This window comes from Mangrovimonas cancribranchiae (assembly GCF_037126245.1).
In the GTDB taxonomy this organism is placed as follows: Bacteria; Bacteroidota; Bacteroidia; order Flavobacteriales; family Flavobacteriaceae; genus Mangrovimonas; species Mangrovimonas cancribranchiae.
On record NZ_CP136925.1, the window covers coordinates 1690001 to 1747671 of the forward strand.

Annotated in this window: 53 protein-coding genes, 4 tRNA genes, 2 rRNA genes and 1 riboswitch (2 of these 60 running past the window's edge); of the genes, 28 read left to right on the forward strand and 31 right to left on the reverse strand. The window is 33.9% G+C overall.

The window, feature by feature from the left end:
- From R3L15_RS07570 to R3L15_RS07585, 4 genes are all read right to left on the reverse strand, one after another.
- Window positions 1-1073: ribosomal RNA gene (locus tag R3L15_RS07570) — 23S ribosomal RNA — on the reverse strand (it extends 1748 nt beyond the left edge of the window).
- A gap of 177 nt (window positions 1074-1250) precedes the next feature.
- A tRNA-Ala gene (locus tag R3L15_RS07575) sits at window positions 1251-1324 on the reverse strand.
- Window positions 1325-1424: 100 nt separating this feature from the next.
- Window positions 1425-1498 (reverse strand) — tRNA-Ile (locus tag R3L15_RS07580).
- Between the two features lie 81 nt (window positions 1499-1579).
- Window positions 1580-3105 (reverse strand): 16S ribosomal RNA (locus R3L15_RS07585).
- The 16S and 23S rRNA genes sit together here with 2 tRNA genes alongside, the layout of an rRNA operon.
- 544 nt (window positions 3106-3649) lie before the next feature.
- Here R3L15_RS07585 and thrS point away from each other — a divergent pair.
- The 5 genes from thrS (at window position 3650) to R3L15_RS07610 (ending at window position 7835) form a co-directional block, all read left to right on the forward strand.
- Entirely contained in the window at window positions 3650-5584 is a 1935-nt protein-coding gene (gene thrS, locus R3L15_RS07590) for a threonine--tRNA ligase (RefSeq protein ID WP_338730915.1), read from the forward strand.
- A 29-nt stretch (window positions 5585-5613) separates the two neighbouring features.
- Entirely contained in the window at window positions 5614-6168 is a 555-nt protein-coding gene (infC, locus tag R3L15_RS07595; protein ID WP_338734118.1) for a translation initiation factor IF-3, read from the forward strand.
- 65 nt (window positions 6169-6233) lie between these two features.
- Window positions 6234-6431, forward strand: a complete 198-nt coding sequence (gene rpmI / locus R3L15_RS07600; RefSeq protein WP_125468350.1) for a 50S ribosomal protein L35 — start codon at window positions 6234-6236, stop codon at window positions 6429-6431.
- Window positions 6432-6535: 104 nt separating this feature from the next.
- A complete protein-coding gene (gene rplT, locus R3L15_RS07605) occupies window positions 6536-6880 on the forward strand; it encodes a 50S ribosomal protein L20 (protein WP_125468349.1) in 345 nt (114 codons plus the stop codon).
- A gap of 127 nt (window positions 6881-7007) precedes the next feature.
- Entirely contained in the window at window positions 7008-7835 is an 828-nt protein-coding gene (locus tag R3L15_RS07610; RefSeq protein ID WP_338730916.1) for an HAD family hydrolase, read from the forward strand.
- On the opposite strand, the gene R3L15_RS07615 is transcribed toward R3L15_RS07610, so the two are convergent.
- The 9 genes from R3L15_RS07615 to tgt form a co-directional block, all read right to left on the reverse strand.
- Complete coding sequence (locus tag R3L15_RS07615) at window positions 7815-8237, reverse strand: secondary thiamine-phosphate synthase enzyme YjbQ (RefSeq protein WP_338734120.1); 423 nt, start codon at window positions 8235-8237, stop codon at window positions 7815-7817. The two genes, R3L15_RS07610 and R3L15_RS07615, sit on opposite strands and share 21 nt — an antisense overlap.
- Window positions 8238-8265: 28 nt before the next feature.
- Window positions 8266-8646, reverse strand: coding sequence for a hypothetical protein (locus R3L15_RS07620; RefSeq protein ID WP_338730918.1), 381 nt, complete (start codon window positions 8644-8646; stop codon window positions 8266-8268).
- A gap of 292 nt (window positions 8647-8938) precedes the next feature.
- Window positions 8939-10123, reverse strand: a complete 1185-nt coding sequence (locus R3L15_RS07625) for an asparagine synthetase B (protein WP_338734122.1) — start codon at window positions 10121-10123, stop codon at window positions 8939-8941.
- Between the two features lie 148 nt (window positions 10124-10271).
- On the reverse strand, window positions 10272-11294 hold the full coding sequence (locus R3L15_RS07630; RefSeq protein ID WP_338730920.1) for an AI-2E family transporter: 1023 nt from the start codon (window positions 11292-11294) through the stop codon (window positions 10272-10274).
- 60 nt (window positions 11295-11354) lie between these two features.
- Window positions 11355-12905, reverse strand: a complete 1551-nt coding sequence (gene dnaB, locus R3L15_RS07635; RefSeq protein ID WP_338730921.1) for a replicative DNA helicase — start codon at window positions 12903-12905, stop codon at window positions 11355-11357.
- 168 nt (window positions 12906-13073) lie between these two features.
- Complete coding sequence (locus R3L15_RS07640; RefSeq protein ID WP_338730922.1) at window positions 13074-14027, reverse strand: acetyl-CoA carboxylase carboxyltransferase subunit alpha; 954 nt, start codon at window positions 14025-14027, stop codon at window positions 13074-13076.
- Between the two features lie 44 nt (window positions 14028-14071).
- Window positions 14072-14986 carry a DMT family transporter gene (locus R3L15_RS07645; protein ID WP_338730924.1) on the reverse strand — a complete coding sequence of 305 codons (915 nt, stop codon included), beginning with the start codon at window positions 14984-14986 and terminating at the stop codon, window positions 14072-14074.
- Complete coding sequence (locus R3L15_RS07650) at window positions 14973-16049, reverse strand: LptF/LptG family permease (protein ID WP_338730925.1); 1077 nt, start codon at window positions 16047-16049, stop codon at window positions 14973-14975. The genes R3L15_RS07645 and R3L15_RS07650 overlap by 14 nt, the downstream gene beginning before the upstream one ends.
- Window positions 16050-17180, reverse strand: a complete 1131-nt coding sequence (gene tgt / locus R3L15_RS07655) for a tRNA guanosine(34) transglycosylase Tgt (RefSeq protein ID WP_338730927.1) — start codon at window positions 17178-17180, stop codon at window positions 16050-16052.
- 193 nt (window positions 17181-17373) lie between these two features.
- On the opposite strand from tgt, the gene R3L15_RS07660 reads away from it, so the two are divergent.
- The 3 genes from R3L15_RS07660 to R3L15_RS07670 are packed head-to-tail and all read left to right on the forward strand — an operon-like array spanning window position 17374 to window position 19836.
- Entirely contained in the window at window positions 17374-18219 is an 846-nt protein-coding gene (locus tag R3L15_RS07660; protein ID WP_338730929.1) for a transketolase, read from the forward strand.
- 19 nt (window positions 18220-18238) lie between these two features.
- Window positions 18239-19192 (forward strand): transketolase C-terminal domain-containing protein, encoded by a 954-nt coding sequence (locus R3L15_RS07665; RefSeq protein WP_338730930.1) that lies wholly within the window; start codon window positions 18239-18241, stop codon window positions 19190-19192.
- A 53-nt stretch (window positions 19193-19245) separates the two neighbouring features.
- Window positions 19246-19836 (forward strand): outer membrane beta-barrel protein, encoded by a 591-nt coding sequence (locus R3L15_RS07670; RefSeq protein WP_338730931.1) that lies wholly within the window; start codon window positions 19246-19248, stop codon window positions 19834-19836.
- Window positions 19837-19906: 70 nt separating this feature from the next.
- On the opposite strand, the gene R3L15_RS07675 is transcribed toward R3L15_RS07670, so the two are convergent.
- Entirely contained in the window at window positions 19907-20941 is a 1035-nt protein-coding gene (locus tag R3L15_RS07675; RefSeq protein WP_338730932.1) for a peptidylprolyl isomerase, read from the reverse strand.
- 81 nt (window positions 20942-21022) lie between these two features.
- Between R3L15_RS07675 and R3L15_RS07680 the strand changes: the two genes are divergently transcribed.
- Together R3L15_RS07680 and R3L15_RS07685 are read left to right on the forward strand one after the other, a co-directional pair.
- Window positions 21023-21397, forward strand: coding sequence for an RNA-binding S4 domain-containing protein (locus R3L15_RS07680; protein ID WP_338730934.1), 375 nt, complete (start codon window positions 21023-21025; stop codon window positions 21395-21397).
- Window positions 21398-21438: 41 nt separating this feature from the next.
- Window positions 21439-21942 carry a phosphoribosyltransferase family protein gene (locus tag R3L15_RS07685; RefSeq protein ID WP_338730936.1) on the forward strand — a complete coding sequence of 168 codons (504 nt, stop codon included), beginning with the start codon at window positions 21439-21441 and terminating at the stop codon, window positions 21940-21942.
- Here the strand turns inward: R3L15_RS07685 and R3L15_RS07690 are convergent.
- A complete protein-coding gene (locus tag R3L15_RS07690) occupies window positions 21934-22452 on the reverse strand; it encodes a shikimate kinase (protein WP_338730938.1) in 519 nt (172 codons plus the stop codon). The genes R3L15_RS07685 and R3L15_RS07690 overlap by 9 nt on opposite strands.
- 128 nt (window positions 22453-22580) lie before the next feature.
- On the opposite strand from R3L15_RS07690, the gene R3L15_RS07695 reads away from it, so the two are divergent.
- Together R3L15_RS07695 and R3L15_RS07700 are read left to right on the forward strand one after the other, a co-directional pair.
- A tRNA-Lys gene (locus R3L15_RS07695) sits at window positions 22581-22653 on the forward strand.
- Window positions 22654-22707: 54 nt separating this feature from the next.
- Window positions 22708-22793: transfer RNA gene (locus R3L15_RS07700), tRNA-Leu, on the forward strand.
- Window position 22794: 1 nt separating this feature from the next.
- On the opposite strand, the gene R3L15_RS07705 is transcribed toward R3L15_RS07700, so the two are convergent.
- The 6 genes from R3L15_RS07705 to R3L15_RS07730 all read right to left on the reverse strand — a co-directional run bounded on the left by R3L15_RS07705 (window position 22795) and on the right by R3L15_RS07730 (window position 31107).
- Window positions 22795-23361, reverse strand: coding sequence for a TlpA disulfide reductase family protein (locus R3L15_RS07705; protein WP_338730939.1), 567 nt, complete (start codon window positions 23359-23361; stop codon window positions 22795-22797).
- Between the two features lie 81 nt (window positions 23362-23442).
- Window positions 23443-25707: an aconitate hydratase gene (locus R3L15_RS07710; RefSeq protein WP_338730940.1), complete on the reverse strand. Its 2265-nt coding sequence runs from the start codon at window positions 25705-25707 to the stop codon at window positions 23443-23445.
- Between the two features lie 215 nt (window positions 25708-25922).
- A complete protein-coding gene (locus R3L15_RS07715; RefSeq protein ID WP_338730942.1) occupies window positions 25923-26876 on the reverse strand; it encodes a MoxR family ATPase in 954 nt (317 codons plus the stop codon).
- A gap of 3 nt (window positions 26877-26879) precedes the next feature.
- The gene (locus R3L15_RS07720) at window positions 26880-28337 is read right to left on the reverse strand and encodes a peptidylprolyl isomerase (RefSeq protein ID WP_405023535.1); all 1458 of its coding nucleotides are present in this window, start codon (window positions 28335-28337) and stop codon (window positions 26880-26882) included.
- Window positions 28300-29127 carry a peptidyl-prolyl cis-trans isomerase gene (locus R3L15_RS07725; RefSeq protein ID WP_338730945.1) on the reverse strand — a complete coding sequence of 276 codons (828 nt, stop codon included), beginning with the start codon at window positions 29125-29127 and terminating at the stop codon, window positions 28300-28302. Before R3L15_RS07725 ends, R3L15_RS07720 begins: the two co-directional genes overlap by 38 nt.
- 30 nt (window positions 29128-29157) lie before the next feature.
- Window positions 29158-31107: a peptidylprolyl isomerase gene (locus R3L15_RS07730; RefSeq protein WP_338730946.1), complete on the reverse strand. Its 1950-nt coding sequence runs from the start codon at window positions 31105-31107 to the stop codon at window positions 29158-29160.
- Between the two features lie 225 nt (window positions 31108-31332).
- Here R3L15_RS07730 and R3L15_RS07735 point away from each other — a divergent pair, with 225 nt between their 5' ends.
- Both R3L15_RS07735 and R3L15_RS07740 read left to right on the forward strand, forming a co-directional pair.
- Complete coding sequence (locus R3L15_RS07735) at window positions 31333-32193, forward strand: hypothetical protein (RefSeq protein ID WP_338730947.1); 861 nt, start codon at window positions 31333-31335, stop codon at window positions 32191-32193.
- 80 nt (window positions 32194-32273) lie between these two features.
- Window positions 32274-32729, forward strand: coding sequence for an SRPBCC family protein (locus R3L15_RS07740; RefSeq protein WP_338730948.1), 456 nt, complete (start codon window positions 32274-32276; stop codon window positions 32727-32729).
- Window positions 32730-32731: 2 nt separating this feature from the next.
- Here R3L15_RS07740 and R3L15_RS07745 read toward each other — a convergent pair whose 3' ends face one another.
- The 3 genes from R3L15_RS07745 to R3L15_RS07755 all read right to left on the reverse strand — a co-directional run bounded on the left by R3L15_RS07745 (window position 32732) and on the right by R3L15_RS07755 (window position 37030).
- Window positions 32732-35167 (reverse strand): T9SS type B sorting domain-containing protein, encoded by a 2436-nt coding sequence (locus R3L15_RS07745; protein WP_338730949.1) that lies wholly within the window; start codon window positions 35165-35167, stop codon window positions 32732-32734.
- A 148-nt stretch (window positions 35168-35315) separates the two neighbouring features.
- Entirely contained in the window at window positions 35316-36548 is a 1233-nt protein-coding gene (locus R3L15_RS07750; protein WP_338730951.1) for a glycosyltransferase family 4 protein, read from the reverse strand.
- A 5-nt stretch (window positions 36549-36553) separates the two neighbouring features.
- Window positions 36554-37030 (reverse strand): heme-binding domain-containing protein, encoded by a 477-nt coding sequence (locus tag R3L15_RS07755; RefSeq protein WP_338730952.1) that lies wholly within the window; start codon window positions 37028-37030, stop codon window positions 36554-36556.
- Between the two features lie 36 nt (window positions 37031-37066).
- On the opposite strand from R3L15_RS07755, the gene R3L15_RS07760 reads away from it, so the two are divergent.
- From R3L15_RS07760 to purB, 3 genes are all read left to right on the forward strand, one after another.
- Window positions 37067-37432, forward strand: a complete 366-nt coding sequence (locus R3L15_RS07760; protein WP_338730954.1) for a hypothetical protein — start codon at window positions 37067-37069, stop codon at window positions 37430-37432.
- 56 nt (window positions 37433-37488) lie between these two features.
- Window positions 37489-37632 carry a hypothetical protein gene (locus R3L15_RS07765; protein WP_338730955.1) on the forward strand — a complete coding sequence of 48 codons (144 nt, stop codon included), beginning with the start codon at window positions 37489-37491 and terminating at the stop codon, window positions 37630-37632.
- A 70-nt stretch (window positions 37633-37702) separates the two neighbouring features.
- Window positions 37703-39046: an adenylosuccinate lyase gene (purB, locus tag R3L15_RS07770; protein ID WP_338730957.1), complete on the forward strand. Its 1344-nt coding sequence runs from the start codon at window positions 37703-37705 to the stop codon at window positions 39044-39046.
- 251 nt (window positions 39047-39297) lie between these two features.
- Here the strand turns inward: purB and R3L15_RS07775 are convergent, their stop codons facing one another.
- The 4 genes from R3L15_RS07775 to R3L15_RS07790 are packed head-to-tail and all read right to left on the reverse strand — an operon-like array spanning window position 39298 to window position 41444.
- Complete coding sequence (locus R3L15_RS07775; RefSeq protein WP_338730959.1) at window positions 39298-39849, reverse strand: DUF4252 domain-containing protein; 552 nt, start codon at window positions 39847-39849, stop codon at window positions 39298-39300.
- 19 nt (window positions 39850-39868) lie between these two features.
- A complete protein-coding gene (locus R3L15_RS07780; protein ID WP_338730960.1) occupies window positions 39869-40453 on the reverse strand; it encodes a DUF4252 domain-containing protein in 585 nt (194 codons plus the stop codon).
- Between the two features lie 3 nt (window positions 40454-40456).
- The gene (locus tag R3L15_RS07785; protein WP_338730961.1) at window positions 40457-40948 is read right to left on the reverse strand and encodes a hypothetical protein; all 492 of its coding nucleotides are present in this window, start codon (window positions 40946-40948) and stop codon (window positions 40457-40459) included.
- Entirely contained in the window at window positions 40935-41444 is a 510-nt protein-coding gene (locus tag R3L15_RS07790; RefSeq protein WP_338730962.1) for an RNA polymerase sigma factor, read from the reverse strand. Before R3L15_RS07790 ends, R3L15_RS07785 begins: the two co-directional genes overlap by 14 nt.
- 128 nt (window positions 41445-41572) lie before the next feature.
- On the opposite strand from R3L15_RS07790, the gene R3L15_RS07795 reads away from it, so the two are divergent.
- Entirely contained in the window at window positions 41573-42997 is a 1425-nt protein-coding gene (locus tag R3L15_RS07795) for a S41 family peptidase (protein ID WP_338730963.1), read from the forward strand.
- A gap of 35 nt (window positions 42998-43032) precedes the next feature.
- Here the strand turns inward: R3L15_RS07795 and R3L15_RS07800 are convergent, their stop codons facing one another.
- Window positions 43033-44961, reverse strand: coding sequence for a TonB-dependent receptor plug domain-containing protein (locus R3L15_RS07800; protein WP_338730964.1), 1929 nt, complete (start codon window positions 44959-44961; stop codon window positions 43033-43035).
- A gap of 67 nt (window positions 44962-45028) precedes the next feature.
- A riboswitch (cobalamin riboswitch) is annotated at window positions 45029-45264 on the reverse strand.
- Window positions 45265-45331: 67 nt separating this feature from the next.
- On the opposite strand from R3L15_RS07800, the gene R3L15_RS07805 reads away from it, so the two are divergent.
- The 9 genes from R3L15_RS07805 (at window position 45332) to R3L15_RS07845 (ending at window position 54067) form a co-directional block, all read left to right on the forward strand.
- Window positions 45332-46474 carry an ABC transporter substrate-binding protein gene (locus R3L15_RS07805; RefSeq protein WP_338730965.1) on the forward strand — a complete coding sequence of 381 codons (1143 nt, stop codon included), beginning with the start codon at window positions 45332-45334 and terminating at the stop codon, window positions 46472-46474.
- Window positions 46475-47503 carry an iron ABC transporter permease gene (locus R3L15_RS07810; RefSeq protein ID WP_338730966.1) on the forward strand — a complete coding sequence of 343 codons (1029 nt, stop codon included), beginning with the start codon at window positions 46475-46477 and terminating at the stop codon, window positions 47501-47503.
- Window positions 47504-47566: 63 nt separating this feature from the next.
- Window positions 47567-48361: an ABC transporter ATP-binding protein gene (locus R3L15_RS07815; RefSeq protein WP_338730967.1), complete on the forward strand. Its 795-nt coding sequence runs from the start codon at window positions 47567-47569 to the stop codon at window positions 48359-48361.
- A 138-nt stretch (window positions 48362-48499) separates the two neighbouring features.
- Window positions 48500-49825, forward strand: a complete 1326-nt coding sequence (rmuC, locus tag R3L15_RS07820) for a DNA recombination protein RmuC (protein ID WP_338730968.1) — start codon at window positions 48500-48502, stop codon at window positions 49823-49825.
- A 9-nt stretch (window positions 49826-49834) separates the two neighbouring features.
- Window positions 49835-50203 carry a 6-phosphogluconate dehydrogenase gene (locus R3L15_RS07825; protein WP_125468309.1) on the forward strand — a complete coding sequence of 123 codons (369 nt, stop codon included), beginning with the start codon at window positions 49835-49837 and terminating at the stop codon, window positions 50201-50203.
- Window positions 50200-50754, forward strand: coding sequence for an acyl-CoA thioesterase (locus tag R3L15_RS07830; RefSeq protein WP_338730971.1), 555 nt, complete (start codon window positions 50200-50202; stop codon window positions 50752-50754). Before R3L15_RS07825 ends, R3L15_RS07830 begins: the two co-directional genes overlap by 4 nt.
- A gap of 88 nt (window positions 50755-50842) precedes the next feature.
- Window positions 50843-51460, forward strand: a complete 618-nt coding sequence (locus R3L15_RS07835; RefSeq protein WP_338730973.1) for a SatD family protein — start codon at window positions 50843-50845, stop codon at window positions 51458-51460.
- Entirely contained in the window at window positions 51457-52164 is a 708-nt protein-coding gene (locus tag R3L15_RS07840; RefSeq protein WP_338730974.1) for a DUF3307 domain-containing protein, read from the forward strand. The genes R3L15_RS07835 and R3L15_RS07840 overlap by 4 nt, the downstream gene beginning before the upstream one ends.
- A gap of 7 nt (window positions 52165-52171) precedes the next feature.
- On the forward strand, window positions 52172-54067 hold the full coding sequence (locus tag R3L15_RS07845; protein WP_338730975.1) for a hypothetical protein: 1896 nt from the start codon (window positions 52172-52174) through the stop codon (window positions 54065-54067).
- Window positions 54068-54083: 16 nt separating this feature from the next.
- Here R3L15_RS07845 and carB read toward each other — a convergent pair whose 3' ends face one another.
- Both carB and rpmH read right to left on the reverse strand, forming a co-directional pair.
- A complete protein-coding gene (gene carB / locus R3L15_RS07850; RefSeq protein WP_338730976.1) occupies window positions 54084-56936 on the reverse strand; it encodes a carbamoyl-phosphate synthase large subunit in 2853 nt (950 codons plus the stop codon).
- A 101-nt stretch (window positions 56937-57037) separates the two neighbouring features.
- Complete coding sequence (rpmH, locus tag R3L15_RS07855) at window positions 57038-57196, reverse strand: 50S ribosomal protein L34 (RefSeq protein ID WP_097443816.1); 159 nt, start codon at window positions 57194-57196, stop codon at window positions 57038-57040.
- A gap of 235 nt (window positions 57197-57431) precedes the next feature.
- On the opposite strand from rpmH, the gene R3L15_RS07860 reads away from it, so the two are divergent.
- Window positions 57432-57671, forward strand: partial view of a DUF2892 domain-containing protein gene (locus R3L15_RS07860; RefSeq protein WP_338734124.1) — the beginning only. 333 nt of this gene lie beyond the right edge of the window; 240 of the gene's 573 nt are visible here — the first part of the coding sequence; its start codon is at window positions 57432-57434; the stop codon falls past the right edge of the window.

Below are 57671 nucleotides of genomic sequence, written 5' to 3' on the forward strand. Positions count from 1 at the left end.
CAAAGCAGTTCAACCTCGTTTATTCAACTTAGCATACATTTGGGGACCTTAGCTGATGGTCTGGGTTCTTTCCCTCTTGGACATGGACCTTAGCACCCATGCCCTCACTGCATTACATCATTTTATAGCATTCGGAGTTTGTCAGGGATTGGTAGGCGGTGAAGCCCCCGCACCCAATCAGTAGCTCTACCTCTATAAAACTAATAATACGCTGCACCTAAATGCATTTCGGGGAGTACGAGCTATTTCCGAGTTTGATTGGCCTTTCACCCCTACCCACAGGTCATCCGAAGACTTTTCAACGTCAACCGGTTCGGGCCTCCACTATGTGTTACCACAGCTTCACCCTGCCCATGGGTAGATCACACGGTTTCGCGTCTACCGCCACTGACTATAACGCCCTATTCAGACTCGCTTTCGCTACGGATCCGCACCTGAAGTGCTTAACCTTGCCAGAAACGGTAACTCGTAGGCTCATTATGCAAAAGGCACGCCGTCACCACAAAAGTGGCTCCGACCGCTTGTAGGCGTATGGTTTCAGGTTCTCTTTCACTCCCTTATTCAGGGTTCTTTTCACCTTTCCCTCACGGTACTGGTTCACTATCGGTCTCTCAGGAGTATTTAGCCTTAGCGGATGGTCCCGCCAGATTCATACAGGGTTTCACGTGCCCCGCACTACTCAGGATACCACTATGAATAACTCTCTTTACCTATACGGGACTATCACCCTCTCCGGTCGCTCTTTCCAAAGCGTTCTAGTTCATAAAGCATTCAATGTTGTGGTCCTACAACCCCGGCATTGCCGTAACAATACCGGTTTGGGCTAATGCGCGTTCGCTCGCCACTACTAACGCAATCACTGTTGTTTTCTCTTCCTCCGGGTACTTAGATGTTTCAGTTCTCCGGGTTCGCTTGCTTTCGCATGACATGTCTTCAACATGCCGGGTTGCCCCATTCGGATATCTACGGATCATAGTGTATGTGCCACTCCCCATAGCTTTTCGCAGCTTATCACGTCCTTCTTCGCCTCTGAGAGCCTAGGCATCCCCCATACGCCCTTATTTAGCTTATTGTACTTTTTGTCTTTTTAATGAGTTTATATTTAATATAAATATTATATCAAATCGTTAATTATTGCTCGTTACAATAATTTCCCAACAATCAAAATTTAATTTGATTATCGTTTCATGTATCTTTTCCAATATGTCAATGAACTTTACAATTAATAATTATTAATTATTAATTTCTTGTGGAGAATATCGGAGTCGAACCGATGACCTCCTGCGTGCAAGGCAGGCGCTCTAGCCAGCTGAGCTAATCCCCCCAATTTTTAAGTCAGCAGTATCAGTATTCAGTAATCAGTTACTGCGTACCGTAAACTGTGTACTGTAAACTGGTGCTCAACCTCTAAAATTTCCATTTAGTAGTCTCAGGCAGACTCGAACTGCCGACCTCTACATTATCAGTGTAGCGCTCTAACCAGCTGAGCTATGAGACTGTGCTATATAGATCTTTAAATTAACAGCAAGAGAACTAACCAAGTTTTAACCTCTTGTTTATTCAAGTCGTCTTTCTCTAGAAAGGAGGTGTTCCAGCCGCACCTTCCGGTACGGCTACCTTGTTACGACTTAGCCCTAGTTACCGATTTTACCCTAGGCCGCTCCTTGCGGTGACGGACTTCAGGCACTCCCAGCTTCCATGGCTTGACGGGCGGTGTGTACAAGGCCCGGGAACGTATTCACCGGATCATGGCTGATATCCGATTACTAGCGATTCCAGCTTCACGGGGTCGAGTTGCAGACCCCGATCCGAACTGAGACAGGTTTTGTGGATTCGCTCCTGCTTGCGCAGTGGCTGCCCTCTGTACCTGCCATTGTAGCACGTGTGTAGCCCAGGACGTAAGGGCCGTGATGATTTGACGTCATCCCCACCTTCCTCACGGTTTGCACCGGCAGTCTGGCTAGAGTTCCCGACATGACTCGCTGGCAACTAACCACAGGGGTTGCGCTCGTTATAGGACTTAACCTGACACCTCACGGCACGAGCTGACGACAACCATGCAGCACCTTGTAAGTAGTCCGAAGAAATAGCTATCTCTAACTAATGCAACTTACATTTAAGCCCTGGTAAGGTTCCTCGCGTATCATCGAATTAAACCACATGCTCCACCGCTTGTGCGGGCCCCCGTCAATTCCTTTGAGTTTCATTCTTGCGAACGTACTCCCCAGGTGGGTCACTTATCACTTTCGCTTGGCCGCTCAAACCGAAGTTCGAACAGCTAGTGACCATCGTTTACGGCGTGGACTACCAGGGTATCTAATCCTGTTCGCTCCCCACGCTTTCGTCCATCAGTGTCAGTGCATTGTTAGTAATCTGCCTTCGCAATCGGTATTCTATGTAATATCTATGCATTTCACCGCTACACTACATATTCTAACTACTTCACAATGACTCAAGATAACCAGTATCAAAGGCAATTCTACAGTTAAGCTGCAGGATTTCACCTCTGACTTAATTATCCACCTACGGACCCTTTAAACCCAATGATTCCGGATAACGCTTGGATCCTCCGTATTACCGCGGCTGCTGGCACGGAGTTAGCCGATCCTTATTCTTACAGTACCGTCAGCCCTCTACACGTAAAGGGGTTTCTTCCTGTATAAAAGCAGTTTACAACCCATAGGGCAGTCTTCCTGCACGCGGCATGGCTGGATCAGGCTTTCGCCCATTGTCCAATATTCCTCACTGCTGCCTCCCGTAGGAGTCTGGTCCGTGTCTCAGTACCAGTGTGGGGGATCCCCCTCTCAGGGCCCCTATCTATCGTCGCCTAGGTGCGCCGTTACCGCACCTACTAGCTAATAGAACGCATGCCCATCTTTTACCGCCGGAACTTTAATATAAATAAGATGCCTTATCTATATGTTATGGGATATTAATCCAAATTTCTCTGGGCTATCTCCCCGTAAAAGGTAAGTTGCATACGCGTTACGCACCCGTGCGCCGGTCGTCAGCAGAAAAGCAAGCTTTTCCCTGTTACCCCTCGACTTGCATGTGTTAGGCCTGCCGCTAGCGTTCATCCTGAGCCAGGATCAAACTCTTCATCGTTAAATCTTAAATAATTTTAACAACTTTGAATAAGTATTCTAAAAGGACTCAAAATGGTTTGTTCTCTCGTTGTTGAAATAATCCGTTTCCAAACTATTTCTTACGCTGTCAATTCAATATTTTAATGAACGTTTTTTCTTTTCTTTATCGCCTTGTTTCGCAAAGCGGGTGCAAATATACAACCCTTTTTTAATTTACAAAAACTTTTTGAAGTTTTTTTTAATTTTTTTTCGTGCCGTATATTTTTTAAAGAACGTCTCGTTTTTTAACCACTGCTAGTGGCGTTTTCGAGGGTGCAAATATACAACCTTCCTTCTCTTCTAAACAAATTTTTTATGACCTTTTTTTGAAGTTTTTTTTAATTATACACCAACACCCCATAAAACCAATTAGTTACAGTTAAATAAAATTTAAACACCTCATAATACTCATTTAATATTAGTCTTTTTTAGTTGTATATATATTAATGTAATTATTATAGTTGCTTGAGACATATTATACGTTTATCTTTGCATACATATTATATAATACCGAAATACAGTTTATGATAAATATTACATTACCTGATGGTAGCGTTAAAGAATTTGAATCTGGCGTTACGCCTTATGAAGTAGCTAGAAGTATTAGTGAAGGTTTGGCAAGAAATGTTATTTCTGCAAGTTATAACAACCAAACAATAGAATCTACAACAGAATTAACCAAAGATGGTTCTCTTATATTATATACGTGGAAAGATGATGAAGGCAAGAAAGCTTTTTGGCACTCCTCTGCCCACGTCCTTGCTCAAGCTTTAGAAGAACTGTATCCTGGTATAAAACTAACGATTGGCCCGGCTATTGAAAATGGCTTTTATTATGATGTTGATTTAGGCGAGCATTCAATCTCTGATAAAGACTTTAAAACTATTGAAGATAAAATGCTTCAAATTGCTAGAGAAAAGCATGAATTTAAAATGCGATCTGCTACTAAAACAGAAGCTCTACAATTATATAAGGACAATGAATACAAAACTGAGCTTATAGAAAACCTTGAAGATGGCACGATAACTTTTTGTGATCATTCTACGTTTACCGATTTATGTCGTGGTGGACATATTCCTAATACAGGCATTATAAAAGCCGTTAAAATTTTATCGGTTGCTGGAGCTTATTGGAGGGGCGACGAGAACAACACACAACTTACAAGAGTTTATGGTATTTCTTTCCCTAAACAAAAAGAGCTTAAAGAATACTTAGAGTTGCTTGAAGAAGCCAAAAAAAGGGATCACCGTAAACTAGGTAGAGAACTAGAACTATTTACATTCTCTCAAAAAGTGGGACAAGGTTTACCATTATGGCTTCCAAAAGGCGCCGCTTTAAGAGAACGATTAGAAAACTTCCTTAAAGCTGCTCAAAAAAAAGCAGGTTACGAAATGGTTATTTCCCCACACATAGGACAAAAAGAACTCTATGTTACCTCTGGACACTATGCTAAATACGGTGAAGATAGTTTTCAACCTATTCACACACCTAAAGAAGATGAAGAGTTTCTATTAAAACCTATGAATTGTCCGCATCACTGCGAAATTTTTAAACACACACAATGGTCTTATAAAGATTTACCAAAACGCTATGCCGAATTTGGCACCGTATACAGATACGAACAAAGTGGTGAACTTCATGGATTAACTCGAGTAAGAGGATTCACACAAGATGATGCACATATTTTCTGCACGCCTGAACAATTAGATGAAGAATTTAAAAAAGTAATCGACCTGGTATTATATGTCTTTGGGTCTTTAGGATTTGAAAACTTCACTACGCAAGTTTCTTTAAGAGATCCTGAGAATCCTGAAAAGTATATTGGCGATGAAGAACATTGGGTAAAAGCAGAACAAGCTATTATAGATGCTGTTAAAGACAAAGAACTCGATTATGTAGTTGAAACTGGAGAAGCTGCCTTTTACGGCCCTAAATTAGACTTTATGGTGAAAGATGCCCTTGGAAGAAGTTGGCAGTTAGGAACCATACAAGTAGACTACCAATTACCTAAACGCTTTGAGTTATCTTATAAAGGTAGTGACAACGAAATGCATCAGCCAGTAATGATACATCGCGCCCCTTTTGGTAGCATGGAACGTTTTATTGCTATATTATTAGAACATACTGGCGGAAATTTCCCTTTATGGCTCATGCCAGAGCAAGTCATTGTACTATCAATCAGTGAGAAATACGAAAAATACGCTGAAAAAGTTTTAAATTTGTTAGAAAATAACGAAATTCGCGCCCTAATTGACAACAGGAATGAAACTATGGGAAAAAAGATTCGGGATGCCGAAGTAAAGAAAATCCCTTATATGATTGTTGTTGGAGAGAAAGAAGAACAGGAAAACAAGATATCGGTAAGACAGCATGGTGGCGAGGATCTTGGCATGATTTCTGTACAAGAATTAGCAAACATAATTGGTAACGAGATAAATACATCTCTAAAACAATTTTAAAAATAACGTTTAACTTAAATTTATAAGCCATAGCAATACGTAGAAGAAAACAGTCCCGTGGAAGGGTTAAAAAAGAAGATCAACACAGAATTAATTCAAAAATTAGAGCTGAAAAAGTTCGTGTAGTAGGTGATAATGTTGATGTTGGAATATATCCAATTAAACAAGCACTTAATATCGCTGATGAACAAGGTTTAGACCTTGTAGAGATTTCACCAAAGGCAGATCCTCCTGTTTGTAAAGTTATGGACTATAAAAAGTTTCTTTATGAGCAGAAAAAACGCGAAAAAGCCTTAAAAGCTAAAGCTAGTAAAGTTGTAGTTAAAGAGATTCGTTTTGGTCCTCAAACCGATGATCATGATTACGAATTTAAAAAGAAACATGCTGAAAAGTTTTTAAAAGACGGAGCAAAGTTAAAAGCTTTTGTATTTTTCAAAGGGCGTTCTATCGTCTTTAAAGAACAAGGACAAATCTTGTTATTACGTTTGGCTCAAGATCTAGAAGATTATGGCAAAGTAGAACAAATGCCTAAACTTGAAGGTAAACGTATGACAATGTTTATAGCTCCTAAAAAAAGTAAGTAATCCTATCTATACATTATTTTAGATAGTTAAAAATAAATAAGCGAAATATTTAAAAGCAGAAGAAAATGCCTAAAATGAAAACAAAATCCAGTGCTAAAAAACGTTTTAAGTTAACTGGCACAGGAAAAATTAAAAGAAAGCACGCTTTTAAGAGTCACATCTTAACAAAGAAATCTAAAAAGCGTAAGCTAAAGCTAACTCACAGTACTTTGGTACACAAAGCTGATGAGGGAAGTATTAAGGAACAATTACGTTTAAAATAAGTGTAGTTTAGTTCGGTTAAAATTATTTATAAACCATGGAGTTAGGCCAACAATTTAAAAGTGTCATGTTTTAATGGCCGCCTACTACAAAAAAATTTAAAATTATGCCAAGATCAGTAAATTCAGTAGCAAAAAGAGCCAGAAGAAAAAAGGTTCTTAAGCAAGCAAAAGGTTACTTTGGACGTCGTAAAAACGTTTGGACAGTAGCTAAAAACGCGGTTGATAAAGCGATGCAATACTCGTACAGAGACCGTAAAGCAAAAAAGAGAACATTCCGTTCGTTATGGATTCAGCGTATTAATGCTGGAGCTAGACAACACGGTATGTCTTACTCGAAGTTTATGGGACAGTTAAAAGCTAACAACATCGAATTAAACCGTAAGGTTTTAGCTGATTTAGCGATGAACAACCCAGAAGCTTTCAAAGCAATTGTTGATAAAGTAAAATAGGCTTTCCGCCTAGTATAATATTATTTCGCTTATTAAAAAATCCAGCATATGCTGGATTTTTTGTTTTCATAACATTTACATTAACCTAAATAAAAGTCTATTTTTTAGCTTTGGTAAAACCTATTATATGAATCTATCTCAAGTAAAACTAGTTGTTACCGATATGGACGGAACGCTACTTAACTCAAAAGGACAAGTAAGCGAGGAGTTTTTTACATTATTTAAAATGCTACAAAAGCATAACGTTCATTTTATTGCTGCAAGTGGTAGACAATACCATAGCATTGTTAGTAAATTGAATACTATAAAAGAAAATATTACTATAATAGCAGAAAATGGTGGCATTGCAAAACGTAATAATACGCATTTACACGCAAACTATTTTCCTAATAGTGATGTTCAAAAAATCATTCCATTTTTAAGAAACATTAATGATGCTCATATTGTTTTATGTGGTGAAAAAGCGGCTTACATAGAATCTAAAGATGAAGCATTTATTACTATGTTTAAAGAATATTATACCGAATATAAAGTTGTAGAAAACTTAACTGAAGTAAACAATGATAATTTTTTAAAGATTGCGGTTTATAGTTTTGGTGGTGCTGAAGAGAACTTGTACCCTCACTTTAAACAGTTTGAAGATATTATTCAAGTGAAAATTTCTGGCAATAACTGGATGGATTTATCACACATTGATACCAACAAAGGTTATGCTTTACAGAAAATACAGCATGAACTAGACGTATTACCATCGGAAACTATTGTGTTTGGAGATTACAATAACGACTTAGAAATGTTACAATTATCTGAATTTAGTTTTGCTATGCAAAATGCACACCCTAATGTGAAACAAACTGCCAAATACGAAACTAAAAGCAATGATGATGGTGGTGTCGAATTTATCTTGAAAAAATTAATTGAGGATAAAGAGTCGTTAATTTCCAGTGACTGTTAATACCAAAGTTCTCCTGCCACCATAATTTCTATGCTCACATAAATAAATCCCTTGCCAAACACCAAGATTTAGTTGTCCATTGGTTATAGGAATTTGTATAGAACTTCCCAGCAAAGATGTTTTAATATGAGCAGGCATGTCGTCTTCACCTTCGTATGTATGTGTAAAGTATGGTCTGTTTTCTGGTACCATTTTATTTATATGGCTCTCAAAATCTATTCTAACCGTAGGATCTGCATTTTCATTAATAGTTAAACTTGCCGATGTATGTTTTATAAAAACATGTAATATTCCTATATTAATATCTCTTATTTCAGGAAAACTATTAAGAATTTCATCTGTAATTAAATGAAACCCTCTCTTATGCTCTTTTAAGGTTATTTCAGTTTGAAACCACATTATATTATTATTTTCTCCTTAATCTGAAAAGTTACTTTTTAGTAATTGTTTTTAATCCTTTAAAGAATTTGTACTCTCTAAAAACCATATACTGAAAGATGATATAGAATATAGAGTTAAAAATCCAAATATCAATATAAGGTTTATCTAGTAAAACCATTTCCAAATTACCCGAAGTAAAAATTGAAATACTACACATTAAATAGAGTATTAAACCTATGGAAAAATTGAAATACTTGTGTTCAGATTCAAAATTTTTAAATATAAACATTATCGCATAAGCAACTAAAATAAGAGAACATGAAACAATTTCATAAATATTAAACTCCCAAAATAATTGGAAATTGGTACCATACATATAACCTAAAATAATTAACTGTAAAATAAGTACGGTTATAATAATACTCTTCATAATTTTTTCCTTGAAAAAGCTGTAGAAAAGAATACTTAAAAAAATAAACTGAACAATAAAATAAAAATGAGATATAAAGAAATTCGTGTTAGGCTTTAATATTCCAATAGCATTACAACTAATTTCTATTAAACAAAGTGAAAAAAGATATATTAAAAATATTTTAGACACCTCTTTTCTTGTAGACTTATTTTTAAAAAACAACACCGTATTACTTATTAAAAACAGTAACCCGACTAAACTAATTAAATATAAATGTAGGTATTTCATAAAAATTTGGTCAACAAAAAAATCAGGTTTTTTGTTTTTTCTTTTTAGCTGCTGGAAACAACACATTATTAAGTATAAGTCTGTAGCCTGGAGATGTAGGGTGTAAATCTAATTCTGTTTTTGGGTCTCCTACTCTATGGGTATAATCTTCTGGATCATGGCCTCCATAAAACGTAAAAAAACCTTTTCCTTTTATTCCATGAATGTATTTGGCTTCTCCGTTGGTTTTATTCTCACCCATAATTAACACGTTGCTTTTAATCTCATCTCTAGTAAAAGATGTTGTTTGCCCCATAAACCCTTTAACTAAAGCTGTGTGATTTTGGCATAACATGGTTGGTACAGGATCCCATTTTGCAGAAAACTCCATTAACGAAAAATAATCTGTTGTTTTAGGAATTCTTCTTTTTGAGGTCATATCGATAGACGAAAACTCGTAAACCATAGGGCTTCGCTCTAAAATATAATCTGTAAATGCAAAAGTATTATTATAGTTAATTTTATTTTGATAGTTTGGTGTACTAGCATCACCATCAAACATAGGTTCGCAAATATCTACCCCATCGGCAGATAGTGCTATATCAAAACTATCTGTTGCGCTACACATAGCAAACATAAATCCGCCACCTATAACATAATCACGTATTTTCTTGGCTACGGTTAATTTCTCATCAGACACTTTATTATAGCCTAACCTAGTAGCTAAGGCTTCTGCCTCCTTTTTTTCTTCAATATACCAAGCGGCACTTCTATAGTTTCTATAAAATTTTCCATATTGTCCTGTAAAATCTTCATGGTGTAAATGCAACCAATCAAATAACAATAAACCATCGTTTAAAACATCTTCATCGTAAATTGTTTCATAAGGAATTTCGGCATAGGTTAATACCATGGTAACCGCATCATCCCAAGGTAATTTTCCTTTGGGAGTATAAACTACTATTTTGGGAGCTTTTTCAAGTACAATAGCTTCCATATTTTTACTGGGACTGCTTATTTCGTTAAGTATCGCTTCAGCTTTAGAGTTTGAAATTATCTCAAAACTAACTCCTCTAATTTGGCATTCTCGCTGAATATTTTCAGTATCTGGCAATAAAAAAGAGCCGCCTCTGTAATTAAGCAACCATTTAACTTTTAATTGTTTTTCTAAAGTCCAATAAGTAATTCCGTAAGCTTTTAAATGATTCTTTTGGGTTTCGGCATCCATTGGAATTAAAATATAAGACGCAAAAGATGTTACTGAAACAAAAGAGAAAAACAGTATGGCTATAATCTTTTTCATAGCTGAAATATAGTTAAAAAAAGTCCTAGAAAAGAAGGATTATAATTATTTTAACCCAAGAGTTAGCTTTGCTCTATTGACTTCCAGAGAGTAAATTAGATAGTATTTTTGTGCCAGGAAACTGCTCTAAAATAATTTTCACAAAAACAGTAATAGGAATTGCCATAATAAGTCCTGGTATTCCCCAAATAAAGCCCCAAAGCATTAACATAACAAGTACTGTTATAATATTTATTGAAAACGATTTCCCCATAAATACAGGCTCTAAAACACCTCCAAACAATACTTGAACACCAGTAATAGATAGAAAGAAAAAGAACAACGTACTTGTTGGATCTAATTCAACAAGAGCAAAAATCGATAAACAAATAACAGAAATAAAAGAGCCTACCATTTGAACAAAATTAATTGCAAAGGCAAAAAGCCCCCAAAAAATAGGAAAACTAACATCAAAAACTAAACAAGCTAAGCCTGTAAAAATCCCTGTAAGTAGGCTAACAAACACCTTAACTTTAATAAACTTAATTAAGTCTTTTTCTACCTTCATGAACGTTTTAACCGATGTATGCTTTTGCTTAAGAATAATAGCATTAATAACTTGATGAACATTAATAGACTCGGCCAGCCATAACACTACAAAAAACGCCGTCATTAAAGCCATGGTTAGGGTTTTATGTAAAAATCCAAAAGTAGTTCCTAAGTTGTCTTTATGCAGGAATTGTGACAGCATGTTTTTATCGTTACTTATGGTAAGTCCAAATGTATCTTCTGCAGAACTTAAAAGTAACGCTATTTTTTCTTGAGCTTTGGTAAAAAACTCGCCTTTAGAAGCCATTATTTGTTTACTTGACAAATGAATAAGTTCTGCTCCTAAAGCCAAGGTTCCAAGAATAATTAGAACAACAATAACAATGCTAGCATATTTAGGCACCTTACGTTTACCTAACCAACGCATAAGCGGCAAGAAAAACAAGGCAATAAACATAGAAAAAACAAGAGGTATAAAAATAAACTTGAGTGTTTTTAGTAAATAAAACACCAAGGGAATTACTACAATAAGTAGCAAAATATTAGTTGTTCGCCTCTGCTCTAGCATGATAATGGTTTTGGGACGTAAAAATAGGCAAAAAAGCTGGTATGTTACGTTATACTATTCTTAAAAAGGCACTTCTCCATCGCCAGAATTATTATTTTGTTCTGGTGGATCAAACGCATCTGAAGCTGAAGGGTAATTATTACTGCTAAAAGAAGCTTCCTCGTTATCGTTCATTTTACTATGGAATTCATGTCCGTAAGGTGTATCAAAGTCATCTAAATTATCAAACTTACCTAAATGACCAATAAATTTAAGTCGTATGTTGTCTAACCCTCCATTACGGTGCTTTGCAATAATAAATTCTGCTTGTCCTTCAGTAGGAGAGCGTTCTTCATCATCCCATTCTTCTATTTTGTAGTATTCTGGTCTATAAATAAACGATACAATATCGGCATCCTGCTCTATGGCACCAGATTCACGTAAATCTGATAGTAATGGTCGTTTACTACCTCCACGAGTTTCTACGGCACGAGATAATTGCGAAAGTGCGATAACAGGCACACTTAATTCTTTTGCTAAAGCTTTTAAGTTACGTGAAATGGTCGATATTTCCTGTTCACGGTTTCCTCCTTTTGTTGATCCTCCAGCTGTCATAAGCTGTAAATAATCAATAATAATAAGTTTTATGCCATGCTGCGAAGCTAGTCGTCTAGCCTTTGCACGCAAATCGAAAATAGATAACGATGGGGTATCGTCTATAAATAAAGGAGCTTTTTCTAACCCTTTCACTTTTACGTTAAGCTGTTCCCATTCGTGTTTTTCTAGCTTTCCTGTTCTTAATTTTTCTGAAGACAAGCCTGTTTCAGAAGATATTAAACGTGTAATTAACTGTACCGATGCCATCTCTAAAGAGAAAAAAGCCACTGGAATATTTTGATCGACAGCAATATTTCGTGCCATAGATAACGTAAGTGCCGTTTTACCCATACCAGGACGTGCGGCCACAATAATTAAATCGCTATCTTGCCAACCAGAGGTTAAATCATCTAGCTTATTAAAACCAGTTGGTATACCACTTAATCCTTCTTTATTAGAAATTTCCTCTATCTTTTTCTTAGCTTGAATAACTAAGCTTTGTGCTGTTTCGCTTGACTTTTTAATGTTCCCTTGAGTAACTTCGTAAAGTTTTGTTTCTGCTTTGTCTAATAAGTCGAAAACATCTTGTGTTTCATCGTAAGAATCTTCTATTATTTCACTTGAAATTTTTATTAAACTTCGCTGAATAAATTTTTGTAAGATAATTCTAGCATGAAACTCGATATGAGCTGAAGAAGATACTTTTTGGGTTAACGAAATAAGGTAAAAATCACCTCCAATTAAATCTAATTTGGCGTTTTTCTTTAATTGACTTGAAACGGTTAATAAGTCAATAGGCTCGCTATTTTCAAACAACTGAAAAATCGCTTCAAAAATATGTTGATGTGCTTCTTTGTAGAACGCTTCGGGGCTAAGAATGTCTATAACTTCGTCGACACCTTTTTTATCAATCATCATTGCCCCAATCACAACCTCTTCTAAATCAACAGCTTGCGGAGGAACTTTTCCTCTTTCAAGATTAATTATTGTACTCTTGTCTACTTGATATCCTTTAATTTGATTGGGTTGCTTCATAACAGCGAAAGTAGGTAAATTGTACCTAACTAAAGTATGTTTTTATGTTTTGGTTGTTAACTACAAGTTAACAATCTAACTGTTAATAACTTAATTTTATTGTTGATAATTGCAAAAAAAAACCGAAGTCATAAACTTCAGTTTTTTATATCCGTTTATTAATAGGAATTAACCTTTGTAAACACCCATATTGGCATATTTATCCATACGTTTATTTACTAATTCTTTTGGTGATAAGTTTTTTAATTCCTCATAATTTTTAATTATGGCATCACGAACAGCTTTAAAAGTTGTTTCTCTATCGCTGTGTGCACCTCCAAGCGGTTCTTTAATAATATCGTCTATTACTTTTATGCGTTTACTGTCTTTAGCAGTAAGCTTTAAAGCATCTGCCGCTTGTTCTTTATATTCCCAGCTTCTCCAAAGTATAGATGAGCAGTTTTCAGGAGATATTACAGAAAACCAAGCGTTTTCTAGCATTAAGAATCTGTCTCCTACTCCAATACCTAAGGCGCCACCAGAAGCTCCTTCGCCTATAACAATACATATTACAGGTACTTTTAAACGAGACATTTCTAAAATGTTTCTGGCAATGGCTTCACCTTGCCCGCGTTCTTCGGCTTCTAATCCTGGGTATGCCCCTGGTGTATCGATAAATGTTACAATAGGAAGCCCAAATTTTTCTGCCGATTTCATTAATCGTAATGCTTTTCTATAGCCTTCAGGGTTAGCCATACCAAAATTTCTATATTGCCTTGTTTTGGTATTGTAGCCTTTTTGTTGCCCTATAAACATATAGGTTTGATCGCCAATTTTTCCTAAACCACCTATCATGGCTTTATCGTCTTTTACATTTCTATCGCCGTGTAGCTCTAAAAAAGAATCGCCACATAAAGCTTTAATGTAATCTAACGTATAAGGTCTGTTTGGATGCCGAGATAATTGTACTCGTTGCCATGGCGTTAGATTTTTATAAATATCTTTTTTGGTTTCTTTTAGCTTCTTTTCTATTTGCTTGCAAGTTTCGGTAACATCAACATCACTCTCCTCTCCTATAACTTGGCATTTATCAAGTTGTTCTTCTAATTCTTTAATAGGAATTTCAAAATCTAAATATTCCATTAGGTTTAAAATTTAATATTAGTTAGCCTACAAATATAAAAACTTTAATCATCAAATTGAGATAACGTTCTTTTCTTTTTAAGGTTTTTAATATTCTTAATAATACCATTTAGCAGTACCGTTATAACAATAATACCTGCGCCTAAATAAAAGTTTATACTCATAGTTTCCTTTTCTGGGAAAATAATTAACGCTAAAAGTATACCATAAACAGGTTCTAGATTATAGGTAAGTACAACGGTGTAAGGCGTTATATTTTTCATTATGTAAACGGTAGCCACAAAAGTGTATGCTGTACAAATGGTTGCGAGAATTATAAGCCAAAGTAAATCATTAAGAGATATTGAAAAAAACATTTTTGAAAACCCGTTAATAGAAAACATTAAATAAACCGAAATAAATAATACTCCTGCAATAAACTCGTAAAACGATATAACTGAAGCTTTATGGATTTCTAAAAACTTACCATTTAAAACAGCAAAAAGTGACGAAAAAACAGCTGATAAGACCCCTATTAGTAAAGCTTTAAAATGATGAAACTCATTTTTAGTTATAATACTAACGCCTATTATGATAATAATTCCGAAGAGAATTTCGTACCAACTTGGTTTTCGTTTAAATATTAAAGGCTCTATAAAAGACACAAAAAAAGATCCAGTTGAAAAAGCAGCTAACGCGATAGAGATATTGGCTGTTTTAATAGCTTCGAAAAACGTAATCCAGTGTAAGGCAATAATAATACCAGCTAGCGAAAATTTAGTCAATTCCTTTTTAGAAACTTGAATGTTAACTTTAAACACCACCAAGTAAAGGCTCATTACCACTAAAGCAATTAACATTCTATACCAAACTAAAGAAATAGCCTCGATAGAAATTAAAGCTCCTATTACCGCTGTGAATCCGGCTATAAAAACTAAAAAATGAAGGTGTGAATAATCTTTTAGCTTATCGTTTAGCATTTAACAACAAGTATACAGCTAAAATACCAAATAAAATATTAGGAAACCAGACAGCGATTAAGGGAGGAAAATCTGATTGTGCTGCCATAACACCAAAAATCTTGTCGAAAAACACAAATGTCATAGCAATACAAATACCAAAAGCAAGGTTTACGCCCATTCCGCCACGGCGTTTTATAGAAGAAACGGCAACTGCTATAATGGTTAAAATGAATACCGATACAGGTAAACTCCACTTTTTATATTTAACTAGCTTATATCTGCTTATATAAGAAGAACCTCGTTTTTCTTCCTTTTCAATAAAACGGTTAAGCTCGCCATAAGGTAATGTTTCTGCTATGTATTCTACAGGTGTTAAATCTTCAAGATCGAAAGAAAAAACTGTATCTTTTCGTCTGGTTGTTTCTAAGATATCGTTGTCTTTACCTATGTTACGTTTTACATATGAAATTAAACGATATGTAGAGTCTTCCTCTACAAACCTAATAGACGATGCACTAATTTTGTAGACCATTTTATCGTTTTCAAAATGCTCTAAGGTGAAGTTTCTCCCTATATTACGCTTTACATCAAAACTACTTACATAAATGTAATCGTTATCATTTATCTGCCTGTAAACGTTTTGTGTTTCTTGAGCTTTACGTCCTTTCTTTAAATACTTATAGGTAAAGTCGTTAAACCCTTTACTTGCCTCGGGTGCTAAATACATTCCTAAAAACAATGCTAAAATAGCTACAAGTGTTCCTCCAATCATATAAGGTCTTAAAAACCTATAAAATGACACCCCTGAACTTAAAAAAGCAACAATTTCTGTGTTATTGGCTAATTTTGACGTAAACCAAATTACTGATAAGAATAAAAATAACGGGAATAATAAGTGTGCAAAATATATGGTAAAATCTAAAAAATAAAGCATAACCTCGTTAAAAGGCGCTTCGTTTTCTAATATTTTACCAATTTTTTCGGCTAAATGAACCGTAATACCAATAGGCACAAACAACAATAGCATTACAAAGAATGTAAACAAATATCGCTTTAATATGTACCAGTCTAAAATTTTCATTTACAAACGCTTGTCCATTTGTTTAACCATTTTATCCTTCCAGGTTCTAAAATCTCCGGCTAAGATATGCTTTCTAGCTTCGCGAACCAACCATAAATAAAAGCCTAAATTATGTATGGTTGCTATTTGTTTTCCTAACAATTCATTCACTGTAAACAAATGTCTTAAATAGGCTTTGCTATATTCGGTATCAACAAAAGTGATGCCCATATCATCTATAGGAGAGAAATCATCTTCCCACTTTTTATTTTTGATATTTATGGTACCATGAGCGGTAAACAACATACCATTTCTTGCATTTCTTGTAGGCATGACGCAATCGAACATATCAACTCCTAAAGCAATATTTTCTAGTATGTTTATTGGTGTTCCAACACCCATTAAATAGCGAGGCTTATCTTCTGGTAAGATGTTGCACACCACATCGGTCATGGCATACATTTCTTCTGCGGGTTCTCCAACCGAAAGTCCACCAATAGCATTTCCTTCTGCACCTGCATTTGCTATATATTCTGCCGATTGTTGGCGCAAATCTTTATAAGTACTTCCTTGAACAATAGGAAAAAGTGTTTGGTTATAGTCGTATTTTAAAGGTGTTTTCTCTAAATGCTTAATACAACGGTCTAACCAACGATGTGTCATATGCATAGAGCGCTTTGCATAATGATAATCACACGGATATGGCGTACACTCATCAAAAGCCATAATAATATCAGCGCCTATAGTACGCTGAATTTCCATCACATTTTCTGGTGTAAACGTATGGTAACTACCATCTATATGCGATTTAAACTTAACGCCTTCTTCTTTAATTTTTCTATTGGCAGAAAGCGAATAAACTTGGTAGCCACCAGAATCGGTTAAAATATTTCTATCCCAATTCATGAACTTATGTAACCCGCCAGCAGCTTCTAAAATAGGTGTTTTAGGACGAAGGTATAAATGATAGGTGTTTCCTAGAATAATATCTGGATTAATATCATTTTTTAATTCGCGTTGATGCACCCCTTTAACAGAAGCGACAGTTCCTACGGGCATAAAAATAGGCGTTTCTATTGTGCCATGATCTGTAGTAATCGTTCCTGCTCTTGCTTTACTTTGTAAGTCTTTTGCTAGTAGGTCAAAAGTCATAGTTAAATTTTGTTGGCAGCAAAGATAACTAACTATATGTTACAAGCGTTGGACTTTATCATGATTTTAGGATTTACATAATTATCTGTATTGTTAGCAAATGATGTTTTTTAGTTAATAAATGCTTTAAAATAGCTTTATTAAATAGGGATAAAACTTTACTTTTGTAGCTTGAAAAAACAACACAATTAAAATGTCAAAATCACAACATTTAGAAGATTTAGTTATCCAAGTTCGTAGAGATATTTTACGAATGGTACACAAAGTTAATTCTGGTCACCCTGGAGGTTCTCTAGGTTGTACAGAATTTTTTGTAGCGCTTTATAATGAAATTATGGAGCAAAATGACGAGTTTAATATGGACGGAATTGGAGAAGATTTATTCTTTTTATCCAACGGACATATTTCTCCTGTATACTATAGTGTTTTAGCAAGAACTGGATATTTTCCAGTTGACGAGTTAAACACGTTCCGTTTAATTAACTCTAGACTTCAAGGTCATCCAACTACTCACGAAGGGTTACCAGGTATTAGAATTGCATCAGGATCATTAGGACAAGGTATGAGTGTTGCCATTGGTGCGGCTCAAGCTAAAAAATTAAATAACGATAAGCATTTAATTTATAGTCTTCATGGCGATGGCGAATTACAAGAAGGGCAAAATTGGGAAGCCATTATGTATGCTTCAGCAAAAAAAGTGGATAACCTTATTGCTACTGTAGATTTAAACGGGCAACAAATAGATGGATCCACTGATGATGTTTTAGACATGGGCGATGTAAAATCTAAGTTTGAAGCCTTTGGTTGGATTGTAATAGAGATAGAAGAAGGTAATAATTTAGAAGCTATCCTAAAAGGAATGGCAGAAGCTAAAAATAAAACAGGCCAAGAAAAACCTGTTTGTGTACTACTAAAAACAGTTATGGGTAATGGTGTAGACTTTATGATGCATACACATGCTTGGCATGGTAAAGCTCCTAACGATGAGCAATTAGCTATTGGACTAGAGCAAAATCCAGAAACTTTAGGAGACTATTAATTTAACAACCGAAGAAAACATGAAAACTTATACATATACAGAGAAGAAAGATACAAGAAGTGGTTTTGGTGCTGGGTTAACCGAGTTAGGACGCACAAACCCTAATGTTGTTGCTTTATGTGCCGATTTAATAGGCTCACTTAAAATGAATGATTTTATTGCCGAAAATCCTGAAAGATTTTTTCAAGTGGGTATTGCCGAGGCTAATATGATGGGTATTGCTGCAGGACTAACTATTGGTGGAAAAATTCCATTTACAGGAACATTCGCCAACTTTTCAACAGGACGAGTTTACGATCAAATCCGTCAATCTATAGCATATTCAGGAAAAAATGTGAAAATATGTGCTTCTCACGCTGGTTTAACTTTAGGTGAAGATGGTGCAACACACCAAATACTTGAAGACATTGGCTTAATGAAAATGTTACCAGGTATGACTGTAATAAACACCTGCGATTATAACCAAACAAAAGCCGCAACAATTGCTATTGCAGAGCATGATGGGCCAGTATATTTACGCTTTGGAAGACCAAAAGTGCCTGTATTCACACCAGAAAATCAAACTTTTGAAATTGGTAAAGGCATTAAATTAACCGAAGGTAACGATGTTACTATAGTTGCTACAGGTCATTTAGTTTGGGAAGCTTTGGAAGCTTCAAAAGAATTACATGAAAAAGGGATTTCTGCTGAAGTTATTAATATTCATACTATTAAACCATTAGATGAAAAAATTATTTTAGACTCTGTTGCCAAAACAAAATGCATTGTAACTGCTGAAGAGCACAACTACTTAGGTGGTTTAGGAGAAAGTGTTTCTAGAACATTAGCGACTCACAATCCTGCACCACAAGAATTTGTAGCAACTCAAGATACTTTTGGTGAATCTGGAACTCCAGATCAGCTTATGGAGAAGTATGGTTTAAACAGTAAATCTATTGTTTCTGCTTCAGAAAAAGTTTTAAAAAGAAAATAATTCTTGTTTTTATACGTTTTTGTACTACACACAAAATCTTAAAAACAATTATTATGAAACATATTATCACAACCATTGCATGCTCTTTTGCAATGGTTTTTTTTGTTAATGGGCAAAATAAAAATGGTATTGGTTTTAAAGGAGGTATTAATTACAATGCTAATGGCGATTATTTTGAGTCGGTAAACCAAAATGCTAAAACTCCAGATAGAAATATTGGTTACCACTTTGGTATTTTTGGTAAAGTTGGCAATAAATTATTTATAAAACCTGAATTAGTCTATACAAAAACAAAAAGTGATTATGACGATGCTAGTTTTGACATGCAAAAGTTAGACGCTCCTGTTCTTGTTGGAATTAATTTTTTTAAAGTTTTTAATGCTTTTGCGGGACCTTCATTTCAATACATTTTAGACACCGAGTTTGATGGAATAAGTATTGATAATGTAGAAAACGATTTTACTGTTGGAATTAATTTTGGAGTTGGCGTTAGTTTTAACAGAGTAGGAATTGACTTAAGATATGAACGTGGCTTTAGTGATAATGAAGCTACCTTTATTGATGATAATTTAAGTAATGGCATTGTTAGTAGAATTGATACAAGACCAGATCAACTTATTCTTAGCTTAAGCTTAATTTTATAATAATAGCTTTCAGAATTAAAAAAGGCACGTTTTAAAAACGTGCCTTTTTTAATATTTTGATATTAGAATGTTAATCTACTTCAACAGCAATGGTGTCATCTAAGTAATCTGGCGTTCCATCGTTATTTGTATCTCTTAAAATAACGGTGTTAATAGTTATTTCTCCATTATCATCTTCTTCTCTGTCCATTTCGTATTCATTGCTTTGAAAAGTAGGCTCAGGATCGCCTAAACCAGGATTATATGTATGGGTATCATAATCTAGCTCATCTCTAGTTAACACTCCATCACCGTCATCGTCATTATCGATAAAATTAGCTAATGAATCGCCATCTGTATCATCGTTATACGGATCGCCATCACCATCTAAATCTTCAAGGTAAGAATCTATATTATCCACATCATAATCAGTATGAATAACATTCATAAGACCTATTTTAAAAATCATAGGCGTATAAGCTGGCAAGCCAGACGTTCCTGAAGAAAAATACCCTATACCAGAAGGGATAAAAATAGCACCAATACCATAGTTTTTATACGTAAATGTTCCATCACCATTGTCCACATGATTATAACCTGCATTAAACTCGACTAGGCCATCTCTAAAGCCATCTACAACACCTATTACACTAGTCCCAATAGTCGTTAAGTTAAGTCTAATTGGATTTACGGTACTGTCAAATACATAACCATCTTCAATATTAATACCTTCATAATTTAGGAAAGCTTCATCTGAAGCATGTAAATCCTCACCTAAACCTTGTCTTACTTTTAAAAAATATAACTTGTATTCTATATTATTATATTCAACAATTTTCTCCTCTACTTGATCTATTAAAGGCGTTTTATCACTATTATCACCTTCAATTTCACCAAATGTTATTTGAAAATTATCGTTATCGCTCCCATAAGGGTCACCAAAATTAAAATCGTCGTAATTGTAAAAGTGAGTAGATAAATATTCTTCTATTTGGGCAATGTCTTCCTCATAAACTTCTGCCCTATCTCTAACCGAAACAGATGCTACGGAATCATCTTCTTCCTCACATCCTAAAAAAATTGATAACGAAGCTACTATAGCTACGGTAACTTTTCTTAATTTCATATTTATAAACTTTTAATGCGCAAGATACAATATTATAATATTTTTGCACTATAACATTAACGTAGTTTTTTATATTTAAATATGCGAGTTGATAAATTTCTTTGGTGTGTTCGATATTACAAAACAAGAAGTAAAGCCACTACGGCTTGTAAAAAAGGACACGTGAAAATTAATGGAGAGCCAATAAAACCTAGTCGAGAGGTTTACCCTACTGATGAAATTCAAGTGAGAAAGAACCAAATTAATTACAAACTTACTGTTAACGATTTACCCCCTAATAGAGTTGGCGCCAAATTAGTTGATATTTATAGGACAGATACAACACCTAAAACGGAATTTGAAGGTCAAGAACTGCTTAAATACTCGAAAGACTATTATAGAAAAAAAGGTACTGGAAGACCTACAAAAAAAGATAGAAGAGATATCGATGATTTTCATGATGAAAATGAAATTTAACCTTTGCAATGTCTATCTTTGAAAAACATAATTTGCAACAAATGAGCTCTACTAAAAATATCATTTTAACACATCAAGAAATTAACCATAAAATAACGCGTATTGCGTACCAAATTTATGAGAGTAATGTTAATGAAAAAGCCATTATTCTTGCTGGTATAGATAGTAATGGCTACGTTCTTGCAAAAAAAATAAAAACTACACTAAGTAAAATTTCTGATTTAGATATTACGCTTTGCAAAGTAATTATAGATAAAAAGCATCCTTTAAACGATATTAAAACGTCTTTAAAAGCTTCTGAATATACCAACAAATCTATTGTTTTAATAGATGATGTTTTAAACTCAGGGAGTACCTTAATATATGGTGTAAAACATTTTTTAAATGTGCCATTAAAACAATTTAAAACAGCTGTTTTGGTTAACAGAAATCATAAAAAATATCCCGTAAAAGCCGATTTTAAAGGTATTTCTCTTTCAACATCGCTTAAAGAACATGTTGAAGTCGTTTTAGAAGGAAAAGCGTTTGAAGCGTATTTAGAATAATGAAGCTACAATTTGACTTACCACTTCTTCTGGAGACAAATCATCAACATCTATTACTAAATCGCTTTTTAAATAAAATTCGGAACGTTCAAATAAATGTTTCCCTACAAACTCGGTTAAACTATCACGTTCTTCTATGTGAGTAATAAGAGGTCTTTTCTCTCTTTCTAAAATTAGCCTATCTACCAAAGTTGGTATTTTAGCTTTTAAGTATACAGTTACAACATTATCATGAGCTTTAATTCGCTCCATATTATTTCCATAACATGGAGTTCCTCCTCCTAAAGACACCACACGATTATCATACTTAAAAAGCTCTAATAAATATTTATATTCTTGCTTTCTAAAGTAAACTTCTCCTTTATTTTTAAAAATAGTCGAAATAGTAGCGGCTTCTTTTTCTTCAATAAGATTATCAAAGTCTACAAAATTAAAATCTAAAATGGCTGATAATTGTTTTCCAACAGTTGATTTCCCACTTCCCATGTAACCGACTAAAAAAATATTCATATGCTTATAAACTGATAATTAAAACACTAACTAAATTCAATGCAAAAAAACGAAAAATTATCTAAAAAAGGGTTTGGAATATTGATTAAAGGTTATATATTTGCACCCTCGTTAAGAGAAACACAGGAGACTTGGTAGCTCAGTTGGTAGAGCATCTCCCTTTTAAGGAGAGGGTCCTGGGTTCGAGCCCCAGCCAAGTCACAAAAAAAGTTAAGCATTTTGCTTAACTTTTTTTATTTTTGCTTACCTCATTAAGCGCACGTGGCGGAATTGGTAGACGCGTTAGGTTGAGGGCCTAATGACCGCTTTTGGTCGTGGAAGTTCGAGTCTTCTCGTGCGCACTTATTCTTCTTCTAGTAATTTATTTATTGCATTCCTTACTTTATCACTATTCCAATTAGCAGCCCCCGTTTTATCTATTACAATATTCCCTTTTTTGTCTATTAAAAACGTTCTAGGAATGCTACTTACATTAAAATTTGATGGATATTGAGTTATAGAACTATGTACATTAAAAGCATACTTATTCTTTTTTAAAAACTGCTCTAGAGTTTCAATATCTTCATTAGAAACAAAATAGAAATCAACTTTATCACTATAATCCAGATATAATTCGTTTAAGTTAGACATCTCTGCGATACATGGCGGACACCAAGTTGCCCAAAAGTTAATAAGCGCCACTCTCCCTTGAGATTTTGAGAAATTAGATTGATTACCATTTACATCTTCTAAACGCCAATTATATGTCTTTATTTTCTGTCTATTCTCCTCATTAATTGTTGATGGTGGAATAAGGGCCAAGCCTTTTTGCAGAAATACCTGTATTGGTTGCCGCGTTTGCGGAATAATAAGTAAGACTATAAACACGAAAAATACTATGTTTTTTATTTGTGCTTTTTTTAATTTCATATAAAAATTAGTTTAGGTACATCATAAAAAAAGCTCCTGAAACACAGGAGCTTTTTTGATTAAAAAATATGTATTCCTTAATTACGCGTTTTGAGCTGCAATAAGGTTTAATGCAGAACCTGCGTTATACCAAGCAATTTGTGCTTCGTTATACGTATGATTCACTTTTATTTGATCTTTACTACCGTCAGCATGAGCTATTTCAATAGTTAATGGCTTATCTGGAGCAAACTCATTTAAGTCTAAGAAGTTGAAGGTATCATCTTCTTGAATTAAATCGTAATCATTTTCATTATCAAATGTTAAAGCTAACATACCTTGTTTTTTAAGGTTTGTTTCATGAATACGTGCAAAAGACTTTACAATTACAGCAGCAACACCTAAGTGTCTTGGCTCCATTGCCGCATGTTCACGAGACGATCCTTCACCGTAGTTATGATCTCCTACTACAATGGTTTTTATACCTTTTGCTTTATATTCACGTTGTGTATCTGGTACACCTGCATATTCTCCTGTAATTTGGCTTTTAACCATATTGGTTTTCTTGTTATAAGCATTAACAGCACCAATTAAACAGTTGTTTGAAATATTATCTAAATGCCCACGGAAACGCAACCAAGGTCCAGCCATAGAAATATGATCGGTAGTACACTTACCAAATGCTTTAATTAACAATTTGGCGCCTGTAATTTCATTACCAATTGGCTTAAATGGTGTTAGCAGCTCTAATCTTTCAGAATCGTCGGCGACAACAACTTCTACATTGCTACCGTCTTCAACTGGATTAACATAACCGTTTTCTTTAACTTCAAAACCTTTTGGTGGTAATTCCCATCCTGTTGGTTCGTCTAACATGACTTCTTCACCATCTTCGTTAATTAACGTGTCTGTCATTGGATTGAAGTCTAAACGACCGGCAATAGCGATAGCAGCTGTCATTTCTGGAGAAGCTACAAAGGCATGCGTATTTGGGTTTCCATCGGCACGCTTAGCAAAGTTTCTGTTAAATGAGTGTACAATACTGTTTTTTGGAGCGTTCTTAGGGTCTTCATAACGCGCCCACTGACCAATACAAGGGCCACAAGCATTAGTAAATATTTTAGCATCTAATTTTTCAAAAATATCTAAAATACCATCACGTTCTGTTGTGTATCTTACCTGTTCTGAACCTGGATTAATACCAAACTCAGCTTTTGTTTTTAATTTTTTATCTAAGGCTTGCTGTGCAATTGAAGAAGCTCTTGATAAATCTTCGTAAGACGAGTTTGTACAAGATCCTATTAATCCCCATTCTACAGCTAAAGGCCATTCGTTTTGTTTAGCTTTATCTGTCATAGTACCTACTTCAGTTGCTAAATCTGGCGTAAACGGACCATTTAAGTGAGGCATTAATGTAGATAAATCGATTTCAATAACTTGATCAAAGTATTGTTCTGGGTTCGCATAAACCTCATCATCTGCTGTTAAGTATTCTCTAATTTTGTTTGCTTCATCAGCAACATCTTCTCTATCTGTAGCTCGTAAATAACGCTCCATAGAGTCGTCGTAACCAAAAGTTGATGTTGTGGCTCCAATTTCGGCACCCATATTACAAATGGTTCCTTTACCTGTACAAGATAAGTTTTTAGCACCTGGGCCAAAATATTCTACAATAGCTCCTGTTCCTCCTTTTACGGTAAGAATTTCAGCTACTTTTAAAATCACATCTTTAGGCGCTGTCCAACCAGAAATATTTCCAGTTAATTTAACACCAATTAATTTAGGAAACTTTAGTTCCCAAGCCATTCCTGCCATAACATCTACTGCATCTGCTCCACCAACACCAATAGCTACCATACCTAATCCTCCAGCATTAACTGTATGAGAATCGGTACCTATCATCATACCTCCTGGGAAGGCATAATTTTCTAAAACTACTTGGTGAATAATTCCTGCTCCAGGTTTCCAGAATCCAATACCATATTTATTTGATACTGATGCTAAAAAGTCAAACACTTCGCTACTGGTTTCGTTGGCACGTTTTAAATCGGCCGTAGCACCTTGTTTAGCTTGAATTAAGTGATCGCAGTGTACTGTTGTTGGAACAGCAACTTTATCCTTACCAGCTTGCATAAATTGTAACAACGCCATTTGCGCCGTTGCATCTTGACAAGCAATACGGTCTGGAGCAAAATCTACATAATCTTTAGCTCTTGTGTACGCTTTTGTTGGCTCGCCATCCCATAGGTGAGCGTATAAAATCTTTTCTGAAAGTGTTAATGGTTTACCTACCACTTCACGTGCTTTATCCACGCGCTTTGGCATTTCGGAGTAAACCTTTTTAATCATATCAATATCAAATGCCATATTAATTTTTAGTTTTTTTATTGTAAGTCTCGCAAAAATACAAATTTTGCTACGATTTTAAAAATATGTAACAAATAAGGTTTAAGCTTGAAATATTTTCAATAAAACAACAAAAACAACAACATAAAGTACGATATTCTTAATTTAAGAATTAAAAATATAATAAATTAACAACCTAAACTCAAATAAATGAGGATTGAGTTATTTAGAAAGAATTAAAATAAACTTTTGATGATTTCTTTCTCTGAAATTCCTTCGGCTTCTGCTTTGTAATTTTTTATAATTCTGTGTTTTAAAATACTATGCGCTACAGCTTGAACATCTTCAATATCTGGCGAGAATTTTCCATTAATGGCAGCGTGAGTTTTTGCTGCTAGAATTAAGTTTTGTGAGGCTCTTGGTCCTGCGCCCCAATCGATGTAATTTTTAACTAAATCGGCTGCTGTATTGGAGTTTGGTCTTGTTTTCCCTACCATTTTTACAGCATATTCCACAACATTATCGGCAACAGGTATTTTTCGTATTAAGTTTTGAATATCTACGATTTCTTTTGCTGTAAATAGTGGGTCAACGGTTTGTGTGTTGTCTGCTGTGGTAGATTTTACTACAGCAACTTCTTCTTCAAAAGAAGGGTACTCTAAATCTACTGCAAACATAAACCTATCTAACTGGGCTTCTGGCAACGGGTAAGTTCCTTCTTGCTCTATCGGGTTTTGAGTTGCTAAAACAAAATACGGTAAATCTAGCTTATAATGATGTCCTGCAACGGTTACAGCACGCTCTTGCATGGCTTCTAATAAAGCAGCTTGTGTTTTTGGAGGTGTACGGTTTATCTCGTCTGCTAAGATAATATTAGAAAAAACAGGTCCTTTTATAAATTTAAAATGACGGGTTTCATCTAAAATTTCACTTCCCAAAATATCGCTTGGCATTAAATCTGGCGTAAACTGTATACGTTTAAAGTCTAATCCTAAAGCTTGGGCAATGGTTTTTACCATTAAAGTTTTTGCCAATCCGGGAACACCAATTAGTAGTGTATGTCCGCCAGAAAAAATAGAAATTAACACTTGCTGAACCACATAGTCCTGACCAACAATTACTTTGGCTATTTCTGTTTTTAGTGCATTATACTTTATTACAAATTCTTCAATCTTAGCTACGTCTGACATATATTATTGTTTTAACCAATTCCCTGAAAAATCGCAATCTTTATACTCGCCATTAATTTTAATGTAAGTATCCATTATTTTTTCGTCTTGCCATTTTTCAATTGCTTTAAAACGCTTTTCGTTTAGTGCTAGTTCTTTTATTTTCAAATAGTCTTTAGAGTAATCTGCTACATGCTCGTTTACCCTATCTGTAACACGCATAATTTTAAACTTCATCACGCCTGTACGCGTTGTTTCGGTAATTATAGGGCTGATTTCGGCTTCTTCTAAATCTTGAATTTGGCCGTATAACTCTGGGTCCATTTTGGTTAATTCAAAGTTATAGTCTTGTGTGGCAGGATTAATTAAAAATCCACCTTCGCTTCTGGTTTCTTTTTCGTCACTTGATTCTCTAGCAGCATCTTCAAAAGAAATATCACCAGCCACTATGCGTTCTCTAATTTTTTCCACCTCTTCTCTAGCCTCTTTTACAGCAGATTGCGATACTTCTGGAATAAGTAATATGTGTCTTACATCGTATTCTTGCCCTCTAATTTTTTCTAGATATACAATATGAAATCCAAAATCGGTTTCGAATGGGTCTGAAATTTCACCTTCTTGAAGTGAAAATGCAGCTTCGCGAAACTCTTTAACCATTCTTGGTTTATTTCGGTTTAATGTGTATAAACCACCTGTAGCTATTGATGCTTTGTCATCTGAATATAGAACAACTTTGGAACGAAAACTAGCTCCGTTTTCTTGAACGTCGGCTTTAAATTGTTTTAATTGGTTTATGGCGCGTTGTCTATTTTCTTCTGAAACTTCTGGCTCTATAACAATTTGAGATACCTTAAGCTCTGTACCAAAGGTTGGTCTTTCGCTTTCGGGGATTTTATTAAAAAACTCTCTAACTTCTTCTGGAGTAACTTCTAGTTCATCGACAATTTTCTTTTGCATTTCGCCAGCCAATCGTTCAGATTTATTAATTTCGAACATTTCTTCACGAAGTTCTTTTTCTGATTTTCTGTTGTAGAAAGCAATTAATTCTTCCATGCTTTTTCCAGATTGTGCCATCATTTGCTGAAGCTGATAATCGACACTAGAACGTATTTCGGCATCGGTTACTTCAATACTATCTTGTACAGCGTGGTGTGCATACAGCTTGTCTTCCAACATTTTTCCAAATAACTGGCATCTAGACACGCCTTGTAAAGAGGCGCCGCTAGCTTTTAGCTCTAAAATTGTTTTATCTATATCGGAATCTAGAATAATATAATCGCCTACTACTGCTGCCACACCATCAATTTTTCTAGTTTGAAATGATGTTGCAGAGTCTTTTACTTTTGTTACTGCTACTTTGGTACTATCGTCTGAAATTATTTCTTGTGCATTTGAAAACAGACTAACAAAACAGGTAAGCACTGTGAATAATATAGTGGTGGTTTTAATTGTAAATTTCAAAGTTTTTATTTTTTGTTGCATCTTTAGTAATATCTTTCTCCAGCTCTTTAATAAGCTCTAACTTTCTTTTGTTTATAACAATTTGATCTATTGTAGGTTTTACGTATTCTAGCGGTGCTGTACTGTTACGTGTAAGCACATCGTTTACATGCATCAAATATAAACCTAATGAGTCTTTAAGTTGTATAAAATTAGATTTTTTTAACAGTTGCGGTTTATTTTCGATGGTTATTACAGGAACTTTATCCACAACTTGATCTAACTTAATCCATACTGAGTCTTTTAACGAGTAAGATTTAAATTGAATAGATATCGAATCTAAATGCTTTTTATCGCTTGTATTAAAACGCTTAAATTTTTCTTTAATAGCTTCTAGATTTATAGCATTTTCGTCTATATGAATGTAACGGAATTTAATTAAATCTTCGTTTAAATTAAATACCGATTTATTATCCTCATAATACGATTGTGCTTCAGAAAGCGTTACTGTTGTGTCTATATTTTTATCTACTAAAGCCTCTAAATAAGCATTAGAAAACAAATCGTTTTTATATTTTACTGTTAAATCTTCAAACGCTTGAACTTGCTGCTCGGATAAATTGCGTTTTGCGCCTTCTACCAAAAGTTGCTGTGTGGCCCAACGGTTAATATAATTGTTTACTAAAACAGTGCTATCTTCTTTAGATAAATTGTCTGACAATAACTTTTCTATATCTTCTTTATACAAATAAGTATCGTTTACTCTAGCTACCGGCGTGCTTTCCTCTGTTTTTTTAAAGAAATTACAAGCACTTAATGTAACTAAAAGCAAACATAACAATATGAATTTACGTGTATGCAATTATTGATTAATTTGAGATTTTACTTTACTTAATACGGCTTTATTAACAACTACATTATATTTTAGGTGAAGCTGTTTTACAAACTCTCGCTCTTTATAATTTTGAAAATCTGTTAATACAATACCTTCTACCTCATCAAATTGTTTTAATGTTTTTGGAAGTACTTCTTTCACATCTATAACTAAAAAAGCATCGTTTTTATGATATATTTTCGACACGCCTTTTTGAAAATTAAAGTCTTCTGGCAACGATTGATGATCTCTTTCTAAAATTCCTGAAGTGAATATTACATTCACTTTGCCATCTTTGTTTATGGTGTTTTTTATTGTTTCTGGCGATGTGCCTTTGGCAAGCATTTTAGATGCTTTTTTAATAACACTTTTCTTTGCCGATGATGCCACTACCGCATCTACTCTTGTATTCCAAAAGTAGTTTTCTTTATTTTTTTTGTAAAAAGCTTTTAAGCCTACGGTATCATTTTTAGCGGCATTCCATATTTTTGTCTCCATTAAGTCGAATAGCAATAACCCATCTCTGTATTCGGTAATAATATTAGCATATTCTTCATTTACATCTTCTAAATGGGCTTCTCTATACTCAATTAAATGGTTACTTAAGAATACCTTATAATGTTCTTTTACTAAAACGTCTATTGGTTTTTTACCGCTTTGACGTCTTTGTGTTTTTATCAAATACTCACCAAAATCCGAATATGTTAATTGTAAGTCTCCTATGCTAACTAAGTTTTCTTCTGATTTAAAGTCTTTTGGCAATTGCCAAGTTCTCTTAAAATAATCTTCATTTAAAATTGACTCAAAATAGGCTAAAGCATCATTGTTTGGTGTTATATTATAGTCCTGTTTAAGTTTATTTACCAAAGCCTCATTTATAAGTTGCGATCTGGAATCTCTTTTTACTTTTGCTTCTAATTGAGGTTTCATATCGCTAAAAGACCCCATAGGCGATATTTTATACAACTTAACAATATGCCACCCAAATTGCGTTTGAAAAGGTTCTGAAACATCACCTTCTTTTTGTAATGAAAAAGCAACATCTTCAAACTCCTGAGAACTTAACTGACCACCTTCAAAAGCAGGTAAAAGGCCGCCTTTTTTGGCAGAACTTACATCATTTGAAAATTGTTTAGCTAAAGCTTCAAAATCTTCTCCTTGCTGAAGTTTTTGATATATTGCATTAATTCTCGTTTCGGCATTTTCTTGTGTTGTGTTTTCTTTATTATTTGAAATCATAATATGAGCCACGGTGCGTTCTCCGCGAGATGCTCTTTTATCATCTACTTTTACAATATGATATCCAAATCTTGTTTTAAATGGCATTGATATTTCTCCTACAGGTGTATTATATGCTGCATTTTCAAAATCATAAACCATTTTAAACCCTGAAAAATATCCTAAATCTTCTGCAAAAATTGTTTTTCCATTATGCACATCGTTTTTTACGCTTTCAAAACCTTCATTTACAACTCTTTCTCGCAATTTAATTAACTCGTTGTAAGCAAAAAGAGTATCATCGGGCTTAGGGTTTGGGCTAAGTTTTATTAAAATATGACTTGCTTTAATCTCGTTAGTTACCCTTTCGTAGGCTTCCTCTACCAATTCTGAAGTTACTTTGTTATTGGTTAGGTAATTTTTAGCTAGCTGCTTTTTATAACCTTCTAACTCTCTTTGATAAGACTGCTTATTGTCAAGTCCTAATGCTTGGGCTTCTTTAAGTTTTAGCTTGTAATCTATAAATAGTTTTAAATACTCATCAACATCTTTTTGCGATTCGTCTTTAACCAAATCTAAATTCTTCTTAAAAACTCTTATAAATTCTTTGGAATAAATAGGACTATCGTCAACAGTAAACAAAACATCGCTTTGAGAAGTTTGCGCTTGTAATGTGCTTGAAAAAAAACATATTGCAAGAAAGAAATAAATACGAAGCATACTTTTATTTTAATATGAATACCTGCAAAAATAAAACAATTAGTCTATTCAGCAATGTTTATACGATGCAAGAAAATGTTAAAACAAAATTGTTTATTTAATAAAATAATCGTCTTGTTTTTAATTATTTATCAACACGAAAACGTTGTAGTTGCGTTTTGAGTTAAAAATAAAACCTCGTTTTTATTATATTGTAACAACTATTAACTTATAAATCATCTATATATGAAATTAAAACTACTTTTTCTTATTTATGTAATTGCTATACCTAGCTTAATGTTTTCGCAATCTGTAGGATTTCTTGGAGGTTTTAATGGTTGGGGTAGCGATGTTAACATGAACACTTCTGATAATATCACTTTTACTATAAGTAACTATTATCTACCAGATACAGGCTTAAAATTTAGACAAGATGATAGCTGGGATAATAACTGGGGCGGCACGACGTTTCCTAATGGTACTTGGGCCGATAATGATATTCCTGTCGAAGCAGGATTTTATGATATTAGTATCGATATTGGATCTACCGAATACACCTTTACACCAGTGTCTCCATCCGATCAAAATGTGAGTATTATTGGCGATTTTAATAGCTGGGCTGGCGATGTTGTTTTAAGTACAACCGATTATATTACTTACACTGCCAACAACGTAGCTTTAACTACTGGTGAATTAAAGTTTAGACGAGATGGCAATTGGAATGTTAACTATGGTGGAACTACGCTATCTGGAACCGCTGTACCAAACTCTGGAGACAATATTCCTATACCAAGTGACAACAATTACGATATTTCATTTAACATTGATACTTTTGAATATTCCATTACCGAAAGCACAACGATGTCTATTAACGATATTTCAAAACAAAGCAAGGTATTCATTACTAATAACCAATTACATATTAGCGGCTACCAAGGTATGGCTAATATTACCGTATATGATGTATTTGGCAGAATTATTCAGCAATTCAATAATAATATAACTAACGACTTTAAAAAGCGTATTTCTTTACCAAAAAATCAGCTTTTACTTATTAAAGTTGAAGGCGAAAACCTAAAAAAGGTTATCAAAGTAATTGCGCAATAAACACACAAAACCTCATCTAACAAAAAGCGGTTGTAAATACAATCGCTTTTTTTATTACTTTTAATCAAACGTTCATTTATATGAAATATCAAGTTGAAGTTGTTGTAGCATGCCCAATAGACGAGTTTATAAAAAAGTTCGATAATATGTCTAATATGAAACATTGGCAACGAGGGTTAACATCGTATGAGTTTTTATCGGGTAATCCTGGCGAAGTTGGCTCTAAAACAAAGCTTATCTATACAATGGGAAAACGCCAAATGGTGTTAATAGAAACTATTACTAAAAAGCAACTTCCTAATGAGTTTCATGCAACTTATGATACTAAAGGGATGCATAATGTGCAAGAAAATTTTTTTAAGGAAACAGAAGATGGTCAAACTAAATGGGTATCAAAATCTGAATTTATACCTACAAAATTTACATATCGATTAATGACTTTACTTATGCCAGGTGCTTTTAAAAAACAGTCCAAGCAATATATGATGGATTTTAAAAGGTTTGTTGAAAAAGGCATTTCTGTTACAGAAAACTAGCCCTATCTTATTAAAGCAAAGTGTCCTTTTAATATTCTATGTTCTCCAACATTGGTTATCATTCTAGCCACAAACCAATAGTCTGAACCTGGTAAGTGTATTCCTTTTAAGGTACCATCCCAGCCACCTTCAAAAGGAGTTATTGTTTGTATCATTTTACCATACCTATCGTAAATTGTAATGTAAGATGTTAATTTGTATCCTTGTCCGGCGCCTTTAATATTCCAAGTGTCATTTACATTATCTCCATTGGGAGAAAAGAACTTTTGATGCCCTAAAATTGAAAATGCTATCTCAGAAACTCCACAACCAGTCTTGTCTCTAACATAAAGTGTATAACTTCCGTAAGATAAATTACTAAAGTATGGCGCGTCTTGATAAGGACCAGAACTACTTTCTATAGAAAACTCGTAGTTTCCGCTTCCTAAATGTTGTGTATTAATGGTTACACTATTAGTCTCACTAAAATCTCTAATAGAAATATCTTCATAACTTATACTAGGGCTTGAAGAGGTTACAACCGATATGTTTTTAATATCAGAAAAACACCCATTTTCATTTTCTGCAATTACAAAGTACTCTCCTCCAGAATTTACTTCTAAATTAGGCCCTGTTCCTAAAATAGCTCCAGTAATATCTAACCACTCGTAATTGTAATTTCCTTGTGGATTATATGTGTTTAGTGTGACAGATTGTTCATTAGAACAAAACACTATTCTATTATCTAACTGAAATTCTGGCTTAGACTGAACTATTAAATTTAAATGCTCACCTATACCATAACAACCGCCATTATCATCTTCAATTCTTACATAAAGAACTTCTGAAAAAGGATTTTGATTAGTATAAGGAACTGTAGCATTTATTTCATTTAATTCTAGCTGGGCATCTTCAAGAGTCTCGTAAAAATGAACACTTAAGTTTTGAGCATTAGGGAATACATCTAAAAAGTCCTGCTCTGCATCTAATAAATTAAATTCCTCTATCCCTTCTATTCCTGTGTCGCAGGCTTGTAAGGTTACTAGAAAATCATCGGGTAAAGTCGTGGTAGAAATCTCTAAATTAACCGTAACAATTTTAAAGCATCCATTTTCTCCTTCTACTCTAACATAGATTACACTGGAGTTAATATTATTATACGGATAGGCCTCTAATGTGTTTATTCCTTGATTAGCATTAGAAATATCGTCATAATATGAAATGGTGTAAGTTGATGTCTCTCCATTTGTTATTAAATCTCCTATTTCATTTAAATTGAAATTAGTAAATCCGTCGGGAATGCCATCTTCATCGCAATTATTAAATGTAATTGGCGAATTTACTTCTGGTAACGTATATACTGTAGCTGTAACAGGAACTTTTTCACCTTCCAAACAACTGTTTGCTGTTGCTAAGGCATAAAACGTAGTTGTTTCATTAATTTCAGGAGTAATAAACGTATTTCCTGTCGCAATAACATTTCCCGTTTCTGAGCTAAACCAATACACTGTACCTATTGAAGCTTCTGCTTCTAATGTTACAGTACCATTACCACAACGTTCAGCTTCTAATGTATTAATTATTCTAGGAACATTTAATTGCGTACTGGCTGATAAGTTTAACGTAGGGTCTCCAGGCATACCACCATACTCAACAATGTAACCTTTTGGTTCATAATCTCCCTCGTCGCCACCAACATTGGGTAAATCGTTCCAAGAACCTTGTATTCCTAATCCTGGTGCTGTAATATGTGCATAATCTTCTGCTCCCAAGTTATTAGGCTCACCTGTATTCCAAAAAGCATAATTTGGTGTAGATCCATTTGTCCCGCCATTCCAAAATACGGTACCAGATTCTGGACCAGTAACCCATTTCCATTCGCCTTCTGTTTCGGCATCACTTCCACCAATCCAACCTGTTCCTGCTGCTTGTTCGCCTGATAATTGTGCTTCTTCTTCAGATAGAATTGTTACTAAATAACCTTGCAACCCATAATATGTTCTATTTTCTGCTAAAACTTTTGCTTCTTCCCAAGATACACCTACATCGGCAACATACTCGTAATAATGTCCTGTAGAAGGCAAATAGTTAGCCTCACCTATGGTGAAAGAAAATGTTTTTTCAAACTCTAAATCTATTGTAGTACTTTCAAAAACGACATCGTAAACTGCCGCAATTAAATTGGTATAAGCGACTTGATTTCCCGCAATTCCTGCTAAGGTTAATTTTCCTTGATTAGCATCCCAACTTGTTTGAATATTTGGGTGCGCCCCGGTTAACTCCAAAACATCGCTACCAACTTGATAGCCTGTAGAAATTTGAATGTAAAGGGCTTCTATAGCTGTATCGTCAGGGTCATCAATATTAAAAAAAGACACAATAGGCATTTGACTTAACGGACAATAAACTTGATTTCCTGTAGCTGTAATATTTGGTGGTTGATTTTGAGAAAAACTCAAAATACTACAACATAAAAAAAACACAGTTATAAAAATACGGTTAAACAAAATAGCATTGATATTTATAAAGAAGGCTAAAAGTAATAAAATTAGATAGTCTACCTAAATTAAGAGTAGATAAATACTTGTAACAAACCCAAAACGCATCCTATTTATTCTTTTCCTCTATCCATTTGGACATAAACTTGGTACTTTGGTGATAATGATGTTGCAAAATACTTCCTAAAAAATTGTCTTGACGATGAGATTTTAAATTAGACCTTATGGCTTTTAATTTTCCCCAAAAATTATCTTGATGCTCATACTTGCAAAATCTTTGTTCTAATACTTCAAAGCCATTTTTTTGTGATTCTTCCCAGAAAGATTGCTGTCTATAAAGCTGGATTGTTTTTTCTACAAACTCATTAACATCATCACTTACAAAGCCGTTTGGTTGAGATGTTCCAAACATACCTTCGGCTGCAATACTAGACATAGCACACGGTGTTCCATTTTTCATGGCATCTATTAATTTGCCTTTTAAACCAGCACCAAACTGTAACGGCGCTAAACATACACGAGACGATTGCATTACGTCATCTAAATCATCAACGAATCCTTTAATTAAAAACCCTTCTTTTTCATGATGTAATTGAGTGACTTTTTGCGATTGATAAGCTCCATAAATATGAAGTTTGGCATTAGGAAGTTGTGCTTTAATTTTTGGCCAAATAGTTCGCTTTAAATATAAAACCGATTGATAATTAGGAGCGTGCAAAAATGTACCGACAGTAATAAAATGTTCTCTTGATTTGTACTTAGGCAATTTTGCTATTTCTTTCTTGGGAATCGCAGGCAACATAAAAGGCAAATACAATAAAAGAGATGTATTAACATGAAACTTTTCTTGCAACAACGTCATCTCATATTCCGAAATAATTAAACTTAAATCGCAACGTAATATACTGGCTATTTCACGTTTTGCGGTATCGTTATAGAGATAATCATTATTAAATAATTCTTTATCTTTAAAGGCTTTCTGCCTCCCTTTTCGTAAAAAGTGTAAATCCTCTGTATCTAGTACTCTTATAGCGTTGGGGCAACATTCTGCCACACGCCAACCAAACTGCTCTTCGGTTAAAAACCTATCAAATAAAACGATGTCTGGTTTTAAATCTGCTAGAAAATCATCAAAACTAGAATTGTTTAGTTCAACCTCAACTTCATGGGCACCTATTTGCTTTAAGTTAAAGGCATTTTGGGTTTTCTTGGTTGTTGTAGCAAATGTCACATCATAATTATGTGATAAAAAAAATGCTATTAACTGCATCATTCTGCTTCCAGCTGCAGAACTTTTTGGTTCTGGCCATACAAAGCCAATTATTAAAAGTTTGTGTTTCAAAATAACTATTCTGGTCTTGGCTCTAAGGAATATTTAAACTTTACTTTATTAACCCAAGCTACAACAGCATCTATTTGCGCATCGGAAAGTTTTGCTTCTTTATGTACCCATGTATAAGACTCTAAAGGCATTTCTTTTTTTTCAACTAGCTCGGCTACTTCTTCTAATTTATGTGCTTTCTTTTTTGCCGAATACGATTCCCATTTCGAAAAATCTAATTCTTCTTTTCCGTGTTCTATATGACCGTTTAACCAATAGTTAACAGGAGTAATTTTACTATACCAAGGATATCTTGTAACACTACTATGGCAATCAAAACACGTTTCTTTTAAAATTAACTTAACGTCTTCTGGTGGATTTGTCTCTGCTAAAAAGGGCTCTAACGTGACTAAATCGCCATCATTTTTTTCTGGTCCAAAAAATTGCGCTATAACAAATACTGCTAAGAGCAAAAACAAGATTTTCTTTAAAGTATTTTTCATTTTGATTAGATTTAGAGATAAAAATAGAAAAAAGCCTTGACAACAAAACAACTTTACGAAGAATTAAATTACGTTAACCATTCTAGAGAAAAGCGCTTACAGTATGCCAATTTACTTCTAAACAACACTTATTTAGTTCCTAAAACTTTAGATATTTTATTTATGACAGATGATAAAATATCGTGTCGTGCAGCTTGGATTTTAGAGTTTATGTGTGGAGAACAACTAGATGCTATTATTCCGCATTTAGATTATTTTACAAAAAACATGAAATATGTCCATTTCGATTCGGCTGTACGTCCAGTAGCAAAAATTTGCGAATATCTGGCCAAAGCCTATTATGCTAAAACAGATAACGCTATAAAACAAACGTTAACACCCCCCATAAAGAACGTATTATAGAAGTTTGTTTTGATTATATGATTAATGATGAAAAAATCGCACCGAAAGCTTATTCTATGAATACGCTATTTTTATTTGGGCAAGATTACGATTGGATTCACCCGGAACTTGCTTTAATTTTAGAACGCGACTATCACATACAAAGTTCGGGCTTTAAAGCACGTGCTAAACATATTTTAAAAAAAATAAAGAAATCTTAAAAACGATTACTTACACTTCACTCTTCTACTTAAAACCGTTATCTTTGCCACTTCTTTAAAACAACACATCATGACGTTAACACAACTAAACGCCATATCGCCAATTGACGGTAGATACCGAAACAAAGCCGAAGCGCTTGCAACATATTTTTCTGAAGAAGCACTTATTAAATACCGTGTTCTTGTAGAAATTGAATACTTTATTGCGTTATGCGAAATTCCGTTGCCGCAATTAAATAGCTTTGACCACACACTTTTTGAAGCGTTAAGAAATATATATAAAGAATTTACCGCCGAAGATGCGCTACAAATTAAAACCATAGAAAATGTTACTAATCACGATGTAAAAGCCGTTGAATATTTTATAAAAGAAAAATTCGATGCTTTAAACATTTCTGAATACAAAGAGTTTATTCATTTTGGGTTAACATCGCAAGACATTAACAATACTGCCATTCCTTTAAGTATTAAAGAAGCAATGAACGATGTTTATGTACCTGAATATTTTAAAACGTTAAACACGCTTAAAGAGCTAGTTATAGAATGGAAAGACATTTCTATGTTAGCAAGAACACATGGGCAACCAGCTTCGCCAACCCGATTAGGAAAGGAAATTGATGTTTTTGTAAAGCGTTTAGAGGAACAATTTAATTTATTAAACGATATTCCAAGTGCTGCCAAATTTGGAGGAGCCACAGGAAATTACAATGCGCATAAAGTCGCTTATCCTAACATAGACTGGAAAGCCTTTGGTAGTAAATTTGTTCAAGAAAAATTAGGCCTTTACCATTCGTTTCCAACAACACAAATTGAGCATTACGACCATATGGCAGCGTTATTTGATTGTTTAAAGCGTATAAATACCATTATTATAGATTTAAATCGCGATATATGGACATACGTTTCTATGGACTACTTTAAGCAAAAGATTAAAAAAGGTGAAGTTGGAAGTAGTGCCATGCCACACAAAGTAAATCCTATAGATTTTGAAAATTCTGAAGGTAACTTAGGTATTGCCAATGCCGTATTCGAGCATTTAGCAGCAAAGCTTCCTATATCTAGATTACAAAGAGACCTTACTGATAGTACCGTTTTAAGAAATGCTGGCGTACCATTTGCGCATACAATTATTGGGTTTAAAAGCACACTTAAAGGCTTAAATAAACTCCTTCTTAATGAGGCTAAGTTTAATGAAGATTTAGAAAACAACTGGGCTGTTGTTGCCGAAGCTATTCAAACTATTTTGCGTCGTGAAGGTTATCCAAATCCTTACGAAGCTTTAAAAGGATTAACTAGAACCAATGAAAAAATAACACAACAATCTATTTCGGAATTTATTGATACTTTAGAGGTCTCTAACGAGATTAAAAATGAGTTAAAAAATATTACACCAAGCAATTACACGGGTATTTAATTTATGTTAACAGACAAACAATCTTTAGCCCTTTGTGCTTTTGTATTTTTGGGGTTTTCCTTTTTTGGAATTTTAGATTTATTAGATAACTATGCCATTTCTGGCACGCTGTTACTCTGTTTTATTCTGGTTATTGTTAATTTGATAATTAACAAATCCTCTGGCAAAAGCGAGGATGAAACTCAAGATAACTAATACAAAAAGGCTCGCAATGCGAGCCTTTTATTTTTAAAAACTATAACGTCTAGCTTTTAAATATTTTTAAAGAAACTTTCTAGTCCTTTTAACTGTGTTGTATCAATATCGGCTTCTCTAATGGCTTTTGTTAACGTAACTATTTTACTTGGTGACATATTATCACCTAAAACTCTTACTATACCAAAGCCCATCTCTTTAGAACTTCCAAAAACTACAAACTCATCTACACTATCGTCTTCGCCTAAATATTTTATAACAACTTTTCCACCGCGATCGTTAAATTCCATCAAATCTTTATACTTCGTATCATTTAAAATGGTTTTTACTTTTGCAACTTCAGTATTATAGGTTGTTAAATTACCAGAGTCTTTAATTTTATATCCTAAAAAGTTTAATTTGTCAACAGACTCGTAAGCGGCTTTTTGCTCTTCTGTTAATGTAGCCGTATCAAAAGTAACTATTGATGTTGGCAAATCTGCTGATGTAAAATCTGGGGTTTCCTGTCGGTCTACAAAATAGGTTTGTAACGTTTCTCCCGAATTACAGCTTGCTAGCATAACACATGCTAGCAAACCATAAAGGTATTTTTTGATTGATTGTATCATAATTCGATATAATTATTTATTATTTCTTCTCCTCAAGGTGTTCGCCTCCTGGAATATTCATTTTTTTGGTAAGTCTTGAAATTTGATTCAAGTCGATGTCTCCTGTTAAAGAAACAATTACAGTTTCAACATTTCGTTTCTTACCGTTAACTTCAATATCTGCCCCTTTTGTTACTTGAGAAAGACCATTAACAAACATTAAAAATTCACTTACATGATCTTCATCTTTACCTTCTTTTATGTAAAACTTCATTTCTACACCATCGTCTTTAACTTCCATTAATTCACTTAAAGAACTTTTGCGTGATGTTACCCAACCTACAACATCTTTAGATATCGATTCGTTATCTGTAACAATAGTTTTAAAACTGGTAATGCTATTTACCATATTAAGGTACTCTTGTGCTTCTGGATCATCGGTATTAATATCCATCTTCGCTAACATTTGGAACATTTTAGGTTTAATAGACACGTAAGTTACCTCGGGATTTTCGCTGTATTTAGCAAAAATATCTTGTGCCATACCTGTTAACGGCAATAACATAATTGCCATAATTAAAAGTGCTATTCTATTTTTCATTGTATTACTATTTATTAAATTCATGATTTACTTTTTAAAAATTAAACTAGTTGTTTTATCCATTTCGTTAAGGTAACCTACATTAGAAACACCTTTGTTATACGTATTTAAGTACTCTAATTGTTTAGCGCCTTTATTGAAATTACTTGAGATTAGCTCTAACGACTGTACAAGTTGGTTATAAGCTACTTTTGGGTCGTCATAGGTTCCAAGGTCTTCTTGTTGTTGAAATACATTAGACTTAAAATAAAACCCAATTAAAAGAACGGCTACAGCTGCGACAGAAATCCATTTAGTATAAGTATAAAAAGATACACTGCGTTTAGATTGTAATGGAACGTCTTTGGTAAACTGCTCTTTTTCATTTACTAAAAAATAAGTAAACATAGCTTTGTAACTCTCAAGGTGTGGCGGTACAGTTTCGTTTGTAAAATAGTGTTTTAACTGTTGCTCTTCTTGAAGCGTTGTTTCGCCATTGTCGTATTTTTCTAGTAATTTTTCTATATTATTTAATACCATAATTATGCGTATTAGTTAATTTTTCTCGTATTGCTTTTCTTGCTCGTGATAAGGCCACTCTAACTGCTGTGTTATTCATGTTTAGCATTTTGGCTATTTCGTCGTAATCGTATTGTTCGATATCTCTTAGTTGAATAACCATTTTTTGTTGTTCGGGTAATTCTTCTATAATTTTTGAGACCCAATTCACACTATCATTAACTTCTATTTCTTTTTGTAACGATACATTGTGATCTTTATAATTACTATGAACAATTTTTAAATTTTGCGCTTGTTTCGACTTTAATTTATCCAAGCAAAAGTTTTTAGTCATGGTCATAGAAAACGCTTCAACGTTCTTATAACTTTCTATTTTAGCTTTGTTTTTCCACAACTTTATAAGGATTTCCTGTGTGGCATCTTCCGCTTCTTCCGTAGACACCAACAATCGTTTTGCTAAACGAAACACCTTATCCTTAAAAGGCATGACTATATTTAAAAATTCGTTTTGGTTCATTTTTTTGGTTAGCTAAAATAACTTTTACTGCTATTTACCTTTACGACGATTAAGTATCTTTTTTGTTACAAAAAAATTTTCATTCCGTTTTAAAGTAAGTATTTTTAAAGGGTGAAATTTATTTTGTTATGAAAAAAACGTACCTCATTTTATTATTAATGGCATTAACTCTATCGTCCTGCTTTGATGATTTAGACGATAGTCCCGCTACAACACAAGATATTAATGACTTTGTTTATCGCGGTATGAACATTTTTTATTTATATAAATATAATGTTCAAGAATTAGAAACCAACTTATCGCAAACGTCAAATTACAATAGTTACTTAAATAGCTATTCCTCTCCAGAAACTTTTTTTGAAAGTTTAATTTATCAACGCGAAACGGTTGACAAGTTTAGCTGGATTACAAACAATTACATTGCCTTAGAGCAACAATTAAACAGTGGCACAAACCTAAGTAATGGCTTGGAATTTAATTTTTATTACGAACCAGGAAGCAATACCAATGTTTTTGCTATTATCAGGTTAGTTTTAAATAATAGCGAAGCTTCTAGTCAAGGCTTACAGCGCGGACAAATTATTCATGCGGTGAATGGTACCGAATTAACAGCTAATAACATTTCATCACTTTTTAACCAAAATAATTACACTCTTAATTTTGCCGATTATAATGACAATGGCACTCCAGAAAATAACGATGATTTTATAGAACCTAACAACACAAGTGTTTCGTTGTCTAAAACAGTTTATACTGAAAATCCCGTTTATAAAACCGAAATTATCGATGTTAATGGTGAAAACTTAGGCTATTTGGCTTACAACAGTTTTACCCCAGATTTTAATACCCAATTAAATAACGCCTTTGCAACCTTTCAAGCTAATAATGTGCAACATTTAGTTTTAGATTTAAGGTATAATCCTGGAGGTTCTGTTAACTCGGCAACACTCTTAGGAAGCATGGTTACAGGACAGTTTAACAGCGATGTTTTTGCGAAATTAAACTACAATGCCGATTTACAAGCCAATAACACTGTTTACAATTTCAGTAACAGTTTTAATGGCACCTCCATTAACAACTTAAATCTAGATAAAGTTTATGTGCTAACATCAGGTAGTTCGGCATCGGCAAGTGAAATGATTATTAATAGTTTACAATCGTATATAGATGTTGTACAAATTGGAAGTTCTACCACAGGTAAATCGCAAGCCTCAATAACTATTTATGATTCGCCCGATTATTTAAGCAGAAGCGAAGCTAACCCAACACATACATATGCTATGCAACCTCTTGTAGCTATTACTGTTAATACTAACGATGAACAAGTTCCTTCTACTGGTTTAACGCCAAACATTGAAGTTATAGAAGACCCTAAAAACTATGGTGTTTTAGGTCATGAAAACGAACCATTATTAGCAGCTGCTATTGCAGATATTTTAGGTACAGGAAGAACGGCTCCTTCTTCTTTTGAAAAAGCAAAACCTATCTCTACAAGAATAAACTTATCTCCTTTTGAAGATAATATGCATATTTCTCCTGAAGATATTAAATAACAAAAAAGCCGCTCTAAGTGAGCGGCTTTTTTGTTTTATAAACTTAAATTAAACCCAATGTTTACGTTTCGACCCCGTGTGGTATAACCATACAATTCTTGATAATCTTCATTAAAGATATTGTTTACGTTGGCAAACAATTTCAGTTTGTTGTCCAAAATAGTATGACTCACATAAAAATCTAACAAACTATAGCTTTCTAAAGTAACATCCTCTGTAGCAAATGTTATGTTGTTAAAATACGCTTCATTTCTATCGTCGTTATACTGATAAGATAAACTCAAAAAGGTATTCTTTAAAACATTATAATCCAATCGCGCGTTTCCTTTAAATTCTGGAATACGCAGATTTAAATCGTCTTCAACCTTGGTGTAGGTCACATTAGCATTCAATCTTAAAGCCTTCGTAATATTATAGTTAGCTGAAAATTCTAATCCGCAAGCTGTAAAATCATCAGCAACATTATCATACTGATAGACAAAACTTCCCATATCTACATAATCGATAAAATTAGTTTCGTTTCTAGTAAAATACACCAAGCTTAGGGTTGCTTTATCTTTAATTCCTGCTTCTACACCCACTTCTATAGTTTCATTTTCTTCAGGTTTTAAATCGGCATTACCATAAGCAGGTTCAAATAACTGGTACAATGATGGCGTAATGTAAGCTGTACTGTAGCTAGCCATTCCTTTTAAGTATCCAAAACCAAATGCTTTTCTATAAGATGGGTTTATATTATACACCACGTGATTGCCGTATTCGCTATGATTATTTAAACGTGCACCTGCATTGACGTTTAGCCCAAAATCTGACACATACACCACATTGGCATATGGATCGATACTATTAAATGTCGCAGTTTCTGGATTAATGCTTTGCTCTAAAGTTGATGCTCCAAATGGAATCACATAGCTTTCCATATCGTTTTCCTGAAAGTTCACACCCAAAATGGTATAAAATTTATCGTTGAAGTTATACCTATTAAAAAGATCTGCCACCAAACTAGTCGCGAAATACTCTGCTGGATATCCAGATTCTATCACGCGTTCTACATCATTATACGCAGCATTTAAAGTAATGCTTCCTTTGTTGTAGGTAAACTCAGGAGCAATCCCAATGCGATATTGCTTACTAGTTGAGCGATTATCGGCATCCATAAACGTGGAAGCATCATCAAAATCGGCCTTAAACTTATCAAAACCAGCATAAGCCGTAAACTTAAACTGTTTTGAAAACGCATACCCTAACTTTACATTTCCGTTAATAGAATTGTAAACATCAGATTCTGTTCCCTTAGACATTGCTGATAATCCATCGGTATATTGATTGCCAAAGCTAGCCAAATAGTTAAAATCACCTAAAGTACCATTTACAGAAACATTGTTTCTAAAATCTTCTACCGCATAGTTGTTATCGTCTTGCGATTGATTGGTACCAAAAACACTTCTAAAATTAGCCGTAACCTTATCTTTTGAAGCGTCTTTCAATTTAATATTAATTACAGCTGTGGCGGCTCCTGTACCATATAATGTACTAGAAGCGCCTTTTAAGATTTCAATGCTTTCTACCTGATCTGGATTAAGTAAACGTAAATCAAAATCGTTAGCAATTTGCGATGGATCTGTAAGCGCAATACCATCAATAAGCACCAACACTTGACGGTTTCTACCACCACGAACATAATATGCTAAATTTTGACCAGCATTACTTTTAGTACCATTAATTTCAACACCAGCAGTTGTATTAATAATTTCTGCAATGGTTTTACCCTGTAAATGCTGAAGCTGTTCTTGAGTGATTTTGGTAATCACTTTACCAGAATTTTCGCGCTTTAGATTAAATTTTGAGTCGGTAATCACGACTTCATCTAATTGTTCTACCTGTGTAGAATCGGTTTGTTGCTGTGCAAATCCCAAAAATGATGCCGCACAAAACGCCCCAAAAAACAACGTTTTTTTGTTCATTTTAAAATAAATTGTTCGAGAAAGTATGGTAATGCATACTCAAACTTTTATCCCGAAAGTTCGACTTAATTTGTTTTGAAAAAATGGCAGGTCTCCTGACTTACATTTAGCTGTTTTACCTTCCCAGTTTTTACCAGTGGTTTTTTTGAAGTAAACAGCAACTCTTTTTAAGAGATGCCCAATCAATTTGGGTTATATGCTTACAGTTGCGGGAACAGTTCTGGACTTGAACGACAATCTCACCAGATTCCCTTTTAATCAGTATTGCAAAGACAACACTGAACCAAAATTCGCTGCAAAACTAAACAATTTGTACTATGTTTTAGCTATAAGATGAAATAATATTACTTTTGAATGAAATTTCAACATTTTGAAAAAACTATTCTTATTTATTACACTTTTAGGTTTTGTGGCTTGCAAAAATGAGCCTAAAACGATTGACAACAGTAAGCAAGATATCGTCATATCAGATTTTAAATATGCTAAGGGCTTTCATATTACTTCCAATAAAAATTTTAAAGTTTTAACCATTAAAAATCCGTGGCCAAAAGCCGAAAAATCATACAAATACGCCTTGGTAAATCGTAATATTTTGCCAACAATTACATTAAACAAAAATGAATTTGATGGTATTATTCCTACACCAGTAGAAAAAATAGTTGTGACCTCTACCACGCACATTCCAGCATTGGAATTATTGGGTGTTGAACAAACGCTTGTCGGTTTTCCTGGCACCGATTATGTATCTTCTGAAAAAACGCGCGCCTTAATAGACAATGAAAATATTAGGGAGTTAGGTAAAAACGAAGGCATTAACACCGAAGTATTGTTAGAACTACAACCCGAAGTTGTTGTTGGTTTTGGTATAGATGGCAATAACAAAACCTTTGAAACCATTAAAAAATCAGGAATTCCCGTGATATACAATGGCGATTGGGTAGAAGCATCACCTTTGGCAAAAGCCGAATGGATTAAGTTTTTTGGTGTCTTGTTCAACAAAACAGTAAAAGCAGACTCCATTTTTAACACGATTGAAAAAAATTATAATGAAGCCAAGCAACTCGCTTCAAAAGTTAAAAGAACGCCAACAGTTTTAAGTGGCGCTTTACACAAAGATGTTTGGTATTTACCAAGTGGTACTAGTCCAGAAGCTCAACTTTTAAAAGATGCTAATGTAAACTACTTATGGCAAAATACTAGTGCAGAAGGCAGCTTGGCCTTAAGTTTTGAAGCGGTTTTCACCAAGGCCAAAAATGCCGATATTTGGTTAAGTCCGTCGTATTATAATTCATTGGAATCTTTAAAAAACGCTAACGAACACTACACGGAATTTGACGCCTTTAAAAACAAAAAAGTGTATTCGTTTGTAAATGTTACAGGAGCAACTGGTGGTGTGACCTATTATGAAAAAGGTACCGCTAGACCAGATTTGGTTTTAAAAGATATTATTAAAGTTTGTCACCCCAATATATTACCAAGTTACGAAACATACTTTTTTAAACCACTAGAATAATTGCCTAACCAAAACACATACACGTTACCGTTTGTAGTCTTAGCCTTGCTATTGATTTTTTGCTTTTTAGGAAACATTAGTTTAGGCTCGGTATCCATTCCGTTGTCTTCGGTTTTTAAAAGTTTATTTACCTCTATTGAGAACGAATCGTGGCAATATATTATTCTTAATTATCGATTACCTAAAGCATTTACAGCAATTTTAGTAGGTTCTGGATTAGGGATTTCTGGGCTGTTAATGCAAACCTTATTTAGAAACCCACTCGCTGGACCATTTGTTTTAGGTATTAGTTCTGGAGCTAGTTTAGGCGTTGCTATTGCTATACTTGGCGCCGGTATTTTTGGAGGAAGTTTAGCTACGTTATTACTTTCAAAATGGAGTGTGGTACTTGCTGCAAGTCTAGGAAGTTTTTTAGTATTATTATCCGTTTTGGCAGTATCTTTAAAAGTTAGAGACACGATGGCCATATTAATCATAGGGTTGATGTTTGGCAGTATTACAGCGGCTGTTGTAAGTGTTCTTGCTTATTTTAGTTCTGCCGAACAATTGCAACAATACATTTTTTGGGGCTTTGGTAGTTTAGGGAACCTCTCTTGGAACGAACTGCTTATTTTCTTTTGCATTTACCTTTTAGGTTTAGTTATGAGTATTGTTTCCATTAAAGCGCTTAACACACTTTTGTTAGGTGAAAATTATGCTAAAAGTTTAGGGTTAAACATTAACAGAAGTCGATTTATCATCATTATTGCAACAAGTTTATTAGCAGGTACCATTACGGCTTTTGCTGGTCCAATTGCGTTTATTGGATTGGCTATTCCTCACATTGTAAGACAAGTTTTTACAACGTCTAACCATAAAGTATTATTACCCGCCGTATTTTTGCTTGGCGCCATTGTTATGCTTATTTGCGATAGTATTGCACAATTACCAACAAGCGATTACACCTTGCCAATAAATGCCATTACATCGTTAATTGGTGCGCCAGTTGTGATTTGGCTATTAGTTAGAAAACGAAAAATGATGTTTTAAATGAGAATCTAGAGTCAGGACAAAAGAAGCAAGAGTCAAGACTAATAGAAAATCAATAGATTAATGACAAAAACAGCACAACATACCATTTTAAAAACCAAGAATCTAACTATTGGTTACGCTTCAAAAAAGCAGCAAACTGTAATTGCTTCTGGTATTGATATTAATTTACGTCAAGGTGAATTGGTTGGATTAGTTGGTGCCAATGGTATTGGAAAATCTACCTTATTACGTACGCTTACCAAAGTACAAGAACCTTTGAGTGGCTCAGTTTTTATTAACAACAAATTACTTTCTGAAACAACTCATCTAGAGCTTTCTAAACGTTTAAGTGTGGTTTTAACTGAGCAACCAGCCTCTAAAAACCTCACTGTTTTTGAGCTTATCGCCTTAGGCAGGCAACCTTATACCAATTGGGTTGGTAAGCTCTCAGGAAATGATTCAGCTATTATTGAAAAAGCATTAACACAAACCAATATTAAGTCATTAAAAAATAAAAAATGTTTTGAATTGAGCGATGGCCAACTTCAAAAAGTTATGATTGCACGCGCCTTGGCTCAAGATACCAGCTTGATTATTCTAGATGAACCCACAACACATCTAGATATGTATCACAAAGCCTATATTTTAAAACTACTTAAAACACTAGCTAAAGACACCAACAAAACCATTCTATTTTCTTCACACGAGATTGATTTAGCCATTCAATTATGTGATAGAATGGTCGTTATGACACCCAATAATGTGGTTTCCGATACGCCTTGCAACCTGATTTCCAAAGGAACATTTAACGACTTGTTTCCAGAAGATATGATTACTTTTGATAATAAAACAGGAAGTTTTCGGGTAAAGAAATAGCGTTTGGTTAGCAATAACAATGTTCTATAGGTCAATCATAAAATCTTTCAAATTCAATTTCGTCTTCGTTCTTCAAACTAAATAAATTATCTTTGATAAAATTCGACTAAAAAAATTCCTTTACTACGATAAATACTTATGAACGATAGCTTAATTCTTATCCTTGCCATTATTTTTTCAGCTGCAATTGGCGGTTACATTGGCCTAACTATTGCCAAACTTAAAAGCAAAAGTGACAAAAGCACACTCGAAGAGCGCCAAAATCAGTTAAATAACACGATTAGTGAATTAAAGGAAACTCTAAGTAAAATTGAGACCGATCGGGAAGCCATCCGTAAGGAAAAAGAGTTTTTAAATGCCGAATTAACACGTCGTAATGCCGATTTTGAAAACCTGCAACTGCAAAACAAAAAACGTGATAAAGAACTGGAAGAACGCCAAGAACAGTTAAGAAATGAGTTTAAAATTTTGGCCAATACTATTCTTGAGGAAAAATCAAGCAAATTCACCGAGCAGAACAAAGAAAACATCAAACAAATCTTAAATCCGTTACAGGAAAAAATTAAAACCTTTGAGGACAAAGTTGAAAAATCTCAGAAGGAAAGCATTAGTATGCATTCGGCTTTAAAAGAGCAACTTTTAGGACTGAAAGACCTTAACCAAAAAATGACTCAAGAAGCCAACAACCTTACCAAAGCGTTAAAAGGCGATAGCAAAATGCAAGGGAATTGGGGCGAATTGGTCTTGGAACGTGTTTTGGAAAAATCTGGTTTGGAAAAAGACCGCGAGTATGTGGTACAGCAAAACTTTAACCGCGAAGATGGATCGCGCGTTATGCCAGATGTGGTGTTACATTTACCCGATGGCAAACGTATGATTATTGACAGTAAAGTATCCTTAACCGATTACGAGCGCTTTGCCAATGCCGAAGACGACGACAAACCTTTACATTTAAAAGCACACGTAAATTCCATAAAAAAGCACGTCGATCAACTTTCGGCTAAAAAATATGAAGATTTATACGATATGGAATCGCCAGATTTTGTGTTGATGTTTATTCCCATAGAACCCGCTTTTGCCATTGCTTTAAACGAAGACAACACGCTTTACAACAAGGCTTTTGAAAAAAATATTGTTATCGTTACACCATCTACGCTTTTAGCAACCTTACGAACTGTTGACACGATGTGGAACAACGAAAAACAACAACGTAATGCTCTTGAAATTGCTAAACAAGCCGGTGCACTTTACGATAAATTTGAAGGTTTAGTAACCGACCTAACAGGTGTTGGTAAAAAAATAGACGCAGCCAAAAGCGATTATTCCGCAGCAATGAATAAATTAGTAGAAGGTCGTGGTAACCTTATTGGTCGTGTTGAAAAACTGAAAAAAATGGGCGCCAAAGCTAAAAAATCGTTACCAGAACCTATTTTAAAACGTGCTATTAACGACGAAGACGAATAACTTTATACTATGAAATATCTCATCCGCTTTTTAATTATTGTAGTTGTGGCCTTTTTGGGCTATCTATCCTTTTTATACTTTGCATCATATAGCGAAGGTGTTCGCGCGGGACGCTTAGTAAAATTTAGTCACAAAGGGGTTATTATAAAAACTTGGGAAGGCGAAATAAGCCAAGGTGTTTCCGACGCCCAAGTGTTTACATTCTCTGTTGAAGACAAAGAAAAACAAGTTATTGAAGACCTTACTAACCTACAAGGTAAACTTGTAAAATTGCATTATTTTGAACGTTTTGGTAAACTATTTTGGCTAGGAGACACCAAATATTTTATTACTAAAGTAGAAGAAGAAAAAAATGCCAATAACTTTCTAGGACCATGACACACGATTTTAAAACTGTAGACTCTTCTAGAGTTTCTATCTCACAACTTATGCAACCCTCGCATTCCAACTTTGGTGGTAAAATACACGGCGGTTACATTTTAAGTTTAATGGATCAAATTGCCTTTGCTTGTGCCTCCAAACACTCGGAAACCTATTGTGTTACAGCATCTGTAGATACGGTAGACTTTTTAAACCCAATAGAAATAGGTGAATTGGTCACAATGAAAGCCTCTGTAAATTATGTCGGGCGCACCTCGATGGTGGTTGGTATTCGTGTGGAAGCCGAAAATATTCAAACGGGAGCAATCAAACATTGTAATTCTTCATATTTCACCATGGTTGCCAAAGACGATTATGGTAACTCTGTTACCGTTCCTGGATTGATTTTAAATGATAAAACTGAAGTAAAACGGTTTTTAAAAGCCATTAAAAGGAAGTCTACCAAAATCAACAGACAAAAAGAGTTTAATAGCAATGCTTTCTCTTTAAATAACTACATAGAAGATTTAAAAGACTTCAACATTAAAATAGATTTACCTGAAAATTAGCTTTAATAAAATTCCATAAATAAGGAATATATTTTATTATTCCATAAAAAAGGAATATATTTATATATTCTATAAAAAAGGAATAACTATGACAAGTGTAATAACAGGTGATATTATCAACTCTACCAAGTATAAAGACCCTAATATCTGGTTAAGGCCTTTAAAGGAAGCTTTAAACATGATAGAAAACAAGTTTAACCGTTGGGAAATATATCGTGGAGATAGCTTTCAAATTGAAGTAAAAGATTACTTTAATGCGTTCGAATATTCAGTATATATAAAAGCGTGTATAAAAACGGTAAAACACTTAGATGTAAGGTTGGCCATAGGAATTGGTGAAAAAACGCATAATGGTGAAAAAGTAACCGAATCTAACGGAGAAGCCTTTAGGTTTTCTGGAACAACTTTAGAAAATTTGAAAAAAGAAAAGCAAAATCTCATGATTATGACTCCAAATGATGAATTAAATACGGAGTTAAATCTGTATTTCAAGTTAGCCTCAATTGCTATGGACAATTGGACAACAAATTCAGCAGAAGTTGTAAAACTGTATTTGGAAAATCAAAACAAAACTCAACAGGAGATTGCAAAATTAATAGGTATAAATCAAGAAGCTGTTAGCAAAAGGATGAAACGTGCTTATCTTGAAGAAATTTTAGATTTAGAAATTATGTACAGACAAAAAATAAGTATTTTAGAAGTATGATACTCTTAACCAAACTTATTTTAGTTCACTTAATAGGCGATTTTTTACTTCAACCTAAAAAATGGGTAAAGGAAAAAGAAAAAAGAAAGTTAAAATCACCTAAGCTTTATATTCATGTAGGTATTCATACTATTTTAGCTTTTTTAATTGTTTGGGATATAACCTATTGGAAATTAATTGTAACCATAAGCATCTTACATTTAATTATAGATGGTATAAAGCTTACTTTTCAAAAGAAAAATACTAAACGCCAGTGGTTTTTTATAGATCAACTATTACACCTAACCACCATTTTTGTTGCTTTTATTCTTTTTACTAAAAGTAGTTTTAGCCTCTCCATATTTAACACAAATACAGGGCTACTTCTACTAACATCTTTAGTTTTTTTAACGAAGCCAACCTCCATTATTATGCAAAGTATTTTTAGTAAATGGAATATTAATAAACTAACTAAAGGTAATGAATCTCTTAAACACGCTGGTAGTTACATTGGTATTTTAGAGCGCATTTTAGTATTTATCTTTATTATTACTAACCATTGGGAAGCTGTTGGTTTTTTAATAACTGCTAAATCTGTTTTTAGGTTTGGTGATTTACAAGAAAGCAAACAAAGAAAACTTACCGAATATGTTTTAATAGGAACCTTAATAAGTTTTGGAATTGCTATTCTAACAGGCTTACTCTTTAATTATCTTATCAATTAAATGTAGCATGAAAACACTTGTATTAAAGCTATGTTTACTTTTTATTTTTTGCGTCTTTTTTGGGGTGACCTCCTTTGCACAAAAAAAGCAACCAAAAGACTCTATAATAACTCAAGACAGCATAAAGGTTAAAGAGGATAAACTTCAAAATTTTGTTGAAAAAAACAAAAATAATAACAAGTTCAATAAATTCCTTTACAAATACTTAGTAAAAAATCCACGTTCACAAGAAGGAGAAGAAACCACTAAACAGTTTCAAGAAAGACACCGTTCCTTAAAAAAAATGGAAGGTAAAATTATTAGAAACATTCATATTATAAGTCAAGATCCTTTTGGGTATTCGGTTTTAGACACCATGCAAAAACCTGATAAATGGGTTGAAAGGGCAGGAAACGATTTACATATTAGAACGAAAGAGTTTATTTTAAAAAACTACTTGCTTCAAGAAGAAGGAGAAGCTTTAGACTCACTAAAAATAGAAGAATCTGAACGTTTAATAAGAAGTCAGCGTTTTATAAGACGTGTAAGAATAGAAGCTAAAACCATAACATCATCTTCAGATAGCATTGACCTATATGTATATAGCTTAGATGCTTGGACTATAGTTCCGGGGTTTTCTTACTCTAACAAAAAAGCCAATTTCAAACTAAGGGACAAAAACTTTCTTGGTTTAGGACATGATTTTTCAAATACATATAGAGAAAATTTTGAAACTAAGGCCAATTCTTTTAAAACCAATTATCGGGTTCCAAATATTGAAAACACATATATAAGTCTTGATGTAGATTATGACGTTAATGAAGCTAACCAATACACAAAAAGCATTTCTTTAAACAGAAACTTTTTCTCACCCTTAACACGTTGGGCTGGAGGTATTCGGTTAAATCAAAGAACATTTTCCGATAGTATTCCAAATACTTTAGAAATTCCTACACAACACTTTAAAACAAGTTTACAAGATTATTGGGCAGCCATATCTTTAAATCTTTTTAAAAACACCACTTTTTTTGGCTCTAGAACAAGTAAATTTATATTATCGGCTAGATATTTTAACCAGCAATATTTAAATAGTCCAGGCCCAGAACTAGATCCGTATAATTTTTATTCAGATCAAAAATTCTTACTCTTTGGGGTTGGTGTTGCACAACGCTATTATGTACAAGATAGATTTATAAAAAATTATAATATAGTAGAAGATATTCCTATAGGAACTACGCTTGGTATCACCTCTGGTATTCAAAATAAAAATGGCTCTAACCGCTTTTATATAGCAGGTCGAGCGGCCATAGGAAATTATTTCCGTTTGGGTTATTTAGGTACAGAATTACAATACGGCACATTTTACTCGCATGGAAAAAGTGAACAATCACTGCTCTCTATAAAAACCAATTATTTTACTAAACTCTTTAGTTATAGAAATTGGAAGTTTAGAAATTTTATTTGGTCAGATTTTATATTTGGAGAAAATAGAATCGATTTTTATGGCGACCAGGTGACGCTTCGTGAAGAAGATACCCCTGGAATTTCTGGCTTTAATAGTATTGAGCCTTTAGGCACAAAAAAATGGGTTACCAACTTCGAACTACAGTCCTACTCGCCCTACTCGTTACTTGGGTTTAGGATTTCTCCCTTTATAAACTCTTCAATTGCGTTAATTGGTAAAGAAAATGAAAACCTATTTAAAAGTAAATTATTTACAAAAATTGGGTTTGGGATTATGTTTACTAATGATTACTTGGTTTTTGACAATTTCCAAATCTCCGTAGCGTGGTACAATAGTATCCCGTACGAAGGAAATAACCTTTTTAAATTTAATGCCGTAGATAATCAAGACTTTCAATATATAGACTATGAGTTTGGTAAGCCCAAACTCATAGAATATAACTCTAGAACAATTAATTAACCCTTGACTAGATTATTTATTTACTTAAATACATTTTACGTCTCGCATAAAGATCGTAAAACTCATCATCTTTTAGGCTCTCAATAAATAAGATACTTTCTCCAGTACTCTTCATTTCTGGTCCTAATTGTTTATTAACATTAGGGAATTTATTAAACGAGAATACAGGCTGTTTTATGGCATAACCATCTAGGTGAGGTTTAAAGTCAAAGTCAGAAACTTTTTTATCTCCTAACATCACTTTTGTTGCATAATTTACATAAGGCTCGCCATAAGCTTTAGCTATAAAAGGCACGGTTCTAGAAGCTCTTGGATTGGCTTCTATAATATAAACTTTATCATCTTTTACCGCAAATTGAATATTTATTAGACCAACAGTATTTAATGCTAATGCTATTTTTTTGGTGTGATCTTTTATCTGCTCCATAACTAAATCGCCCAAATTAAATGGCGGTAATGTTGCATTACTATCACCAGAATGGATTCCACATGGTTCAATATGTTCCATAATACCAATTATATAAACATTTTCACCATCGCAAATGGCATCAGCCTCTGCTTCTATCGCACCGTCTAAATAATGATCTAAAAGTAATTTATTGTTTGGTATGCTTCTTAATAAATCTACAACATGTTCTTCTAACTCTTGTTTATTAATAACAATCTTCATCCCCTGTCCTCCAAGTACATAAGATGGTCTAACTAAGATTGGAAAATCTAATTCATCGGCTACTTTTAAAGCTTCTTCTGCAGTTTCAGCTGTATCGAATTTTGGATAAGGAATATTGTTTTCTTTTAACAATGTTGAAAAGCTTCCGCGGTCTTCAGCTAAATCTAACGATTGGTAACTAGTTCCTAGTATTTTTATACCATAACGGTCTAGTTTTTCTGCTAGTTTTAATGCTGTTTGACCACCTAACTGCACGATAACACCTTCTGGTTTTTCGTGTTTAATAATATCGTAGATATGTTCCCAGAACACAGGCTCGAAATACAGTTTGTCTGCCGTATCAAAATCGGTAGAAACGGTTTCTGGATTACAATTTATCATAATGGTTTCGTAACCACACTCCGATGCTGCTAAAATACCATGCACACAACAGTAATCAAACTCTATACCTTGTCCTATTCTATTTGGTCCAGAACCCAGTACAATAATTTTTTTCTTATCGGAGACTTCACTCTCATTATCCACAAAACGCTCTCCGTTTGCTGTTTCTACATCATTTTCAAATGTTGAATAGTAGTATGGTGTTTGCGCTTTAAACTCTGCGGCACATGTATCTACAAGTTTGTAAACACGTTTTACACCTAATTCTTCACGTTTATTATATACTTGACTTTCCAAACAATCTAACATATGAGCTATTTGTCTATCTCCATAACCTTTTTGTTTGGCTTCAAGTAATAAATCTTTATCTATCGTATCAATCGTGTAAGTTGAAATCTCTTTTTCTATAGCATAAAGTTCTTCGTATTGTTTTAAGAACCACATGTCTATTTTTGTGATCTCGTGAATACGGCTTAAAGGAATTCCCATTTGGATGGCATCGTAAATGACAAACACACGATCCCAACTAGCGTTTGTAAGCTTGTCTATAATTTGGTCGTAATTTTTGTACCCTTTTCCATCGGCACCCAAACCATTACGCTTTATTTCTAAAGATTGTGTTGCTTTGTGTATCGCTTCTTGGAACGAGCGTCCTATACCCATTACCTCTCCTACTGCTTTCATTTGAAGGCCTAATGTTCTATCGCTGCCTTCAAATTTATCAAAATTCCAACGTGGTATTTTTACAATTACATAATCTAATGTTGGCTCGAATAAAGCCGAAGTAGATCCTGTTATTTGATTGCTTAATTCGTCTAAGTGGTATCCTAAAGCTAATTTTGCAGCTATTTTTGCAATTGGATACCCTGTGGCTTTACTAGCTAATGCTGAAGAACGCGATACACGAGGATTAATTTCAATAGCAATAATATCTTCATTCTCATCTGGAGATACCGCAAATTGCACATTACATCCACCTGCAAAATCACCTATACTACGCATCATATGAATGGCCATATCACGCATTTTTTGGAACGTTCTATCGCTTAATGTCATGGCTGGTGCTACGGTTATAGAGTCTCCTGTATGAATCCCCATAGGATCCATATTTTCAATGGAACAGATAATAACCACATTATCGTTGGCATCTCTTAATAGCTCAAGCTCGTACTCTTTCCACCCAAGTAGGGCTTTATCTATCATGACTTCATGAATAGGCGAAATTTCTAATCCACGACTTAATAATTCATCAAAATCGGTTTCATCGTAAACAATAGCTGCACCTGCTCCTCCTAGTGTAAATGACGAACGGATACATAAAGGAAAGCCAAAATCTTGCGCAATTTCTTTTCCTTTTAAAAATGACGTTGCCGTTGCTTGAGGTGCCATTGGCACGCCAATTTTTGTCATTAAATCTCTAAACTGTTCTCTATCTTCGGTAATGTTAATAGCGTCGATATCAACACCAATAATTTCTACACCAAAATCTTCCCAGATACCTTTTTCATCGGCTTCTATACATAAATTTAATGCTGTTTGGCCTCCCATTGTTGGTAAAACAGCATCTATTTGTGGGTGTTCTTTTAGAATTTTAACTAATGACTTTGTTGTTAAAGGTAACAGATATACATGATCGGCCATGGATGGGTCGGTCATAATAGTTGCAGGATTGGAATTAATAAGAATGGTTTCAATTCCATCTTCACGTAAAGAACGTAAAGCTTGCGTTCCAGAATAATCGAATTCGCACGCTTGGCCAATAATAATTGGTCCAGAGCCAATAATTAATATAGACTTTAAGTTTGAATTTTTAGGCATTGTGTTGTGTTGTAAGGTATTGCAAAATTAATTAAAATGAGATATAAAAAAAGGCGCTACTATTAGTAACACCTTTAAATATATTAACAATTGTTAATTCATTATTTTTTATGTCTTAATTCAGAAGATACAGATAATTTCTTTCTTCCCTTTGCTCTTCTGCGAGCAAGGACTTTTCTTCCATTAGCTGAGGCCATTCTTTCTCTAAAGCCGTGCTTATTCTTTCTCTTTCTCTTAGATGGTTGAAACGTTCTTTTCATTTCTTTATATCTTTAACTTCTTAATTAATTCTTTTTATTATTTTAAGACTATAAGTCTCTAAAACTGCGGCGCAAATATACAAAGCCTTTTTTATTTGACAAACCTTTATTTTAAAAATATTTTTCAATAAAATTTTAGTTTCTTTGTAACCTGAATTCACATTAGGTGAATATTGAAGTTTTTTGCTTCAAAAAATTTACGTTAAATATAAAATATCAACATAAAAAAACAATCATGTACAATAAAATTTTCAAATTAATCATCGCCGGTTTAATCATAGCTTTTGCTGTTTACCAATTTACTGAAGGTTATATTGGAAATGGTATCATGCTTATTTTATTGGCTGCGGTTTTTGTGTTTTTCTATTTTAAAAACGAATTTATATTATTGGCCTTTTTAAGATTGAGAAAACAAGATTTTGAAGGTGCCAAAAAATGGTTAAATAAAATTAAAAATCCTGAGGCTGCTCTAGTA

Coding starts and splice junctions, on each gene's coding strand:
- thrS (WP_338730915.1), top strand. CDS start 3,650: ATGATAAATATTACATTACCTGATGGTAGCGTTAAAGAATTTGAATCT.
- rpmI (WP_125468350.1), top strand. CDS start 6,234: ATGCCTAAAATGAAAACAAAATCCAGTGCTAAAAAACGTTTTAAGTTA.
- rplT (WP_125468349.1), top strand. CDS start 6,536: ATGCCAAGATCAGTAAATTCAGTAGCAAAAAGAGCCAGAAGAAAAAAG.
- R3L15_RS07610 (WP_338730916.1), top strand. CDS start 7,008: ATGAATCTATCTCAAGTAAAACTAGTTGTTACCGATATGGACGGAACG.
- R3L15_RS07620 (WP_338730918.1), bottom strand. CDS start 8,646: ATGAAGAGTATTATTATAACCGTACTTATTTTACAGTTAATTATTTTA.
- R3L15_RS07625 (WP_338734122.1), bottom strand. CDS start 10,123: ATGGATGCCGAAACCCAAAAGAATCATTTAAAAGCTTACGGAATTACT.
- R3L15_RS07630 (WP_338730920.1), bottom strand. CDS start 11,294: ATGCTAGAGCAGAGGCGAACAACTAATATTTTGCTACTTATTGTAGTA.
- dnaB (WP_338730921.1), bottom strand. CDS start 12,905: ATGAAGCAACCCAATCAAATTAAAGGATATCAAGTAGACAAGAGTACA.
- R3L15_RS07640 (WP_338730922.1), bottom strand. CDS start 14,027: ATGGAATATTTAGATTTTGAAATTCCTATTAAAGAATTAGAAGAACAA.
- R3L15_RS07645 (WP_338730924.1), bottom strand. CDS start 14,986: ATGCTAAACGATAAGCTAAAAGATTATTCACACCTTCATTTTTTAGTT.
- R3L15_RS07650 (WP_338730925.1), bottom strand. CDS start 16,049: ATGAAAATTTTAGACTGGTACATATTAAAGCGATATTTGTTTACATTC.
- tgt (WP_338730927.1), bottom strand. CDS start 17,180: ATGACTTTTGACCTACTAGCAAAAGACTTACAAAGTAAAGCAAGAGCA.
- R3L15_RS07660 (WP_338730929.1), top strand. CDS start 17,374: ATGTCAAAATCACAACATTTAGAAGATTTAGTTATCCAAGTTCGTAGA.
- R3L15_RS07665 (WP_338730930.1), top strand. CDS start 18,239: ATGAAAACTTATACATATACAGAGAAGAAAGATACAAGAAGTGGTTTT.
- R3L15_RS07670 (WP_338730931.1), top strand. CDS start 19,246: ATGAAACATATTATCACAACCATTGCATGCTCTTTTGCAATGGTTTTT.
- R3L15_RS07675 (WP_338730932.1), bottom strand. CDS start 20,941: ATGAAATTAAGAAAAGTTACCGTAGCTATAGTAGCTTCGTTATCAATT.
- R3L15_RS07680 (WP_338730934.1), top strand. CDS start 21,023: ATGCGAGTTGATAAATTTCTTTGGTGTGTTCGATATTACAAAACAAGA.
- R3L15_RS07685 (WP_338730936.1), top strand. CDS start 21,439: ATGAGCTCTACTAAAAATATCATTTTAACACATCAAGAAATTAACCAT.
- R3L15_RS07690 (WP_338730938.1), bottom strand. CDS start 22,452: ATGAATATTTTTTTAGTCGGTTACATGGGAAGTGGGAAATCAACTGTT.
- R3L15_RS07705 (WP_338730939.1), bottom strand. CDS start 23,361: ATGAAATTAAAAAAAGCACAAATAAAAAACATAGTATTTTTCGTGTTT.
- R3L15_RS07710 (WP_338730940.1), bottom strand. CDS start 25,707: ATGGCATTTGATATTGATATGATTAAAAAGGTTTACTCCGAAATGCCA.
- R3L15_RS07715 (WP_338730942.1), bottom strand. CDS start 26,876: ATGTCAGACGTAGCTAAGATTGAAGAATTTGTAATAAAGTATAATGCA.
- R3L15_RS07720 (WP_405023535.1), bottom strand. CDS start 28,337: ATGCAACAAAAAATAAAAACTTTGAAATTTACAATTAAAACCACCACT.
- R3L15_RS07730 (WP_338730946.1), bottom strand. CDS start 31,107: ATGCTTCGTATTTATTTCTTTCTTGCAATATGTTTTTTTTCAAGCACA.
- R3L15_RS07735 (WP_338730947.1), top strand. CDS start 31,333: ATGAAATTAAAACTACTTTTTCTTATTTATGTAATTGCTATACCTAGC.
- R3L15_RS07740 (WP_338730948.1), top strand. CDS start 32,274: ATGAAATATCAAGTTGAAGTTGTTGTAGCATGCCCAATAGACGAGTTT.
- R3L15_RS07755 (WP_338730952.1), bottom strand. CDS start 37,030: ATGAAAAATACTTTAAAGAAAATCTTGTTTTTGCTCTTAGCAGTATTT.
- R3L15_RS07765 (WP_338730955.1), top strand. CDS start 37,489: ATGAATACGCTATTTTTATTTGGGCAAGATTACGATTGGATTCACCCG.
- purB (WP_338730957.1), top strand. CDS start 37,703: ATGACGTTAACACAACTAAACGCCATATCGCCAATTGACGGTAGATAC.
- R3L15_RS07775 (WP_338730959.1), bottom strand. CDS start 39,849: ATGATACAATCAATCAAAAAATACCTTTATGGTTTGCTAGCATGTGTT.
- R3L15_RS07780 (WP_338730960.1), bottom strand. CDS start 40,453: ATGAATTTAATAAATAGTAATACAATGAAAAATAGAATAGCACTTTTA.
- R3L15_RS07785 (WP_338730961.1), bottom strand. CDS start 40,948: ATGGTATTAAATAATATAGAAAAATTACTAGAAAAATACGACAATGGC.
- R3L15_RS07790 (WP_338730962.1), bottom strand. CDS start 41,444: ATGAACCAAAACGAATTTTTAAATATAGTCATGCCTTTTAAGGATAAG.
- R3L15_RS07795 (WP_338730963.1), top strand. CDS start 41,573: ATGAAAAAAACGTACCTCATTTTATTATTAATGGCATTAACTCTATCG.
- R3L15_RS07800 (WP_338730964.1), bottom strand. CDS start 44,961: ATGAACAAAAAAACGTTGTTTTTTGGGGCGTTTTGTGCGGCATCATTT.
- R3L15_RS07815 (WP_338730967.1), top strand. CDS start 47,567: ATGACAAAAACAGCACAACATACCATTTTAAAAACCAAGAATCTAACT.
- rmuC (WP_338730968.1), top strand. CDS start 48,500: ATGAACGATAGCTTAATTCTTATCCTTGCCATTATTTTTTCAGCTGCA.
- R3L15_RS07825 (WP_125468309.1), top strand. CDS start 49,835: ATGAAATATCTCATCCGCTTTTTAATTATTGTAGTTGTGGCCTTTTTG.
- R3L15_RS07830 (WP_338730971.1), top strand. CDS start 50,200: ATGACACACGATTTTAAAACTGTAGACTCTTCTAGAGTTTCTATCTCA.
- R3L15_RS07835 (WP_338730973.1), top strand. CDS start 50,843: ATGACAAGTGTAATAACAGGTGATATTATCAACTCTACCAAGTATAAA.
- R3L15_RS07840 (WP_338730974.1), top strand. CDS start 51,457: ATGATACTCTTAACCAAACTTATTTTAGTTCACTTAATAGGCGATTTT.
- R3L15_RS07845 (WP_338730975.1), top strand. CDS start 52,172: ATGAAAACACTTGTATTAAAGCTATGTTTACTTTTTATTTTTTGCGTC.
- carB (WP_338730976.1), bottom strand. CDS start 56,936: ATGCCTAAAAATTCAAACTTAAAGTCTATATTAATTATTGGCTCTGGA.
- rpmH (WP_097443816.1), bottom strand. CDS start 57,196: ATGAAAAGAACGTTTCAACCATCTAAGAGAAAGAGAAAGAATAAGCAC.